Source organism: Bradyrhizobium sp. S69, from assembly GCF_009766005.1.
GTDB lineage: Bacteria > Pseudomonadota > Alphaproteobacteria > Rhizobiales > Xanthobacteraceae > Bradyrhizobium.
The window spans coordinates 142,086-199,756 of sequence record NZ_LMUK01000042.1 but is presented as its reverse complement, the minus strand read 5'-3'; the positions used below and the strand labels follow the sequence as shown (position 1 = coordinate 199,756).

Annotated in this window: 46 protein-coding genes; 19 read left to right on the top strand and 27 right to left on the bottom strand. The window is 62.3% G+C overall.

Features of this window, described 5'->3' with window-relative positions:
• The first annotated feature begins 219 nt into the window (after positions 1–219).
• Positions 220–1,842, top strand: coding sequence for an inorganic phosphate transporter (locus GSQ88_RS21090; RefSeq protein WP_159009681.1), 1,623 nt, complete (start codon positions 220–222; stop codon positions 1,840–1,842).
• A 212-nt stretch (positions 1,843–2,054) separates the two neighbouring features.
• Here the strand turns inward: GSQ88_RS21090 and GSQ88_RS21085 are convergent, their stop codons facing one another.
• Positions 2,055–2,672: an MOSC domain-containing protein gene (locus tag GSQ88_RS21085; protein ID WP_159009680.1), complete on the bottom strand. Its 618-nt coding sequence runs from the start codon at positions 2,670–2,672 to the stop codon at positions 2,055–2,057.
• A gap of 88 nt (positions 2,673–2,760) precedes the next feature.
• The gene (locus GSQ88_RS21080; protein ID WP_159009679.1) at positions 2,761–3,933 is read right to left on the bottom strand and encodes a M20 aminoacylase family protein; all 1,173 of its coding nucleotides are present in this window, start codon (positions 3,931–3,933) and stop codon (positions 2,761–2,763) included.
• 225 nt (positions 3,934–4,158) lie between these two features.
• Here GSQ88_RS21080 and GSQ88_RS21075 point away from each other — a divergent pair, with 225 nt between their 5' ends.
• The 3 genes from GSQ88_RS21075 to GSQ88_RS21065 all read left to right on the top strand — a co-directional run bounded on the left by GSQ88_RS21075 (position 4,159) and on the right by GSQ88_RS21065 (position 7,100).
• The gene (locus tag GSQ88_RS21075) at positions 4,159–4,620 is read left to right on the top strand and encodes an Rrf2 family transcriptional regulator (protein ID WP_159009678.1); all 462 of its coding nucleotides are present in this window, start codon (positions 4,159–4,161) and stop codon (positions 4,618–4,620) included.
• Positions 4,613–5,311, top strand: coding sequence for a class I SAM-dependent methyltransferase (locus GSQ88_RS21070; RefSeq protein WP_159009677.1), 699 nt, complete (start codon positions 4,613–4,615; stop codon positions 5,309–5,311). The genes GSQ88_RS21075 and GSQ88_RS21070 overlap by 8 nt, the downstream gene beginning before the upstream one ends.
• Positions 5,312–5,480: 169 nt before the next feature.
• Positions 5,481–7,100: a GMC family oxidoreductase gene (locus tag GSQ88_RS21065; RefSeq protein WP_159009676.1), complete on the top strand. Its 1,620-nt coding sequence runs from the start codon at positions 5,481–5,483 to the stop codon at positions 7,098–7,100.
• Between the two features lie 25 nt (positions 7,101–7,125).
• On the opposite strand, the gene GSQ88_RS21060 is transcribed toward GSQ88_RS21065, so the two are convergent.
• Complete coding sequence (locus GSQ88_RS21060; RefSeq protein ID WP_159009675.1) at positions 7,126–7,734, bottom strand: TetR/AcrR family transcriptional regulator; 609 nt, start codon at positions 7,732–7,734, stop codon at positions 7,126–7,128.
• A 39-nt stretch (positions 7,735–7,773) separates the two neighbouring features.
• Between GSQ88_RS21060 and GSQ88_RS21055 the strand changes: the two genes are divergently transcribed.
• A complete protein-coding gene (locus GSQ88_RS21055; protein ID WP_349628231.1) occupies positions 7,774–8,703 on the top strand; it encodes an NmrA family NAD(P)-binding protein in 930 nt (309 codons plus the stop codon).
• A 53-nt stretch (positions 8,704–8,756) separates the two neighbouring features.
• Here GSQ88_RS21055 and GSQ88_RS21050 read toward each other — a convergent pair whose 3' ends face one another.
• Positions 8,757–9,887 carry a phenylacetaldoxime dehydratase family protein gene (locus GSQ88_RS21050; RefSeq protein WP_159009673.1) on the bottom strand — a complete coding sequence of 377 codons (1,131 nt, stop codon included), beginning with the start codon at positions 9,885–9,887 and terminating at the stop codon, positions 8,757–8,759.
• Positions 9,888–10,133: 246 nt separating this feature from the next.
• Here GSQ88_RS21050 and GSQ88_RS21045 point away from each other — a divergent pair, with 246 nt between their 5' ends.
• The 6 genes from GSQ88_RS21045 to GSQ88_RS21020 all read left to right on the top strand — a co-directional run bounded on the left by GSQ88_RS21045 (position 10,134) and on the right by GSQ88_RS21020 (position 15,468).
• Positions 10,134–10,364 (top strand): hypothetical protein, encoded by a 231-nt coding sequence (locus GSQ88_RS21045; RefSeq protein WP_159009672.1) that lies wholly within the window; start codon positions 10,134–10,136, stop codon positions 10,362–10,364.
• Positions 10,365–10,584: 220 nt separating this feature from the next.
• Entirely contained in the window at positions 10,585–11,547 is a 963-nt protein-coding gene (locus GSQ88_RS21040; protein ID WP_159009671.1) for a metallophosphoesterase family protein, read from the top strand.
• A 57-nt stretch (positions 11,548–11,604) separates the two neighbouring features.
• Complete coding sequence (locus GSQ88_RS21035; RefSeq protein ID WP_159009670.1) at positions 11,605–11,934, top strand: cupredoxin domain-containing protein; 330 nt, start codon at positions 11,605–11,607, stop codon at positions 11,932–11,934.
• Positions 11,935–12,025: 91 nt separating this feature from the next.
• Positions 12,026–12,586 (top strand): sigma-70 family RNA polymerase sigma factor, encoded by a 561-nt coding sequence (locus GSQ88_RS21030; RefSeq protein WP_159009669.1) that lies wholly within the window; start codon positions 12,026–12,028, stop codon positions 12,584–12,586.
• The gene (locus tag GSQ88_RS21025; protein WP_159009668.1) at positions 12,583–13,350 is read left to right on the top strand and encodes an anti-sigma factor family protein; all 768 of its coding nucleotides are present in this window, start codon (positions 12,583–12,585) and stop codon (positions 13,348–13,350) included. Before GSQ88_RS21030 ends, GSQ88_RS21025 begins: the two co-directional genes overlap by 4 nt.
• Before the next feature lie 288 nt (positions 13,351–13,638).
• Positions 13,639–15,468: a DUF8189 domain-containing protein gene (locus GSQ88_RS21020; protein ID WP_159009667.1), complete on the top strand. Its 1,830-nt coding sequence runs from the start codon at positions 13,639–13,641 to the stop codon at positions 15,466–15,468.
• A gap of 127 nt (positions 15,469–15,595) precedes the next feature.
• Here GSQ88_RS21020 and hpnO read toward each other — a convergent pair whose 3' ends face one another.
• Positions 15,596–16,987 (bottom strand): aminobacteriohopanetriol synthase HpnO, encoded by a 1,392-nt coding sequence (gene hpnO / locus GSQ88_RS21015; protein ID WP_159009666.1) that lies wholly within the window; start codon positions 16,985–16,987, stop codon positions 15,596–15,598.
• Between the two features lie 104 nt (positions 16,988–17,091).
• Here hpnO and GSQ88_RS21010 point away from each other — a divergent pair, with 104 nt between their 5' ends.
• Positions 17,092–17,751 (top strand): DUF2147 domain-containing protein, encoded by a 660-nt coding sequence (locus GSQ88_RS21010; protein WP_159009665.1) that lies wholly within the window; start codon positions 17,092–17,094, stop codon positions 17,749–17,751.
• Here GSQ88_RS21010 and hpnN read toward each other — a convergent pair.
• A complete protein-coding gene (hpnN, locus tag GSQ88_RS21005) occupies positions 17,719–20,307 on the bottom strand; it encodes a hopanoid transporter HpnN (protein WP_159009664.1) in 2,589 nt (862 codons plus the stop codon). The two genes, GSQ88_RS21010 and hpnN, sit on opposite strands and share 33 nt — an antisense overlap.
• A 432-nt stretch (positions 20,308–20,739) precedes the next feature.
• Between hpnN and ispH the strand changes: the two genes are divergently transcribed.
• The gene (gene ispH, locus GSQ88_RS21000) at positions 20,740–21,666 is read left to right on the top strand and encodes a 4-hydroxy-3-methylbut-2-enyl diphosphate reductase (RefSeq protein WP_159009663.1); all 927 of its coding nucleotides are present in this window, start codon (positions 20,740–20,742) and stop codon (positions 21,664–21,666) included.
• Between the two features lie 54 nt (positions 21,667–21,720).
• Positions 21,721–22,881: an adenosyl-hopene transferase HpnH gene (gene hpnH / locus GSQ88_RS20995; RefSeq protein ID WP_159009662.1), complete on the top strand. Its 1,161-nt coding sequence runs from the start codon at positions 21,721–21,723 to the stop codon at positions 22,879–22,881.
• A 109-nt stretch (positions 22,882–22,990) separates the two neighbouring features.
• Here the strand turns inward: hpnH and GSQ88_RS20990 are convergent, their stop codons facing one another.
• The 6 genes from GSQ88_RS20990 to GSQ88_RS20965 form a co-directional block, all read right to left on the bottom strand.
• Positions 22,991–23,737, bottom strand: coding sequence for a phosphorylase (locus tag GSQ88_RS20990; protein WP_159009661.1), 747 nt, complete (start codon positions 23,735–23,737; stop codon positions 22,991–22,993).
• Entirely contained in the window at positions 23,734–25,698 is a 1,965-nt protein-coding gene (shc, locus tag GSQ88_RS20985) for a squalene--hopene cyclase (RefSeq protein WP_174248074.1), read from the bottom strand. Before shc ends, GSQ88_RS20990 begins: the two co-directional genes overlap by 4 nt.
• Positions 25,699–25,762: 64 nt before the next feature.
• The gene (gene hpnE, locus GSQ88_RS20980) at positions 25,763–27,016 is read right to left on the bottom strand and encodes a hydroxysqualene dehydroxylase HpnE (protein ID WP_159009659.1); all 1,254 of its coding nucleotides are present in this window, start codon (positions 27,014–27,016) and stop codon (positions 25,763–25,765) included.
• Entirely contained in the window at positions 27,016–27,855 is an 840-nt protein-coding gene (gene hpnD / locus GSQ88_RS20975; protein ID WP_159009658.1) for a presqualene diphosphate synthase HpnD, read from the bottom strand. The genes hpnE and hpnD overlap by 1 nt, the downstream gene beginning before the upstream one ends.
• Positions 27,852–28,730 carry a squalene synthase HpnC gene (gene hpnC / locus GSQ88_RS20970; RefSeq protein WP_159009657.1) on the bottom strand — a complete coding sequence of 293 codons (879 nt, stop codon included), beginning with the start codon at positions 28,728–28,730 and terminating at the stop codon, positions 27,852–27,854. Before hpnC ends, hpnD begins: the two co-directional genes overlap by 4 nt.
• 192 nt (positions 28,731–28,922) lie before the next feature.
• Positions 28,923–29,156: a hypothetical protein gene (locus tag GSQ88_RS20965; protein WP_159009656.1), complete on the bottom strand. Its 234-nt coding sequence runs from the start codon at positions 29,154–29,156 to the stop codon at positions 28,923–28,925.
• Positions 29,157–29,675: 519 nt separating this feature from the next.
• Here GSQ88_RS20965 and GSQ88_RS20960 point away from each other — a divergent pair.
• Entirely contained in the window at positions 29,676–30,176 is a 501-nt protein-coding gene (locus tag GSQ88_RS20960; protein ID WP_159009655.1) for a hypothetical protein, read from the top strand.
• Positions 30,177–30,262: 86 nt separating this feature from the next.
• Here the strand turns inward: GSQ88_RS20960 and GSQ88_RS20955 are convergent, their stop codons facing one another.
• A complete protein-coding gene (locus tag GSQ88_RS20955; RefSeq protein WP_159009654.1) occupies positions 30,263–32,656 on the bottom strand; it encodes an efflux RND transporter permease subunit in 2,394 nt (797 codons plus the stop codon).
• 278 nt (positions 32,657–32,934) lie between these two features.
• A complete protein-coding gene (locus GSQ88_RS20950) occupies positions 32,935–34,518 on the bottom strand; it encodes a B12-binding domain-containing radical SAM protein (RefSeq protein WP_159009653.1) in 1,584 nt (527 codons plus the stop codon).
• Between the two features lie 650 nt (positions 34,519–35,168).
• Between GSQ88_RS20950 and GSQ88_RS20945 the strand changes: the two genes are divergently transcribed.
• On the top strand, positions 35,169–36,884 hold the full coding sequence (locus tag GSQ88_RS20945) for a methyl-accepting chemotaxis protein (RefSeq protein ID WP_159009652.1): 1,716 nt from the start codon (positions 35,169–35,171) through the stop codon (positions 36,882–36,884).
• 50 nt (positions 36,885–36,934) lie between these two features.
• On the opposite strand, the gene GSQ88_RS20940 is transcribed toward GSQ88_RS20945, so the two are convergent.
• From GSQ88_RS20940 to GSQ88_RS20925, 4 genes are all read right to left on the bottom strand, one after another.
• A complete protein-coding gene (locus GSQ88_RS20940) occupies positions 36,935–37,078 on the bottom strand; it encodes a hypothetical protein (protein ID WP_159009651.1) in 144 nt (47 codons plus the stop codon).
• Positions 37,079–37,251: 173 nt separating this feature from the next.
• Positions 37,252–38,127, bottom strand: a complete 876-nt coding sequence (locus tag GSQ88_RS20935; RefSeq protein WP_159009650.1) for a transglutaminase family protein — start codon at positions 38,125–38,127, stop codon at positions 37,252–37,254.
• On the bottom strand, positions 38,124–40,631 hold the full coding sequence (locus GSQ88_RS20930) for a circularly permuted type 2 ATP-grasp protein (protein WP_159009649.1): 2,508 nt from the start codon (positions 40,629–40,631) through the stop codon (positions 38,124–38,126). Before GSQ88_RS20930 ends, GSQ88_RS20935 begins: the two co-directional genes overlap by 4 nt.
• 26 nt (positions 40,632–40,657) lie before the next feature.
• The gene (locus GSQ88_RS20925) at positions 40,658–43,945 is read right to left on the bottom strand and encodes a transglutaminase family protein (protein ID WP_159009648.1); all 3,288 of its coding nucleotides are present in this window, start codon (positions 43,943–43,945) and stop codon (positions 40,658–40,660) included.
• A 1,404-nt stretch (positions 43,946–45,349) separates the two neighbouring features.
• Here GSQ88_RS20925 and GSQ88_RS20920 point away from each other — a divergent pair.
• Both GSQ88_RS20920 and GSQ88_RS20915 read left to right on the top strand, forming a co-directional pair.
• Positions 45,350–45,646, top strand: a complete 297-nt coding sequence (locus tag GSQ88_RS20920) for an HU family DNA-binding protein (protein WP_159009647.1) — start codon at positions 45,350–45,352, stop codon at positions 45,644–45,646.
• A gap of 447 nt (positions 45,647–46,093) precedes the next feature.
• Positions 46,094–47,068, top strand: a complete 975-nt coding sequence (locus GSQ88_RS20915; protein ID WP_159009646.1) for a Bug family tripartite tricarboxylate transporter substrate binding protein — start codon at positions 46,094–46,096, stop codon at positions 47,066–47,068.
• Positions 47,069–47,154: 86 nt separating this feature from the next.
• Here the strand turns inward: GSQ88_RS20915 and GSQ88_RS20910 are convergent, their stop codons facing one another.
• From GSQ88_RS20910 to hpaR, 9 genes are all read right to left on the bottom strand, one after another.
• On the bottom strand, positions 47,155–47,562 hold the full coding sequence (locus tag GSQ88_RS20910) for a hypothetical protein (protein ID WP_159009935.1): 408 nt from the start codon (positions 47,560–47,562) through the stop codon (positions 47,155–47,157).
• A gap of 200 nt (positions 47,563–47,762) precedes the next feature.
• On the bottom strand, positions 47,763–49,286 hold the full coding sequence (locus tag GSQ88_RS20905) for a UxaA family hydrolase (RefSeq protein WP_159009645.1): 1,524 nt from the start codon (positions 49,284–49,286) through the stop codon (positions 47,763–47,765).
• Positions 49,287–49,409: 123 nt separating this feature from the next.
• Positions 49,410–50,186 carry an HpcH/HpaI aldolase family protein gene (locus GSQ88_RS20900; RefSeq protein WP_159009644.1) on the bottom strand — a complete coding sequence of 259 codons (777 nt, stop codon included), beginning with the start codon at positions 50,184–50,186 and terminating at the stop codon, positions 49,410–49,412.
• Between the two features lie 108 nt (positions 50,187–50,294).
• A complete protein-coding gene (locus GSQ88_RS20895; RefSeq protein WP_159009643.1) occupies positions 50,295–51,380 on the bottom strand; it encodes a malate/lactate/ureidoglycolate dehydrogenase in 1,086 nt (361 codons plus the stop codon).
• A gap of 22 nt (positions 51,381–51,402) precedes the next feature.
• Positions 51,403–52,131 (bottom strand): ABC transporter ATP-binding protein, encoded by a 729-nt coding sequence (locus GSQ88_RS20890; protein ID WP_159009642.1) that lies wholly within the window; start codon positions 52,129–52,131, stop codon positions 51,403–51,405.
• Positions 52,131–53,912 carry a branched-chain amino acid ABC transporter ATP-binding protein/permease gene (locus GSQ88_RS20885; RefSeq protein WP_159009641.1) on the bottom strand — a complete coding sequence of 594 codons (1,782 nt, stop codon included), beginning with the start codon at positions 53,910–53,912 and terminating at the stop codon, positions 52,131–52,133. Before GSQ88_RS20885 ends, GSQ88_RS20890 begins: the two co-directional genes overlap by 1 nt.
• Positions 53,909–54,784: a branched-chain amino acid ABC transporter permease gene (locus GSQ88_RS20880; RefSeq protein WP_159009934.1), complete on the bottom strand. Its 876-nt coding sequence runs from the start codon at positions 54,782–54,784 to the stop codon at positions 53,909–53,911. The genes GSQ88_RS20885 and GSQ88_RS20880 overlap by 4 nt, the downstream gene beginning before the upstream one ends.
• A gap of 103 nt (positions 54,785–54,887) precedes the next feature.
• Entirely contained in the window at positions 54,888–56,033 is a 1,146-nt protein-coding gene (locus GSQ88_RS20875) for an ABC transporter substrate-binding protein (RefSeq protein WP_159009640.1), read from the bottom strand.
• Between the two features lie 329 nt (positions 56,034–56,362).
• Positions 56,363–56,887, bottom strand: a complete 525-nt coding sequence (hpaR, locus tag GSQ88_RS20870; protein WP_159009639.1) for a homoprotocatechuate degradation operon regulator HpaR — start codon at positions 56,885–56,887, stop codon at positions 56,363–56,365.
• 154 nt (positions 56,888–57,041) lie between these two features.
• Here hpaR and GSQ88_RS20865 point away from each other — a divergent pair.
• On the top strand, positions 57,042–57,671 hold a 630-nt coding region (locus GSQ88_RS20865; protein ID WP_159009638.1), incomplete at its 3' end, for an FAA hydrolase family protein.

Sequence of the window (57,671 nt, the reverse complement as noted above, 5' to 3'; positions counted from 1 at the left end):
CACAACAAAACCTACAGGCTTCGCAAGAGGTTAAGTTGGCAGAGCCCGGCTCCCGGCGGTCTGCTACCGCCGCGTCAGGCCCACGCCGGTAGGATGATACGGAGGCTTCACCCGAGCGAACCGATCCGTGCCCGTTAGACACCGTTCTTTCGCAGCCGTTTCACGTGTCTGTCACATACCTCAAGCAAGGTCCGCCACAGTTTTGGGGGAGTATTAACTATGGCTGATGTTGCACTACCTGGTTCAATCGAACCGGCCGCCGGTAAGGGGCCTAAGCTCGACGGGGCCGTCAATCCACTTCAAGGGATCATTTATCTCGGCGTGATCGCAGCAGCGCTGCTGTTCGTCGCCTACAGCATCTATTCCGATGTCGATGCGACCGGCACCCACGTCACGTCCTATATGCCTTATCTGCTGTTGATCGTCGCGCTGTTGATCGCGCTCGGTTTCGAATTCGTCAACGGCTTCCACGATACCGCCAACGCCGTCGCCACCGTGATCTATACCCGCTCGATGCCCGCCAACATCGCGGTGGTGTGGTCGGGCATGTTCAATCTGTTCGGCGTGCTGCTCTCCAGCGGCGCCGTCGCCTTCGGCATCGTTTCGTTGTTGCCGGTCGAACTGATCCTGCAAGTTGGCTCCAGCGCCGGCTTCGCCATGGTGTTCGCGCTGCTGATCGCGGCGATCATCTGGAATGTCGGCACCTGGTATTTGGGCCTGCCGGCGTCGAGTTCGCACACCTTGATCGGTTCGATCATGGGTGTCGGTATCACCAACGCGCTGCTGCGCGGCCGTAGCGGCACTTCCGGTGTGGATTGGTCGCAGGCCGCCGGCATCGGCAAGGCGCTGTTGCTGTCGCCCCTGTTCGGCTTCGCCTTGGCGGCATGCCTGCTCTTCGTCCTCAAGACCGTGCTGGCCAAGGTCACCCCGGCGCTGTTCGGCGAACCCAAGGGCGACCAGCCGCCGCCGTGGTGGATCCGCGGCATCCTGATCCTCACCTGCACGCTGGTGAGCTTCTTCCACGGCTCGAACGACGGTCAGAAGGGCATGGGCCTGATCATGCTGATCCTGATCGGCACCGTGCCGACCGCCTACGCGCTCAACCGGGCCCTCCCGGACAGCCAGATCGCGTCCTTCACCGCGAATTCGACCGCCGCCAGCCAGATCATCAAGGGCAAAGCGTCCGGTTACAGCGTCATCGGCAATCCGCGGCCGGCCGTGACCAATTACGTCGCCGAGCACCAGATCAACGAGGGCACCTATCCCTCGCTGGCGGTTCTCGTCGAGGATATCGGCAAGCAGGTCGCGCAATACGGATCGTTCTCCAAGGTGCCCTCCGACCTCGTCGGCAACACCCGTAACGATATGTACCTTGCCTCCGAAGCGCTTCGCTTCCTGATGAAGGACAAGGAAGCCGAGCTCAGCACCGATCAAGTGTCGACGCTCAACGCCTATAAAGGCTCGCTCGACAGCGCCACCAAGTTCATCCCGTATTGGGTGAAGATCGCGGTGGCTATCGCGCTCGGCCTCGGCACCATGATCGGCTGGAAGCGCATCGTCGTGACGGTTGGTGAGAAGATCGGCAAGACCCATCTCACCTACGCACAAGGCGCCTGCGCTGAAATCACCGCGGCGCTGACGATCGCTGCGGCCGACGGTTACGGCCTGCCGGTATCGACCACCCACGTGCTGTCGTCCGGCATCGCCGGCTCGATGGCGGCGAACGGGTCGGGACTGCAATGGTCGACCATCCGCAACATCGCGCTTGCGTGGGTGCTGACCCTGCCGGCAGCGATGATCCTGTCGGGCGTCCTGTATCTGATCTTCTCCAGGCTGTTCTGATCCGGCAGTCTACGTACCAACAACAAAGGCCCGCGCCATCCGCGCGGGCCTTTTTCGACGAGCATGATCCGGAAAAGTGGATACCGGTTTTCCCTCGGGACAAACGCGAAGCGTCTGCCCGGAGATCATGCTCAAGTAAATAGAGAGCGCGTGGCGCTAACGCCGGGGCAGTGTCGTTACGTTTGGAGAACCAGCACCAGCGTAGCTCCGCGTCAGGCCGGTGGAATGCCTTCCGCTTCGCGGCGAACCGACGTCATTCCAACTTCCAGTTCCGGTACCCGATAAATCAGCGGCTGATGCGGCAGCGGCGGCAGTTCGATTTCAATCGCATCGCCCGGCCGCACGTCGCCGCCTCGCAGAACGACGCTCATGACGCCTGCCTTGCGCACCAGGCCGGTCGGTTTCTTCTCGACCAAGTGCTTGAGCAGTCCGGGTTGAAAATCCTCGATCTGGTGGCACGGATTGCGCAGGCCGGTGAGTTCGATCAGCGCCTCCGAACCCAGTCGAAGACGGGTACCTGTCGGCAGGCCGAGCAGGTCGACATGCCTTGTCGAGATGTTCTCGCCCAATTCGCCGGGGCAAACGGCGTGTCCCTTCCCGGCGACCTCGTCCAACAACTCCGCCTGGATCAGATGGACTTGCCGCAGGTTCGGGTGCTGGCCAAATCGCCTGATATGGTAGAGGTGCTGATCGGTGGCGCCGGCGTGCGCGTCACCCTCAACGCCGACGTTTTCGATCAGCCGGATCGCGTCTTGCGGCACCTTGCTGAAGGCGTGCTTGCCGCTGATCTGCACGCCGACGACCTTGGGGAGACGATCTATGTCAGCCATCGCGTTTCAACCTCGAACGAGGACGCGGTAACGCGCCCCCTCGACGGCTTGCCCTGCAAATTCGACGCCAAGCGCCGCCGCAGCAGCCTCACGCCGCCAGCGTGTTCTCGACCAGCTTGACCCAATAGGAGGTGCCGAACACGATCGCCTCGTCGTCGAAATTATAGGCAGGATGATGCAGTCCGGCGCTGTTGCCGTTACCGCAGAAGATGAACGCGCCCGGCCGCGCCTCCAGCATGTAGGAAAAATCCTCCGCCCCCATCATCGGCGGCATTTCGTGGACATTGCCGTCGCCGGCGATTTCCTTCGCGACCTTGGTCGCGATATCGGTCTGCGAGGCATGATTGACCGTAACGGGATAGCCGCGCTCGTAGACCAGGTCGATCTTGGCGCCGGTCATCTGCGCCACACCGGCGACCACCTCGCGCACCCGCTTCTCGACCAGTCCCCGGACCTCGGCGGTCAGGGTTCGGACGGTGCCGCGAAGCTCGGCGGTTTGCGGGATGACATTGCGGGCGTTGCCGGCGTGGAATTCGCATATCGACAGCACCGCGGAATCGAGCGGATCGATGGTGCGCGACACGATCGATTGCAGTCCGGTGATCAGTTGCGCGCCGACCAGAATGGAATCGATGCATTTATGCGGACGCGCCGCGTGGCCGCCGTGCCCTTCGATCCTGATATCGATGGCGTCGGTCGCGGCCATCAGCGGACCGCTGCGGATCGCAAACGATCCGACGGGAAGTCCCGGGCCATTGTGCATGCCATAGACCTGCTCGATGCCGAAACGGTCCATCAGGCCGTCCTTGATCATCGCGGCGGCGCCCGCGCCGCCCTCCTCCGCCGGCTGGAAGATCACCACCGCATCGCCGGCGAAATTCCGCGTCTCGGCGAGATAGCGCGCGGCTCCCAGCAGCATCGCGGTGTGCCCATCATGGCCGCAGGCGTGCATCAAGCCCGGGTTCTTGGAGGCGTAAGGCAGGTCGGTCGCTTCCACGATCGGAAGCGCATCCATGTCGGCGCGAAGCCCGATCACCTTGAGGTCGCCCTCGCCCGCGGGCTTGCGGCCCTTGATGACGCCAACCACGCCGGTGCGGCCGAGGCCGGTGGCGACTTCGTCGCAACCGAACTCCCGCAACCGTTCGGCGACAAAGGCCGCGGTGCGATGCACGTCATAGAGCAATTCGGGATGCTGATGGATGTCCCGGCGCCAGGCCTGGATATCCGGTTGCAGATCGGCGACACGATTGATGATGGGCATGAGCGGTCTCGGTGAGGGCCAACTGTGACCTTCTGTGTAGCACGCGGCTCCGCCCGGCCCAACACTCGGCGGCGCGGGGCAGTGTCTCGATTTGAATTGCCGTTATGGAATGCAACTGCCCGTTCGCTTTGATGACGAAGGAGGCACGCGCGAAAGCCGGTTGAGGTGAGCAAGGCAATCCCGCCGCTCTTGACGATTGACGCCTTATGTAACATATGAAGTTACATGAAGCGTGACAGCAGATTATCGGGCGTGCTCCACGTCCTGCTCCACATGGCCGAGCACAGCGGTCCAGCGACATCAGAGGTGCTGGCGAAAGCGATGAGCACAAATCCGGTCGTGATCCGACGGATCATGGCCGGCTTGCGTGAGCAGGGATATGTGCGATCCGAAAAGGGCCATGGCGGCGGATGGACGCTGGCGCGGGATCTGGCGGAGATAACGCTACGCGATATCTACGATGCGCTTGGCCGCCCTTCGCTGCTGGCCATGGGCAATCGAACCGAGGCGCCGGGCTGTCTGGTGGAACAGGCGGTGAATACGGCCCTCGACAAGGCGTTTCACGACGCGGAGGCACTGCTGCTCGCCCGCCTTGGCGAAGTCACACTCGCCGCGTTGAGCGCCGATTTCCACGCACGCCTGACCGCCCGCTCAGGCTCACTCACTACCGAGTTCGATCATGCCTGAAAATAGCGCTCAATATTTTTTCAAGGCGTTCTCCGATCCCGAGTCCGTCGCCCGCTACACCGATGGCCCGCGGCGCTTTGTGCCGGGTCTTGCCGACCTGCACCGCATGACCGCTATCCTGCTGGCGGAGCACGCGCAGCAAAACGCAAGGGTGCTGGTCCTGGGCGCGGGCGGCGGGCTTGAATTGAAGGCGTTGGCGGAAGCGCATCCGGATTGGACCTTCGTCGGGGTCGATCCGTCCGAACAGATGCTGGGCCTCGCCGCGCGCACGCTTGGACCGCTCGGCGCGCGCGTGGAGCTTATCCAGGGCTATATCGATGACGCCCCGCCGGGACCGTTCGACGCAGCGACCTGCCTGCTGACGCTGCATTTTCTCGATGCGGCCGAGCGAAGGCGGACCGCAGCCGGCATTCTACGCCGGCTCAAACCGGGTGCGCCGTTCGTGGCCGCCCATGGCAGCTTTCCGCAACAGCATGCGGAGCGGGGGCTGTGGATGTCGCGCTACGCCGCCTTCGCAATCGACTCGGGCGTCGATCCCGAACTGGCGAACAAGGGCCGGGCCGCGGTCGAGGCGAATGTGCACATGTTCAGCCCTGAGCAGGACGAGGCGATCCTCCGCGATGCGGGCTTTCCGGATGTCAGCCTGTTCTATGCCGCGTTCACCTGGCGCGGCTGGATCGCCCACGCTTGACGGCCGGCGAAAATATCAGCGATGTCCCAGAACAGGGGTCAGCCATGTCTCCGGGTTACACCCTTGTCCCGGCCATCCACGTCCGACTAATAGAGCCCGAGCAAGAAAACGTGGATGCCCGGCATCAAGCCGGACATGACGGCGATGTTCAATCGGGTGGAATCCAGGAATGGCGAAGCGGCTGCAAGGTGATTTCGACTACATCGTCGTCGGCGCGGGTACCGCCGGCTGCATCGTCGCCAACCGGCTGTCGGCCAATCCGAAAAACCGCGTGCTGATCCTGGAGGCCGGCGGCAACGACAACTGGATCTGGTTCCACATCCCGGTCGGCTATCTGTTCGCGATCGGCAATCCGCGCTCGGACTGGATGTTTCGAACCGAGCCGGAAGCGGGCCTGAACGGCCGCTCGCTGGCCTATCCGCGCGGCAAAGTGATCGGCGGCTCCTCCGCGATCAACGCCATGATCTCGATGCGCGGGCAAGCCGCCGATTACGACCATTGGCGCCAGCTCGGGCTGACCGGCTGGGGCTATGACGATGTGCTGCCGGCATTCAAGCGGCTGGAGGATCATTTTCTGGGAGCCAGCGAGCATCACGGCGCCGGCGGCGGCTGGCGCGTCGAAGCGCCGCGGCTGTCCTGGGCGGTGCTGGACGCGGTCGAACAGGCCGCGGAGCAAATGGGAATCAGGAAAACGCCTGACTTCAATACCGGCGACAATGAAGGCGTCGGCTATTTCCACGTCAACCAGAAGCGCGGCCGCCGCTGGTCTTCCGCGCGCGGATTTCTCAAGCCGGTCTTGAACCGTGCCAATCTGCGGCTGGAAAAAAACGTGCTGGTCGATCGGCTGATCATCGAGAACGGTCGCGCGGTCGGCGTGCGCTTCATGCAAGGCGGTGAAATCGTCGAGGCCCGCGCCAACAACGAAGTGATCCTGTGCGCCGGCGCGATCGGCTCGGTTCAGGTGCTGCATCGCTCCGGCATCGGCCCCGCGGACTGGCTCAAGCCACTCGGGATCGAAACCGTGCTCGACCGCCAGGGCGTCGGGCGCAATTTGCAGGACCATCTGCAGCAGCGCGCGATTTACAAGGTCGAGGGCATCCGCACCCTCAACGAGACGTATTATTCGCTGGTCGGGCGCGGACTGATGGGCCTCGACTACGCCTTCCGCCGCCGCGGTCCGCTGACCATGGCGCCGTCGCAACTCGGCATTTTTACCAGGTCCGACCCGCGCCGCGAACGCGCCAACATCCAGTTCCACGTGCAGCCCTTGTCGCTCGACAAGTTCGGCGATCCCCTGCATCGGTTTCCCGCTATCACCGTCAGCGCCTGCAACCTGCAACCAACCTCGCGCGGCACCGTGCGAGTTCGCTCCGGCGAGCCCGACCAGGCGCCGTCGATCGCGCCGAATTATCTGGCCACCGACGACGACCGCGAGGTCGCAGCCGATGCGATCCGCACCACGCGACGGCTGATGAAGCAGACAGCGCTCGCGCCCTATCACCCGAGCGAATTCCTGCCCGGCCCGTCGGTCGGCGATGACGATGCCTCATTGGCAAAAGCCGCCGGCGATATCGGCACTACGATCTTTCACCCGGTCGGCACCGCCAAGATGGGCAGCGCCAGCGACGCGATGGCAGTGGTCGACGAGCGCCTGCGCTTTCACGGGCTTTCGGCCTTGCGTGTGATCGACGCCTCGGTGATGCCGACGATCACTTCCGGCAATACCAACACCCCGACCGCGATGATCGCGGAAAAGGGCGCGGCGATGATCCTGGAAGATGGCCGATAGGTTGTTCAAGGCGCTCGCTGCATTTTTACGCTTTCGAGCTTCCTGAAACACGATCCCGGCCTTGAACAGGCCAAGCCGACATCGCCACGTCGATCATTTGATCGAGCATGCTCCCGTCAGCGCCGGCTTGCGGGAAGTTCAATAGGGCCTGCAGCACGCCGAGATAGTGCCACGCCATCGCATCGATATTGGTATCTTCAGCCAACTCGCCCGCCGTCACGCCTTCACGCAGTAGGCCGGCGACCATCTGATGTTGCCGCGCCATGCCTGCTAGCGCTGCGGCCTGTGCATCCTCGGACAGCGCTGGGATATCGGCACAGCTTCGCGCGATCAGGCAGCCCGCTGGCTTGGGTGCTTTCCCCGGCAAGAAAGAGCGCAGCAACGCTTTCATTCGAAGGCGCGGGGTGTCGGCTTTGACGGAATTCATGCGGCGCAAGAGACGCTCCGTGTAGGCGGCAAGCGCTTCCCGGAACAAACCGTCCTTGTCGTTGAATCGCTGGTAGAGACTGGAGCGCGACAAACCCACGGCCTCCGTCAGGTCACTGATGGCGGCGGCCGTATACCCCTGACGCCGGAACACCTCGATTGCCGCCGCGATCACTTCGGCTTCGTCAAACTGCGGCTTTCCGCTCATGAAACTTCCCCTTGACATAATGGAACGATCGTTCCAAATATGTTGGACCGATTGTTCCAACATATAGGACGGGACCAGACGATGTCCAAAAAAATCGAACCGACCTCGGGAAAACCCCGGATTGCGATAGCTGGCGCGACAGGCCGTGTCGGGTCGACGCTGACCAGCCTTCTCGCCTCCGATCCCGTCGATGTCGTCGCACTGACCCGCCGGCCGGATGCAGCTCGATTGCCCGAGGGAGTGACCGCCGCCGCGGTTGATTTCGACAATCCGAAGACGATTGCCGATGCGTTGCGCGGAGCGGATCGGCTGTTCGTCTCCCACGGATCTTCGCTTCAACAAGTCGCCAACGAGATCGCCTTGATCGACAGCGCGGTTGCCGCCGGCGTCAAACACATCACCAAACTCTCTTCGATAGGGCCCGCAACCCGATTGTATCCCCTCGCTTGGCACACGGAGATCGAAGCGCATTTATCCCGTCAGCCGATCGCATCGAGCGTTTTGCGGCCTTCGGCATTTGCCGACATCCTCAGCCGGCGAGCTGGAGGTCAGGTCTCGACCGGCTCGTGGACGGGTGCGGCGGGCGAAGGGCGGGTGAATTTCATCGACACGCGCGACGTCGCCGCCGCTGCACGCGTTGCGTTGCTCGAAGACGTCTATCCGGATTCGCAACGGGTCTATCACCTGACCGGGCCACGTGCCTGGACCATGCCGCAGATTGCAGAAGAGCTGTCGAATTTGCTTGGTCATCCCGTCGTCTACAAAAGCCGGACGCTGGACCAAGAGCGCACCGCACTGCTCGCTGCTGGCCTCTCGCCGTTCGTCACTGACCTCTTCGTCGGCCTGGACCAGATGTTCCGCGATTCCGCGCTTGGAGAGACCACCTCGACGTTCGAGGAATTGACCGGCAAGCCTCCGCGAACGCTGCAGCAATGGCTTAGCGAAAATATCGAAGTCTTTCGAAAATAAGGCCGCGGCCAGCGACTCGGCTGCTGCGCTCGATCGTGCTCCAAAGCGCCGGTTCAGGCCCCGGCGCTCGCCAGCATTTGCGAATAAGGCAACAGTCCCGTCCGGGAATGGCAGTTGAAATATTCAAACGGCGGATTGTTCTCTTCGACAATGAAGATCTCGTTATAGGTCCGCAGTTGAAGCTGGTCCTGATATTTGCGCCGCGCCGCCATCGCACGGGTGTAGATGGCAAGATGGCTTGGGTGGTCCTTGGCCCATGATTCCAGGTGGGCCAGCGACACGAACGCGCCAAGCGAGTAGGCCTCGGCCAATTCGTCGCCCGTACCGCTGACGCAATTGACCTGGCGAAGCGCGAAACAGCCAGTATCGCGCGGGTTGTTTCGCAAATAATCCATCCCGGCATCCAGCGCCGGCTTGATGCGCTCTTGATAATCCTTCAGTTGCTCGCCTGCGCAGTGTTCCCAGGAGACGCCGGAGCGGATCACGGCCATGTTCTTCGGCGGTTGAATCTTTCGGTAGGGAATTTTCGATCCATCCGCCACCGGCTCCGAGGCCGCGACCGCCGGTTCGAACAGATCATACCCCGCAGCGGGGATCCGATCGCGCGCCGCCCCCCAATAGCCGGTTCCTTCGGTGGTGGTGAAGCCCGATACCGGGCAGCCGGAAAACCCGCGCAAAAACTCCTTGAACGCGATCGTTTCCATATAGTCGGCGTCAACCGCGACCGGCTCCCACCACAATCCGACCGACGAACGGGCGCTTACGCGCGCGCGCCATTCGGCGACCGCCGGAAGTTTCGACCAGACCGCGAAATCCCCAGCCTTCAGCCAATACAGCGCGGCGACGCGATTGAGATAGCCCTGCGGGTCGGCGAAGCCGGCAAAGTCGGCATAGACGGGCGCCTGATCGCCGCCTGCGGCCAGCAGCCCGGCGAATTCAGCTTCGCGCAACGCCTCCGCATCGGTTGCCTGGACACCCAGGAAAAGCACGGCGACCTTGTCCTGCTGCGGCAGAATCGCGGAATATCGTGGAATCGGCGCCTTGTGACCTTCCGGCCGCCGCAGGGGGAAGATACGGACCGGGCAGCCGTCTTGGTCAGCGCGAGCTTGGCCGGTGCGAACTTGGTCGCCGCGAGCCTGGTCAGTGCGTGGCGGCACGTCGAGCTCGCCGCGAAGTTCACCCATGAAAGGCTCCCCGTATTCCGTCCGCCGTTGGCCGAGGGCGCGCAGCCTTGATTCATCGCCGCGACTTCCCAAGCGGCGATGAGGCTAGCATGACGGGCCGTTGGCTCAAGGGTCGCGGAATAAAAATGATGCCGTTTCGAGCCCGGATGAGCCGGGAGCGATGCAAAAAAATGCCGTCCCTTTTGACAGGGACGGCAAGACGCTACGCCATACTTACAAGTTTCTTGCAGTTGCTTGTTATTAATTATGGCCGTGGTGCTCGGCGTGATGACGGCTCGCCTCGGCATGGTGTTCTTCGGCGTGGCTGGCATGGCCGTGGGCGCTGTGGGCGTGATGCGCGGCCTTCTCGTGATCGCCGGCTTCGTGATGCTTAGCGGCTTCGCGGTGATGCTTGGCGGCGTGCTCGTGATGTTCGGCGGCCTTGTGATGATGGTCGACGGCGTGCTCGCTCATGTTCTCTCCCGGGGTGACGGTTGAAGTCCGGCTGATTTACAGAGATCGCCTGACGTTATGCTGACGGCGGCAAGACAAGTTTGTTGCACTTGAGCGCTACTTTTCCGGATCATGCCCCGGGGGTCACGAAATCGTCATCCCGGCCGCGCCGGCTTTTTCGCTTCATCCGAAAATTTCCGGGAATAAACCCCGCTTTCGCCGATCACGTCCCTGCAACCCAATGAAGGGTCCATGGAGACTGGCGATGAGCACCTTCGATCACGACCACCACGATGACAGCTCAAACACGGACCCGCGCGTCAGCCGCCGCCGGGTACTGGAATGCATGACCTGGGCCGGCACCGGCGTGCTGTGGACGGTTTCCGGCGGCGTGCCGCGCTCGCTCGGGCTTGTCGGTTCGGCGATGGCGGCCGAGCCCGCCGGCATGACCTTTCTGCAGATCAGCGACAGCCATGTCGGGTTCGACAAGCCGGCCAATCCCAATGCGCTCGGAACGCTCGAGGAGGCGATCGCCAAGATCAAGACCATGCCGATCAAGCCTGCCTTCATGATCCACACCGGCGATATCAGCCATCTGTCGAAGGCCTCCGAGTTCGACGACGCCGAACGTATCATCTCGCAGGCCAAGCTCGACGTGCATTACGTGCCGGGCGAACACGATTTCCTCGATGAGGAGATCAAGTTTTACAAGGATCGCTACGGCAAGGGCACCAAGGGCGCCGGCTATCATTCGTTCGACGCCAGCGGCGTGCACTTCATCGGCCTCGTCAATGTCGTCGACCTCAAGGCCGGCGGTCTCGGCAATCTCGGCGCCGAGCAGCTCGCATGGCTGGAACAGGACCTCAAGGGACGTTCGAAATCGACCCCGATCGTGGTGTTCGCGCATATCCCGCTGTGGACGGTCTATCCGGAATGGGGCTGGGGCACCGAGGATGGCGCCCGCGCACTCGACTACCTCAAGGGATTCGGCTCGGTCACGGTGCTCAACGGCCACATCCACCAGGTGATGCAGAAGGTCGAAGGCAACGTCACCTTCCACACCGCGCGCTCGACCGCTTTCCCGCAGCCGGCGCCGGGCACCGCGCCCTCGCCCGGGCCGATGAAAGTCGCCGACGACAAGCTGCGCGGCCTGCTCGGTGTCGCCAGCATCAACTTCAAGCGCAACGATCAACCGCTCGCGATCATCGACACCCCGCTGCAAGGTTGATGAAAGCGAGACTGAGGAAAACAAGACTGACGAAAAAACCGCCAAAGGAATCTTACGATGATATCGGCAACTTTCCGCAAGCACGGCGTTCGCATCGCGATCGCCGCCGCCCTCTCGCTGTACCTCGGCGGCGCTCACGCCGCGGAAACCAAGGTCACGATCGACAATTTTACCTTCACGCCGGCTCAACTGAATCTGAAGGTCGGCGACACCGTTACCTGGACCAACCATGACGACATTCCGCATACCGTGGTCTCCGCTGGCAAATTCAGGTCGAAGGCGATGGATACCGACGGCACCTTCTCGTTTACCTTCACCGCGGCCGGCGACTACCAGTATTTTTGCTCGCTGCACCCGCACATGACCGGGATGATCAAGGTTGAATAGCGGCCAAAACCAAGGCATCACACCTATGCCCGGCCGGTGGATCGAAGCCGGCCGGGCATACGCATCTCCAGCAACAGCCGGGCAACAGGCGATGCCGATCGATACCTCGGGCGACGATCCCAGAAAGGCGCAGCGCTTTCGCGATGCCGCGCTGCCGTATCTCGACGACGTCTACACGCTTGCGCGTTATTTGCTGCGCAACGCCGACGATGCCGACGACGCCGTGCAGGAATGTTACCTGCGGGCGCTGAAACATTTCGACAGCTATCGCGGACCCGCGATGAAGCCCTGGCTGTTCGCGATCCTGCGCAACGTCTGCCGCGCCGAATATGCGCGCCGCGCGGGTGCGCCGACCACCGACATCGACGCGCTACCCGACGACGCGGCACAAACGCCGTTGTGGCACGAAGCGCAGGAGACGCCGGAGACCCAGATATTGCGCCAGCGCGACGCCTCGGCGGTGCAGCAACTGGTCGCCGCCCTCGCCGAACCGTTCCGGGAGACCTTCGTGCTGCGTGAAATTCACAATCTTTCTTATCGCGAAATCGCCGACATCGTCGCAGCCCCGGTCGGCACCGTGATGTCCCGCCTCGCGCGCGCCCGCGCCATGCTGCGATCGGCATGGACGGCGGGAGAGGAGCAAAAGACATGACCTGCGACGAGGCCGAGATCCTTCTTCACGCATTGATCGACGGCGAGCTCGATGCCGGGCACAGCCGCGACGTCGAGGCGCATGTCGCGGGATGTCCGCGCTGCGCGGCGGCACTGGCCGACTATCGCGAGATGAGCAAGGCCATCGCCGGCGCCAATCTGCGCTATCGCGCACCGCTCGAGCTTCGCCGGCGCATCGAGGCGTCGTTGCCGCAGGCACAACCGCAAACATCGGCGCCGAGCCGCCGCTCGGTGATCAGGGGCTTTGCGATGGGATCGGCGGTGTCGGCGCTGGCGGCGACCGGCCTCGTCGCCATCGTGCTGCGCAACGACGACGAACAGCGCCTGCTGTCGGAGGTCGTCACCGCGCACCTGCGCTCGCTGCAGGCCGGCCATCTGATCGACGTGGTCTCGACCGACCAGCACACTGTAAAACCGTGGTTCAACGGCAAACTCGACGTCTCGCCGCCGGTGATCGATCTCACCACGCAAGGTTTTACGCTGATCGGCGGCCGGCTCGATTATGTCGATGCCAGGGCGATCGGCGCCGTGGTCTATCGCCGGCGCCAGCACGTCATCAATTTGTTCGTCGCCCAGACCGCCAACACCGAACGCCGCCCGGCCAAGATGGAAACCATGCAGGGCTTCAATGTCCGGCGCTGGAGCGAGCAAGGCATAAACTTCTGGGCCGTCAGCGACATCGGCCCCGACGAACTCGCCGAATTCGGCGACAAGTTCGAGGCTGCGTTGCGGACCAGCAGCTAACGCGTTGCCTGCTGAATCGAGCGACGCCGCGCCATTCCTTCGCCTTTATTTTAGATTGCTATGTTCGTCGTTCACAACCACGAACTCCGACAGATTATAACAAGATTATTATAGAAGCTTAATTCTAAAGCGCTGATTTGCTCACTCCGGCGAGCGGATACTGCCGATGGAAATGCATTGTAGCGACCCACCGTTCATCGGGCTGTTCGGCCGCGCAATTTAAGATAACCGCTTTGCGGTTTCTGATTTTTTTGAGGTCATCAAAACTCTCCAACATGGAGTTGCCAGATGCACGCCATCGTATTGGTTCCCAATGAGCGTTTGGATGTGCTTTGGCTCGATGGCAAATTCGAGATGAACCATACCACCTGGAACAATATCGTCGGACATTGGCCCGACTACCCCGCGGTCGGGCAGTTCGACAACCTTGGAGGGATTTTCACAACGCCGCCGGTGGCGGTGCCGCTCGGCGAAAATCGCCTGGATGTCTTTGGCCTGGGAACGGACTACGCGGTCTACCACAAGACCTTTCAAGCCAATGCCACAGGCGCGGGGACCTGGACACCCAATTGGGAAAATCTCGGCGGCAATTTCATGAGCACGCCCGCCGTCGCGTCCACCGGGCCTGATCGGATCGACATCTTCGCCCTCGGCATCGACCAGGGCATGGTCCACAAGGCCTGGAACGGCACCGCCTGGGACACCAATTGGGAGGAATTGGGCGGATGCTTCGCGAGCCCGCCGATGCTCGTCGCCGGAACCGCCGGAGCCTATGACGTGTTCGGCCGTGGGCTCGACTACATGATCTATCATCTCGCCTACAAGCCCGGCGCTTCCAGCCATTGGAACATCGTTGGCGGTCCACTGCTTGGCGCGCCCGTTGCTGCCTCCGCGCCGGCTGCCATTCGTGTCCGAAACTCGCTCTATTTATTTGTCGCGGGCAGTGACGGCGCGATGTGGATGACCCTCTTCGACGGCAAGATCTGGCGACCATGGTCGTCACTCGGTCCGGCCAGCAAACCCTCCGTCAACGGCAAAACGCCTGCCATCACTTTTGCTTCGGAGCCGGTCCCAGCCGCCTTCTTTCCCCGCATCGACATCGCCGGACCGCCCATTGGAGGCTCGATCCCGGTCGAACAGAGAACCAGCTTGATTGCGACGATCGGTAGCCCGGGCAATTTGCGCATCGACGTCTTCGCCGTGGGGTCGGACCGCGCGCTCTGGCACAATTGGATGGACGCTAACGGTTGGCGGACGAATTGGGAGTCGCTCGGCGGCATCCTCGGTTCGGCACCGGCCATTGTCGCCAACAGTGTAAGCAAAGTCCCTGAGGCGCCGCCGCCGGTTCGCTTCAGCGTGCTCGAGCCGGGCTTCAACGAAATGATGCGGCCCAAGATCTTCGACGGAACCAGCTGGAGTTATCCGTGGAATTTCGGCCCGTTGTTCTCGATGCCCAACGCCTTCGTCTTTGACATTGCCGAGGTCAATATTCTCTCACTTCGTTCGAACGGTAGCCTCGGCCAGAGCGATACCGATTACGCTACCGTTAGCCTCGCAGTCGGCAAATGGCCGCTGATGACCAAGCAGTATGCCATGGGCGATGTCGGTACCGGCACTCATGAGCTCAACGAAGCGGTAAACACAGGACTTGTTCCCATTGAACTCTGTGAACCCGTGGTCTTCTTTTATATCATCAACAATCAGGGACATTCCGACACCAATGGCACCGTCGCCGGCGCCATCGCCAAAGGCACGGAGGATTGGGTCAACGATCTCTTTAAGCAGCTTGTAAATCCCGATACCACGGCTGTACTGGCGGGGGCGGGTATTACGGTCGTGACGGCCGTTGGCGGCGGTCCCGTCCTGATCGGAAGTCTCATTGGCGCAGCGGTGGCGGCCATCCTCGATGAAACGCTCAGCCTCGCTTTCGCCAACTGCGACGGCCCCGTAGCCAGCGGCACGTTGACCTATCTCAATGGCCGCGCTTTGCAGCAGCAAATGCGCGCCACGACGCATCACCACCTCACCGGCGCCATTAACTCGCCCGGAACCGACTCCCCGAGCGGCTGCGGCGGCAATTCAAACTACACCGTCACCTGGACAATCGATGGACAGTAGCTCTGCAGCGTCTGTTCGGCCGCATCTCGAACGATGGTGTTCATCGTCCCATAGTTCCAGAGGCGCGCAAAAGCGCGCTGCTAACCATGAAGCATCAAGCTTGGGGTGGTCAGAATCGACCGCGCGCTTACGCCGACTTGCGCACCGCGTTGTCGACCAGCGTCTTGCCGAGTGACCAGATCGCGCCGGGCACCTTGTGGCTGGAGGCGATCACCTCATCGAACGCTTTCTCGATCCAGCTGCAATCCTGCTCGGTGATGGTCAGCGGCGGCAACAGCTTGATGGTGTGGCTGCCGTGGCCGGAGACCTGGGTCAGGATCTTGTGATCCTTGAACAGCGGCACCGTGATGAGCTGGCAGAACAAGCCCTTGTTGGCGCTCTCCAGCACGTTCCAGGATGCCTTCAGCCGCAACGATTTTGGCGGGCCGAACTCGATGCCGATCATCAGGCCCTTGCCGCGAACCTCCTTGAGCAGCTCATAGCCCGGAACCATCCGGGTCAGCGCCAGCCGAAGTTCGGCTCCGCGCTTGGCGGAGGCCTCGATCAGTTTTTCCGACTTGATCACTTCAAGGGTCGCGATCCCCGCCGCCATCGCCAGATCGTTCTTGGCGAAGGTCGAGCCGTGAACGACGGCGCGGTCCATTCGATTGAAGATCTTGTCGAAGATGCTCTTGCGGGTCAGCAACGCGCCGACCGGAACGTGGCCGCCCGACAGCGCCTTGGCGAGCAGCACCATGTCGGGTTCGACATTCCAATGCTCGACCGCGAGGAACCTGCCGGTGCGGCCGATACCGGTCTGGATTTCGTCGGCGATGAACAGCGTACCGTATTTCTTGCAGAGCGCGGCTGCGCCCGGCAGGAATTCATCGGTGGGCATATTGACGCCCTTGCCCTGGATCGGCTCGACAATGAAGGCCGCGACCTGGCGCGATGACAGCGCCTGCTCGAGGGCCGCCAGATCGTTAAAAGGGATCGGCGTGCACCCCGGCAGCAGCGGCTCGAAGCCGCCACGGAAGTTGGCATCGTCGGTCAGCGACAATGCGCCGTAGGACAGGCCGTGAAAGGCATGGGCGCAGTAGACGATGCCCGGCCGGTCGGTGGCGCCGCGTGCGAATTTGATCGCAGCTTCGACACATTCGGCGCCCGAATTCGCAAAAAAGACTTTATCCAGATAGGGGACATATTCCAGCAGGCGTTCGGCCAATACGCCCGCCAGCGTCGATACGTCCAGTTGCACCAGATTGGGCAGGTCGCTATCGAGGACGCTCTTCAAGGCCTCGCGCAGGGCGGGATGATTGCGGCCAATCGCAAAAACGCCAAACCCGCTCAGTAGATCGAGATAACGGGCATCGTCGCGATCGTACAGATACTGACCCTGGCCCTTCTGAAAACCGACGTCGTAACCGATCGTTTTAAGGACCCTTACGAGTTGTTCGTTAAGATGGCGGGTATGCATGGAACTGCGCTGCGACTGGCGGTCCACAAACATCTCGGAAACGTCTAGATTCGGATATAACATCAGCTACATACTTCGATTGATGGTCATTTCGTCAACTGAAAACACTCAATGCGGCGTTTTGCCCCTCGATTTCGACCATCCTAGATAAGCATAGGTTTAAAACCATGTTGCACTGCCCCCGACACATCAAGCGTACCGTAACATATTCCGCAATATTTTTGGCAACAGCCCTTGCGCCGGCTTTTGCCGCTGATCCGACCGGAGATTGGCGGGTACAGGATGGCGTAGCTAACATCCGCGTCGCCGAATGCAATGGAAGCATGTGGGGCGTGGTGGCCTGGGAGAAAATCTCCGGCGGCCACGATAGCAACAATCCCGATGCCTCAAAACAGAACAGACTGACCTTGGGGATGCCGATTCTGCTCGACATGAAGAAAACGGCGGGCGTCGATCAGTGGGAAGGCCAAGTTTATAACGCCAAGGACGGCCAAACTTACAGTTCCACGATCAGGCCCACCGGTCCCGACCAGCTTGAGATCAAGGGCTGCGTGCTGGGCTTCCTGTGCGGCGGCGAAACCTGGAGCCGGGTAGCGCCCTCGATCCCGTCCAGCCCGGTCAACAGCATGGCGAAAGGTGGACCAAAGACCACCAGCGCATTGCCTAAAACCGGTGCATCTGCAACGGCTTCGCCCACCCCCAAGCCAGCTTCGGTCAACACTCCCGCGGCAAAAATGGCCGGCCCAAAGGTCGCTACATCAGGACATCCGTCCGACCCGGTTGGCGATATCTGCCTACTCCCCGACATCGCGCGGTTTGCCCATTAACGCGGGCTGGAACAACAACACCGCGGCCAAGGTCGTGACCAGCGAGAGCGCCAGCAACTTACCCATGCTGGCGGTGCCGGGATGACTCGATAGCCACAGGCTGCCGAACGCCGTGGCCGTCGTCAGCGCGCTGAAAAATATTGCGCGTGTCAGGCTCGATTGCAGCAGATTTGTTCTGCCGGCACGCCACGCCGTGACGTAATAGATCTTGAATGCCACACCGACGCCAAGCAGCAATGGCAGCGCGATGATGTTGGCGAAGTTGAGCGGCAACCCGATCAGCACGCAGATTTCCAGTGTCACGGCGCCCGCCACCAACAGCGGTACCAAGGTCAGCAGCACATCGACGATCCGCCGCAGCGCCAACCAGAGCAACAGGCTGATCACGATCAGCGCGCAAATGCCGGCCTGGATGAAGGCCCTGACGACGGTTTCACCCGATTTGAGAATCGAAATCGGGCCGCCGATCGCGGTCGGTTCAGCATCCAGCACAACGCCTGCGAATTTGCGCAGCGTGTCATTATCGTTGGGGTCACCGCGCGGCAGCGCCTCGACGCGTTGCAGGCCGTCCTTGGTTTTCCAGGAATTCACCAGGTCGGCGGGCAGCGTCCGCAAGGTGACCGGCTGGGCCTGCAGTAGGCCCTTGAGCTGACCGAGTACGATCTTCAGCGGCACGACAAAGATGGCCTGGGCGTTCTCGCGCGTGGCCGGATTGGACTCCGCCAGCTTGGAAAGCGCATCGGCCAGCCGCCGCGACGCCACCGCGCCGGGCCCCTTGGCGTCACCGGCAGTCTTGCGCAGATTTTCCACCGTGCTCTTCAAGGCATCGACATTCTCGGCGTCGGAGGGCGCCGCATCGATCGAATCCGGATTGAGCGCGGGATTGAGAACCTTGGCGCCTTCGGCGATCAGCTTCAGTTTGGCCGGCTGGTCTTCCGGCACAAAACTCTCCAGCGACCGTACCTCGAGGACTTCCGGAATCTTCTCCAGTCTGGCCTGGATTTTCCTGGCGTCGTCATCCGAATTCGTCATCACGTCGATGGCGTTGGCGCCGGTGTTGGGGTCTTTTCGCAGGTCGAGAAAGGTCGCGATCGACTCGGCCTTCGGGCTGCGCAGATTGATCGGGTTGAAGTCGAATCTCAGGAAGTACAGCAGCGGCAGACCGGCCACCGCCACCAGGATTGTGCCGACGATAATGATCACCCGATGCTTTTCGAGGAAGTGATCGAGCGGCGCCAGGAAGGCGTAGCCAACCGCCTCCTTTTCACCGGGCGGATTAAGCAGTCGCAGCAACGCCGGTAGCACCGTGATGCTGCTCAGGAAAGCCACCAGCATGCCGACGCCGGCGATCTCGCCGAGCTCCGAGACACCTTTGTAGTCGGTCGGCAGGAACGAGAGGAAGCCGGACGCCGTTGCCATCGCGGCGAGCGACAGCGGGACCGCAACATATTCAGCGGCCTTTTCCAGCGCCAATTGCAGATTGTCGCTCTTGAAACGTTCCGAGCGGTAGCGGACGCTGAACTGAATGCCGAAGTCGACGCCAAGTCCGACGAACAGAACGGCGAACGCGACCGACAGCAGGTTGAACGAACCCACCATGGCGAGGCCGGCGGCCGTGGTGATCGACAGCCCGATGAACAGGTTGACGAACACCGCGAAGATGATCTTGGAGGAATGCAGCGCCATCCAGAGGATCAACAGCACCACCAGCACGGTGCCGATGCCGTTGACGGCGGCGCCGTCCTGTACGGTAGCGAATTCTTCGTCGGACATCGGCACTGGTCCGGTCAGCCGCACGCGCGCGTGATATTTCCCGGCGAAGTCGAGATCCTTCGCGGCCTGCCGGATCGCGTCGGAGGAATCCTTGCCGGGCTCCAGCGCGTTAAAGTCGAGGATCGGCTTGAATTCGATGAAGGCGCGCAAATCCGAATCCGCCAGAGGCTTGTCGCTGGTGAGTTGGCGCCAGGAGAAGGTCGCGGTGCCGTTCTTGAGGACGTCTTCCACGGTCTGCGCGATGTAGCTGAACGGCCGCGCGGTGCTGTCGAGGGCGACCTGGCCACGCTTGACGCCGGAAAGCCCAGTTTCAAGCGCGCCGGTCAGGCCGCGGATCGAGGGATCGCCGGCCATGATCTCGATCAGGGGGGCTGCCGAGGTAAACTGGCCGGTCAGTTCATTCACCTCCGCCTGGGGCAAATACAGCAGCCCATTTTTTTCAAAAAACTCGCCGGAGCCGAGCGGTTGCACGGACGAAAAATGCTTGGTGTCGCCGGTTAGCTTCTGCGCCAGCGCGGCGCTGGCCGCGCTCGTCAGCTCCGGCGTCGGGGAATCCACCACCGCGAGGATCGTGCTGTCACGATCGAACGCCTTATCGAACTGGTTGTCGCGCTTGCGCCAATCGAGCTTGTTCGAAATCAGCGTGTTGATGTCAGTATTGATCTCGAAATTCTGGGCGGTGTAGTAGCCCCCGGCGATCGCCAAGAGGAGTGCGACAAGAACCGTAACAGAGGCAAACCGCGTACAAGCTTTAACGACCGATACGACAATACTTGTCAGCACATCTAATCTTTCTAATGTAGGGGTTCCACGGGAACGCCGCTGTCTAGCGGAGTTCGCCCCGTCGATCTAACATTTGTTTTGGGTGTTTTCTTTCAGAGCACGGACAAACAAATAACGCAAAACTTGCCCAAATGGTGCCCTCAGAGCGGTATAATTCGGATCCGCCTGCCGTAAAGTGACGAACAAGTGAGGATTCCATAACTTCCCGCCACGGCGGTTATAATATACCGCATTATAGTACCGCCATAGCTAGGCCGATCCGTTAACGATCCGCCTTTCCTATCTGATGCTTTTTTGACACAGAACCCTGTGCATTCATGCGCTTAACGGCGGGATGGATGCGAAAGCCGCGCCGTGGCGCGGATATTGCTGGTACCCTGATGGGACGGAGAAACAGTATGAGTTTGGTGCAACTTGCGTAACGGACGTCCCATGGAAGTGTTTCTGGCGCAGCCGCGCGGATTTTGCGCCGGCGTCGTGCGTGCTATCGAGATCGTCGAGCGTGCGCTCGAGAAATATGGCCCGCCGGTCTATGTGCGCCATGAGATCGTGCACAACAAATACGTGGTCGAAAGCCTTAAAAACAAGGGCGCGATCTTCGTCGAGGACCTCTCGGAGGTGCCGCCCAAGGCGGTAACCGTGTTCAGCGCCCATGGCGTGGCCAGGAGCGTCGAGGAAGAGGCCGCTTCCCGCGGCCTGCCGGTGCTCAACGCCACCTGCCCGCTGGTGACCAAGGTCCACAACCAGGGCAAGCGCTATATGTCCAAGGGCCGGGCACTGATCCTGATCGGCCATGCCGGCCACCCCGAGGTCGAGGGAACCATGGGCCAGGTCCCGGGCCCCGTGGAACTGGTCCAGAACGTCGACGACGTGGCGGCGTTGACCTTGCCGGTGGACACCCCGGTGGCTTACATCACCCAGACCACCCTGAGCGTAGATGACACAAAGGACATAATTCTCGCCCTTCAGCAGCGGTTTAAAGATATTCAAGGCCCGGACATACGGGATATCTGCTATGCGACACAGAACCGCCAATCTGCGGTAAGGGACCTGAGCAAGCTCGTGGACGTTATCCTGGTGGTGGGGGCCACCAACAGTTCCAACTCAAACCGGCTGCGTGAAATCGGCACCGAGGTGGGTGTCGCGAGTTATTTGATTGCCGATGGCAGCGAGCTCAACCCGGACTGGCTGAAGGACGCAAAGGCCGTCGGCATCACCGCCGGCGCCTCGGCGCCGGAGGTTCTGGTCGATGACGTGATCGAGGCCTTGAAGCGCATCGGACCGGTCTCGGTCTCGGTGCTTCCGGGCCGGGAAGAAAACATTGAATTCCGGCTTCCGGCCGAACTGACAACGGGCTGATCTAGCATAGCGGGCTGACTAACCTCTCTACCTGAGTCCAGAAAGAAATTCGTAATGGCAATACCGTTCTTCAAGGAAATCAGTATCGGCGGCTATCTGATCAAGCAGAAGCTGCTGGGCCGAAAACGCTATCCGCTGGTGCTGATGCTCGAGCCGTTGTTCCGCTGCAACTTGGCCTGCGTCGGCTGCGGCAAGATCGACTATCCCGACGCGATCCTCAACCGCCGCATGTCGGCGCAGGAATGCTGGGATGCTGCCGACGAATGCGGCGCACCGATGGTGGCGATCCCCGGCGGCGAGCCGCTGATCCACAAGGACATCGGCGAGATCGTGCGCGGCCTCGTGGCGCGCAAGAAATTCGTCTCGCTGTGCACCAACGCGTTGCTGCTGGAAAAGAAGCTCGATCTGTTCGAGCCGTCGCCCTATCTGTTTTTCTCGGTGCATCTCGACGGCCTGAAGGAGCATCACGACAAGGCGGTCTCGCAGAAGGGTGTGTTCGATCGCGCGGTCTCGGCGATCAAGGCCGCGAAAGCACGCGGCTTCACCGTCAACGTCAACGCCACGATCTTCGACGGACACGCCGCCGAGGACATCGCCAAGTTCCTCGACTTCACCACCGAGCTCGGGGTCGGGGTTTCGATGTCGCCAGGCTACGCCTATGAGCGCGCGCCGGACCAGGAGCACTTCCTGAATCGGACCAAGACCAAGAAGCTGTTCCGCGACGTGTTCGCGCTCGGCAAGGGCAAGAAGTGGAACTTCATGCATTCCGGCCTGTTCCTGGACTTCCTCGCCGGCAACCAGAGCTATGAATGCACTCCGTGGGGCATGCCGGCGCGCAATATTTTCGGCTGGCAGAAGCCCTGCTATCTGCTCGGCGAAGGCTATACCAAGACCTTCAAGGAACTGATGGACACCACCGACTGGGACACCTACGGCACCGGCAAGTACGAGAAGTGCGCCGACTGCATGGCGCATTGCGGCTACGAGCCGACCGCGGCCAACGCAGCCCTCGTCAACCCGCTGAAGGCAATGTGGGTGGCGTTCCGCGGTGTCCGCACCACCGGTCCGATGGCGCCCGAAATCAACCTCGAACAGCAGCGCCCGGCGCAGTACATCTTCTCGGCCGAAGTGCAGAAGCGCCTGTCGGACATTCGCCGCGACGAGGCGGCGGCAGCGCAGTTGAAGGCACAGCAGAAGGCGTCAACGGCCGCCTGAAGCCGCACACTCGAAAAGCAAAACAGGGCGCGATGCGATCGCGCCCTGTTTTCGTTTGAGAACCAATTTTCGTTGGAGCGCCGGACCAGTGCCGCGTCGCCGGCCAAGCTTATGCCGCGGCTTTGAGGTCCACGGGGGCGAACGTCTCTTCGCCCAGCAGAAAGCTTCGGCAGCCGCGCAGGCTGCGCAGTGCGCGGTTGAAATCGATCCCGGTGGAGACCAAAGCGCGCAACGACAGCGGATTGCGCGCGACGCCGCGCAGAACCTTGCGCAGATCGATGTCGCCGTTCGGCTTGATCGCGCTCATCGCGATCGCCGGCAGCGCGCGGCTGGCGGGATCGCTGATGACGCGCAGGGCCGCGAATGGCAGGCCCACCTCGGCGGCATAGGCGGCTGCGATATGGCTTTCCATATCGACCGCCGCGGCACCGGTTGCCGACCACAGCGCGGCCTTGCCGGCGCGTGCCGCGATAACCTGTTCGACGCCCGCCAGACCGCCCCTGACGACGCGTCGGCGCTTCAGCGCGACGCTGGCGATCTGCTCCTCGTTGAGCGGCAGTTCGGCCAGCCAGCGCGCATCGCCGGCCAGCACTTCCGTCGCCACCACAATGTCGCCCGATTTCAACGTGGGATCCAACCCGCCGGCGACGCCGAAACTGATGACGCCCCTGAACGAGGTGGGGTCCAGCGTCGCAAGCAGCGCCCGCAATTGCCGGGGATCGCTGCTGCTGCAGATGACCGCCATCCCCGGGCCGGCCGCGATTCGCGCCTCCTGCACCAGTCCAGTCACAATCAGCACCGGCCGCGGGTCAACTCGATTGCCCGCGGACACCTCATCCCCCACCCCCAAATTCACATCCCGACCCCTACAACCCTGCTGTTGGTGCTGTTCAAATTTCGATACCGCGCAAGCGCCCAGAGCGGAAAGAACTTCGAATAGCCATGATATCTCAGATAAAACACCCGCGGAAAGCCTGTTGCCGTGTAACGCTGCTCGTCCCAGAGTCCTTTTTCGGTCTGTGTGCTTTTTAGGTACTCCACCCCGCGCAAAACTGCGGGATTTTCGACCTCGCCGACTGCCATTAGACCAAGCAAAGCCCATGCCGTTTGCGAGGCGGTGGTGGGCGCGCCATCGAATCCCTTGTAGTCGAGTCGGTAGCTGGTGGCATCCTCGCCCCAGCCGCCATCGGCGTTCTGGATCGACAGCAGCCAATCCGCCGCCTTGCGCATCATCGGGTCCTGGTGGCTCACGCCGACGGCATTGAGGGCGCACAGCACCGACCAGGTGCCGTAGACGTAATTGAGGCCCCATCGGCCATACCACGACCCTTCCGCGAGCTGGGTCCGCCGCAGATAGTCCACCCCGTCGGCAACCGATTTGCTGGTTTGCGCGGTCTCGCCGAGCTGGGCCAGCATCGAGATGCAGCGCGCCGTGACGTCCTCGGTCGGGGGGTCGAGCAGCGCGCCGTGATCCGAGAACGGGATATTGTTGAGATAATATTCGAGATTGTTGACGTCGAACGCGGCCCAGCCGCCATCGCGGCTTTGCATGCCCTCGATCCACTCGCGGCCGCGGGCGATCGCGGTATCAAATTCGTGGCTGCGCGAGGCGCGCTGCGCGCGGTCCATCGCCATCACCACGACGGCGGTATCGTCGAGATCCGGATAGTAGTCGTTGTTGTATTGAAAGGCCCAGCCGCCGGGCCGGACGTTCGGGCTCTTCACCGCCCAATCGCCTTTGACGTCCAGGACCTGCCTCGGCAGCAGCCAGTCGAGCCCAGCTTTGGCGGAAGGCAACGCCTCTTCACCGCCGGCTTCGAGCATCGCGTGACAGGTCAGCGCCGTGTCCCACACCGGCGACACGCAAGGCTGGCAATAGGCCTCGTGTTCGCCGATCACCAGAAGCTTGTCGAGCCCCCGCCGCGTCACCGCCCGGGGCGGATAATCCGCCGGCTTGCCGAGCACCTCGTACATCATCACGGTGTTGGCCATCGGCGGATAAATCGCGCCAAGGCCGTCTTCGCCGTTCAGGCGTTCCTCGACAAACGCCACCGCGCTGTCGATGGCGCGGGCCCGCAGCTTCTTGGGAAACAGCGGCTCGATCACCCGCAGCACGCTGTCAAGGCCGCGGAACAGCAGGAACCAGCCCCAGCTTTGGTGCGGCGCCTTGGCGGTCATGCGGATCGAATGCGGCGGCTGCAGGAACAATTCATCGATGCCGACGCCGCTGGCGTTCCGGGCGCGGGGTTTCAGCGCCGCCAGCACCATCAGCGGCACGATCGTGGTGCGCGCCCAGTACGAAATCTTGTTGAGATGGAATGGCGACCACATCGGCAGCAGCATGATCTCGACCGGCAGCACCGGCACGCTGCGCCAGGTCAGCACCCCGAACATCGCCAGCATGAAGCGGGTGAAAACGTTGCTGTGGATCGCGCCGCCGCGGCTGTGGATCGCCTCGCGCGCCCGCGCCATGTGCGGCGCATCGATCGGCTCGCCGATCATCTTCAGCGCGAAATAGGCCTTCACGCTGGCGCTCATGTCGAAATCGCCCTCGTGCACCAGCGGCCAGCCGCCATGCGCGCCCTGAACCCGGCGCAGGTAATTGGCGATCTTGCCTTCCAGCACGGTGTCGACCGGCTCGCCCAGATAATGGCGCAGCAGCACATATTCGGCCGGGATGGTGCAATCGGCCTCGAGCTCGAACACCCAATGTCCGTCCGCCTGCCGCAGGTCGAGCAGCGCCCGGGTCGCCGATTGGATGCTCGCCTCCAAAGCGGCATCGGGTCCAATGCCAACGCTGTCAGTGCCGGAAGCCATTTTGCTCGACATCCCTGTCATTGTCCGTGCCCGGCCCTCTCGGAGCCGTCCGTTGCATCAGCGATCAAGCCTGCCGCGAGGCAAGCACCAGGTCGGCGGCGCGATCGCCCGACCGGACCGATCCCTCAATGGTGGCCGGCAACCCCGTATCAGTCCAGTCGCCGGCAAGAAACAGGTTTTTCCATGCGGTCGACGCGCCCGGCCGCAGCGCGTTCTGCTCCGGCGTGGCCTCGAATGTCGCGCGGCGCTCGCGCACGATCTGCCAGGGCGGCAGTTCGCCCTGCACCCCACCGGCCTTGCAGATATCCCGCCAAATCGCCTGCGCCAGTTCCTCGCGCGGCATATCCACCAGGCGGTCGGCGCCGCTGATGGTGATCGACAGCCGCTGCGGGAAGGCGAATAGCCATTCCACCAGACCCCCGACGACGCCGAGGATCGGAGGCAAGTCCTTGGGCGGATCGAAGCGGAAATGCGCATTGACGATGGCGCGGAATTTCGACGGCGTTTTCAGGCCCGGCAGCAAGGCGGCCGCGGGACGCGGCGGCACTGCCATCACCACCATATCGTCCGCGCCGAGCGCAATCACGTCGTCGCCGAAATTCAGCTCGCTGATGCGCTCGGCCGATTTGCCGAACGCGCGCAATTCGTGGCCAAACTGGATACTGGCGCCCTTGGCTTGCAGCAGCCTGATCGCGGGCTCGACCAGCACCGCGCTCAGCCCTTCGCGCGCGATCAGTGGCCGGCAGGCCTGTCCCCCCGCCAGCAGCGTTTCCCGCACGATCGCGCCGGCAAGCCCCGCCGATCCCTCGGGCGGATCGACATTGAGCGCGGCCAAAAGCAGCGGTTGCACCAGCCGCTGGTAGAGCGTGCCCTCGCAGGGAATGGTATCGCCAACGAGCTTGCTTTGCCCCGCCCAGATCAGCGGCGCCAGCTTCAAATAATCCAGCAAACCGGTGTCGGGTACCCGGCGCGCCGGGTCCAACACCCACAATGGCAGCCGACCGTCGCCGAGATCGAGCTGCCAGCGCCGGCCCGTCGCGATATCGACGAATGGAAATTGCGCGCGCTTCGGCCCGACCAGCCCCGCCTCGGTGCCGATCGATCTGGCATAGGCAAGCGCGTGGCGGTTGCCCGAGAGCAAGAGATGGTTGCCGTTATCGATCGTGAGATTGGTCGCCGCGTCGAAATAGGACCGGCAGCGGCCGCCCGCCTGTTGCGTGGCCTCGTGGACGTGCACCTTGTAATTCGCGCCTGCCAGCCGAACGGCTGCCGACAGGCCTGAAATCCCAGCGCCGATGATATGAACGTTCTTTTGCATCAGATGAAAGCGTAGCGAAGGATAATGGCGATGCGGGTCATCTTGTCGACGCGCACTGCCGACCGCGGCAACGCGAAGCCTCTTACAACCAGCAATTCGAGAATCGCCCGATAATATTTCGACATGATCCTCGGCGCCCGCACCACGCGCCGGGAACTGCGACGCATGACGTCGTCGGCTTTGGCGAAATGCGCCCGCGCCCGCTCCACCAGCGGCGCGCAGACTTTCGGCAGCGCCGGATCGGCAATGACCTTGAACGGATCGTTGGACGTTATTCCCGCATGCAGCAGGCCCTCGAGCGGCAGATAGAGCCGGCCGATGCCGGCGTCCTCATCGATATCGCGCAGGATATTGGTCAATTGCAACGCACGACCGAGATGATAGGCGAGCAGGATGCCGTCGTCCTCGGCAAGGCCGAACACCCGCACCGACAACCGTCCGACCGCGCTCGCCACCCGGTCGCAATACAGATCGAGCGTCGCGAGATCCGGCGCACGGATATCCTGCGGGATATCCATCTCCATGCCGTCGATGATGGCGATGAAATCCTCGCGCTTCAGGTTGAAGCGACGAACCGAGGCGACGTAATCCTGCAACCGCGGCGGTGGATGGCCCTGATACAGCGCGTCGATATCATCGCGCCATTGCTGGATCGCGGCTAGCCGTTCGGGCCGCGGTCCGTCGGAATCGGCGATATCGTCGACCTGTCGGCAAAAGCTGTAGATCTGAAACATCGCCTCGCGCTGTTCGCGAGGCAATATCCGCATCGCGGCGTAAAACGAACTGCCGGACGCCGCCGCGCCGTCGCTTGGATTGGCAACCGCGGTATCGAGTGTCATGCGCCGGCCGCCGGATTGGACACGGGCCGGCGACCGACCGCGCGACGCGCCGTCTCGCTCGCCATCCCGCCAACGCTGTGGGCCAGCAGTTCGATCGGGCCGAGATGGACCTTCTCGCTCAGGGGATCGCGCACCTTGAGCATCCGCACGATCCTGTCGGCAAAACTCTGGATCACCGATATCTCTAGCCCGAGCCGAAAATCCCTGACTTCCCCGCCCAGCGATCTGCTGTCATTGAGCAGGCCCTCGGTACGCGCCGCGAGCGAATGCAAGCATTGCAACAGCGGCGCCGGCGCCTGCGCCTGCCCAAGCTGCTCGACCGAAGCTCCCGCTGCCGCCAGCGCATCGCGCGGGAGATAGACGCGGTTGAGATCGCGAAAATCCTTGCCGCAGTCCTGAAGGTGATTGTTGATCTGCAGGCCGGCGCACAGCGCGTCAGAAGCAGCCCAGGTCGAAATGCTCTCGCCGTGGACGTCGAGCATGAAACGCCCGACCGGCATCGCCGAGTAGCGGCAGTAGTGGATCACTTCGTCCCAATTCTCGTAACGAAGCTTGGTCACATCCATCCGAAACGCGACCAGGACGTCGAGCGCATGGCGCGGCGGCATCGAACGTTCCGCCAGCGCGTTGCGCAGATTGACGGCCTCGGGCTGGGTATCGCCCTTGCCGAGCAATTCGGCTTCGAGCAGATCGAGATAGGCCAATTTGTCGCGTTCGCCGAGCGTCGCATGATCGGCGATGTCGTCCGCGGTCCTGACGAAATTATAGAACGCGAGAATCAGCGCCCGGTGACGCCGGTGAATGATCCATGACGCGACGGGAAAATTCTCGTCGCGATGGGTTTTTCCGGATCGCAGTTCGCTCGCGGTGGTCATCAAGAACGGGCTACATTCATCGGGGTGAATTCGCGCGCACCGATGATCCGCGCATGCGGACGGAACGCGAACCCCATATAGGGGAATACGCCGGCAAAACCAATGCTGTCTGCGATCGCTCGCAAACCAGGCCGCGTCCGAAATTAACCCTGTGACGGGCCTGCGGCGGCGATGACCCGATGCCGATAAGGCCTACTGCCCGTGATTTTTCAGCACCAGGTCGCAGGCTTTCGAAATCTTCGGCCGGTTTTGCTGAAGGCAGGCCAGGATGGTGAAATCGCCCTGGTCTATCACCGCGCGGCAGTAGCGCTGAACATCGCGCGAGCAGGCCGCCTGCTCATCCGCGGTACCGCTGCGCTGCTGGGCGAGCGCACCGGTGGAAACCGAAATCGACAGCAGGGAGACTGCGAGAAAAAACTTATACATCGTGTTCCTTCAATGTAACCGCGGAGAATACCTATCCGGATAGCATGGTGCTGAACCGAAAAGATGATTCAGATTGCGAGCGCCACGAACCGCAGCGACGAATAAACCAAAAGCGCTGGTAAATGCGGCCAAATTTACGGCGACCGCAACCCGAATACCCGGCTCCGCGCATCAACTCAACAATGCTCGCAATTATTTGATATCAAAAGGCTATTTGCCTTCGAGCTTTTCACGGCCGGCCGCTTGCGACCAAAGGCCGCCATTTAAGCCGTGCGCTCCCTCGTGAAATCGGTGAATATCTGAAGCTTTTTGACAACACCGAGCAAAAAAATACAATTCAAGGGCGTCCGGTTCGTGTCATTTCAGCCGACGATCCGGCAGTGACGGCCGGTCGGCGGCATTTTGCGACACGCCGGGCGACTTGGCATTGAACCTTGGAGAGTACTGCGACACTAAACCTTCGGTGCGGCGCGACATAATCTTGCAACATGGCGTCAATTTTAATCGGGAAAATTCAACATGAAACTTTCTGTTTCCGGCTTGTTTGGACAGGCCATCAAGGCAGCGGCCGTGTGCGCCGCGCTGATGTTGTCGATGTCGGCGAGCCACGCCCAGTCGAGCCCTTTTGCGGGCTTTAACGGATCGTGGTCTGGCACCGGCACGGTTTCGCTTTCCGACGGAACCACCGAACACATCCGATGCAAGGCCGACTACAAGGTCAACGGCAGCGGCCTGAACCTGAAGCAGAGCCTGCATTGCGCCAGCGACAGCTACAAATTCGACCTGAGCAGCGACGTGACCAGCCAGGGCGACCGCATCTCCGGCAATTGGAGCGAGGCGAGCCGGAATGTTTTCGGCAATCTGCAGGGCACCGCGGGCGGAGGTCAGATCGACGTGTTCGTCGAGGCTTCAGGCTTTGCCGCGAACCTGACCTTGCGGACCACTGGCAACCGACAGACCGTTCAGATCAGTTCCAAGGGCGATATCCGCGGCGTGAACATCACCCTGGTCAAGAGCTGACACCGCTTTTTCCAGAACGCATCGCGACAAACAAAATCCCCGTTCCGATCAAATCGGAACGGGGATTTTGTTTGGCCGGTCAAGCTCTATGATGCCGAGGTCCCATCGGCCGGCTTGGCGTGGCGGCCGGTTCCGCGAATCCGATCCGACAGGTTGATCAGGAACATCGCGGTCGGCCGCAGGATGAAGAGGTCCGCGACCAAGGCCGAGACCATCGCGAACGCGCTGAGCCATCCGAACAGGCGCAGCGACGGCAGATCGGAAAACACCGTCACCACCAGGCCGCAGGCCAGCACCACCGTGGTCAGGATCAACGCCGGGCCAACCAACACGGTCGCGCGCTCGACCGCGAGTTCCGGACTGACGCCCGGCGTCGACTCGAGCCTCAGCCTGTTGAGGAAGTGGATCGTCGCACTCAGGCCCAGGCCAAACGACACGGTGAGCGCGACAACGCTGGCGAACTGCAGCCCTTCCCCGAGAACATACAACAGCGTACCCGACAGCACGACCGGGAAGATGCCGGGCAGGATGCAGGACAACATCACGACCACCGAACGGAACGCGAGCCCGATGAAGACCGCGACCAGCACGAACTCGACCGTCAGCCCGCGATTGAGCTTTTCGATCATGCTGGCGCTGTTGCGCGCGGCAATGGCGGAAAGGCCGGTGACGGCGATCTCGTATCCAGGATGCTTGGTCCGGATGCTGTCCAGCGCGCCATCGAGCTTTTCGACCACCGGCAATATCCGGCTCGAATCCAGATCCGGCACCCGGCCCGACACCACGACCGCCTTTTGATCGGCCGAAATGAAGCGTCGCACCAGATGCTCCGGGATCAGATTGACGTATTCCTTCAACGTCGCGACATCGGAACTGCCGGCTTTTTCGGCAAGCCAGCGCCGCAGCGTCTCCAGCGACCACACGTTGCCGACGCCGGCGGCGGCTTCGACGGTCGAGTGAACATCCGCGATCGTCTGTAGGGTCTCCGGCGAATAGAGCGTTTCGTCCTTGGGCAGTTCGATCAGGACGTCGATCGGATTGGCGCCGGTCAGCTTGGCGTCGAGCCGGCCACTTGCCGCCACCGCCTGCTGCTTGTCCGGCACCTGATCGGCCAGCCGGTACCGCGGCTGCAAATTGGCGTAAACAAACCCGAGGCCCGCGACCAAAATCACGGCGATCAGGCTGAACAGCCCGGGCCGGCTGACCATGCGCACCGCGATCCAGTAGCAGAAATTGCGCAATGCCTGCACGCCGGCGTCGGCGCCCTGGAACTTCACGGCGAACTGCTTTTCGTTGCGCACCAGCAGCACCCCGAAAACCGGCACCAGCGAAAGCACCGCGATCAGCGCAATGATGGTCGCCGCCAGCCCCGCTTCGCCGAATTTCCGGATCAGGTCGGAATCCGAGAATTGCAGGGCGATGAACGATATCCCAGCGGTGCCGTGGGTGAGCACGCAGGCCGGTCCGACCACCAGCACGGCGTTCTTGAACGCGGTGTATTTGTCCTGACCGGCGATCAGACGGTCACGCGCCGCGAAGGTCAGCTGCATCGAGTCCGAAAAACTGATCACCATGATCAGCGGCGTCATCACGTTCAGGAACATGTTGAGATTGAAATTAGCCCATCCGAGCACGCCGAGCGCCAGCAGGATCGCAATCATCGGCGGGAACGCGGCCACCACCATGAACGACCACTTGCGGAAGAAGATGATCGCGATGATACAGCCGGCGAGGATACCGAGGATGTTGTAGGTCAGTCCGTCGCGTTCGACCGCGTTGCGGATCTCGAGCTGCATGACGGGGACGCCCGACAATTCGGCGTTGAGCCCGCTGCCTTTGAGATCATCGGCCATCAGCTTTCGGATATCGCCGACCGTCTTGCCGAGCTTGCTGCTTGCGACCACGTCGGGCTCGAGCGACAGCACGATCAGCGCCAAGGTGCCGTCTTCGGACAACAGCTTGCCGCGAATGATCTCGTTGCTTTTGACGGTCTCGATGAATTTGTCGTAGTCGGCACCTTGCGGCAGCTCACTCGGAAACAGGGCTGCGGGCAGCTTGCCCGGCGCCGGCGCCTGCCGCGCCGAGAACAGCGAAATCAGGCCGCGCGTGCCGTCAACCAGTTGCAGGTCGGTGACGAGATCGCGCAGCTTCCCCAGATTGTCGCGCGCCAGCAGCGTCTTGCCTTCGACCACGACCAGCACATCGAATTCGGTCGCCGGAAAACGCTTGGTTTCCGCTTCGTACTGCTTGTAGTCCTTGGAATTGGAGCGGAACAACTGGCTCAGCGAATCGTCGATCTTGATGCGCTGGATGCCGAAGATCGCACCGACGATCAGGGCGACGAGGATGATGCAGGACAGGATCGGCGCCCGAACCGCGAACAGGCCGATGCGCTCCAGCCCGAAGGCGATGCTCAGCCCCTTCGGCGGCTGCTCGATCGTGTCGGTATGGACCTCACTGTCTCTGTTCTTTTCGAGCATGGCCTATCCGATTCTCACATCAGGTCAGTTTGTATAGCTTAAGTTCCGGGGCGCGAACGAGGCCTGGATCGGCCGTGGATGATCGCCGCTAGCCCTTGAAAACAATACGGAAAATTTATTAAAGCGGTTTAGCAGGTCTCGGTGCCCTCTCGCAAGCGCGCCGCGACGCACAAATCGATAGCAAGCCGGGATAATGGCCTCAAGTCGCCGCATTGTCAGGCGCGCTCGCCGCGATGCGCTGCGGCTTTCCGCCGCCGCTTTCGTCTGGGGGAACCTCGCTACTCCGCGGGAACAGAGGCTTCCTGCAGCTTGAGCGAGTAGTAGGACGCATTGGTCTGTCCGCCCGACGCATCGCGGGCGAAATTGATCAGATGATGCGCGACCATGATCGAGGCGATCAGGTACTCGATCTCGCCACGCGCCAGACGCCGCAGCGCGAACTTCCAGAATTCGCGCTTGTAGTCGCCGAGGATGCCGACCTTCCAGAAGATATTGCGCAGCATCGTCAGGCCGAGCTTGATGTTCTTCCAGGTTGCCTGTTGTGGCGTCCGCGGACGTAACCGCTTCGGATAGGTCTCGCGGATCTGGTATTCGTAGCGCTCCAGCAGCTTCGCCGGCTCGTAGGCGCTGCCCATGCAGGCGCGCCAGGTGGCGACGACATCCTCGTAAGGCAAGAAAAAGTCGACGTTGGAATCCCGGCCCTCATCCTCGATCAGCCGGTTCTCGCGCTTCAGGCGATCCCACAGCGGCGTCTTCGGCAGCGCCTGCAATAGGTTGATGGTCAGAAGCGGGATCTGTGACGCGTCGATGAATTCCAGCAGATGCGATCCGGTCTCGGGCTTGTCGGTGTCGAGGCCGAGGATGATGCCGGACACCACCTCCATACCGAAACTGTTGAGGGTCTGGATCGCTTCCATGATGGGAACCATCATGTTGTGATCCTTGTGCATTGCCTTCAGCGCTACTGGATCCGGGGTCTCGATGCCGCAGAAAATGGTGCCGAAGAATGCCTCGCGCATGCCCGCCAGGATTTCCGGGCGCTTGGCGATATTGAGCGTGGCCTCGCAGGAGAAGCGCAGCACATAGCCGGTCTTCTTCTGCCACTCGATCAAATGCGGCAGCAAATCGAGCGCGGCCTTGCGGTTGCCGATGAAATTGTCATCGACGAAATAGACCGAGCCCATGATGCCGCATTCCAAGAGCTTGTCGAGCTCGGCGGTGATCTGCTGCGGGCTCTTGAGCCGCGGATTGCGGCCATAGAGCCCGGGGATGTCGCAGAACTCGCACTGATAGGGACAGCCGCTCGAATACTGGATGCTGCCGAGGAAATATCTCGGGATGTCGGCGAGTTCATAAGCCGGAATCGGAAACTGGGTCATGTCGAGGCGGTCGGCGGTCTTCAGCACCACCTGCTGCTCGGGCCGCGATGGATCGCGCGCCAGCCGCGCAATCAGGTCGTTGGTGGCGTCGCCGAGTTCGCCGACATGGAGATAGTCGAACGAGGGATAATAGTCCGGACAGGCGCTGACCGAGGGTCCGCCGATCGCGACCGCCAGATCGTAGGCATGCGCGCGGCGGCAGATATCGTTCATCTGCGGACGCTGGATATGCATGCCGCTCACCAGCACCGCTTCCGCCCATTCGAAATCTTCCGGCGTGGCGGCCCGGATGTTCTCGTCGATGAAGCGGACCGGCCAATGCTCGGGCAGATAGGCCGCGATCAAGAGCAGCCCCTGCGGGGGCATGAAGGCCTGCACGCCGTCGGTCAGGGGATAGGAATATTCGAACGTGCCGAACGAAGACGTGTAGCGCGGGAATACGCAGAGAATCCGCCGGGCGTTTCCTGTGCCTTGAGCTCGCATTGAGTTTCCTCTGCCGCTACAAATCGGTAGTGGCTTGATAGTGAAGCACGTTCAACGCTGGGCCACAAATTCTTCAACATTGTGGCAGCGGCGTTGTTCAATGGCCATGTTGTTCGGCAGCGTTGTTATTCAAGAGCCTCGTCCATCAAGAGCCTTACGGATCAAATGATTTGTTGGAGATATCGCTCCGGTGTTCCGATCTTCAGGACAAAAGCCGCCTCAAGCGATAGGCCGCGAGGCGAAATCCGGTAACAGGAAAGTGCGGAGCGCTGCCCGGTCTCGAAATACGTGACATTGCCGCCGACCGCCCCCTCGCCCGCCCCACGCAAGCCGACGGTGTTCTGAAAGCGCGTGGCGATCTCACGTTTCTTCGCTATCCGGATCGGACCCTGGCTGTGCACAGGCTTTTGAGACCCACCGCGCCCTTTGCGGCCAAGGGACGCACCCGACCACCGCCATGAACGCTCCTCTTTTCCCTTAAGTGATTGATATTTATCGAAATTCTAATGTCACAAATGGTAGGTAAATTAAGGATTTATCCATCAAAGCTCTGCATAATTTTTAGACGGCAGAGCATGCGGTGTCATTGAAGAGACCGTGATGCCCCAACAAACACATTTCCCCATAACCACTTTTCCGTCAGGACCCCCATGTCCAAGCTTTCGCTTGCGGCCAAGTTATATGCCATCTTCGGCCTGTTCGCGGTCCTGATCGCGGCGATCACGGCACTATCGGACTACAACTCCCGCCGCAGCGCCGAACTGATGGATGCCGTCGAGACAGCCAGCCGCGCCGCGCTCAACGTCCAGCGCGTCAATTCGCTGGTTTACGCGATCGTGATGGAATCCCGCGGCGTCTACATGTCGACGGACAAAGCCGGCGCCGGCAAGTTCGGCGAAGGGCTGCTCACGTTCAACGGACAGCTTCTGGCCGTGGTCGCGAACTGGGAACAACTGGTCCAGGCCGATGATTCCGCGCAGTTCGCGGTTTTCCGGAAGCGAATCGATCAGTTCGTCGACTTCCGCAAGGAACTGGTTCGCCGTGGCGTCGAGATCGGTCCGGCCGCCGGACGCGAGTGGGGCGACAACGACGCCAACCGCGAGGTGCGGGCCGCACTCAACAAGGACCTCGACGCGCTTTCGAAGGTCTATGCCGAACGCAGCAAGCGATTGGCGCAACAGACCGATGCCAACCACGAACTCGCCGTTGTCCTGACCTGCCTCGGCGGCCTGGCGCTCGGCGTGGTCGTGATCGGCGTGCTGATCATCGCCCGCTCGATCGCGCGGCCGCTGTCGGTCATCACCACGACCATCAAGCAGGTCGCGGACGGCGCCGACAATGTCGAGGTTCCCCACACCACGCGCGCCGACGAGATCGGCGCCCTGGCGCGCGCGATCCAGATCTTCAAGGAGGCCATGGACCGCAACCGCAATCTCAATTCGCAGGTCTTGCAGGATTCCGAATCGCGCGAACAACGAACCCGCCACATCGAAAAATCGGTCGAGGCTTTCCAGGGGGCGATGAGAGGCGTGGTGAGCGCCGTCACCGCCAGCGCCTCGTCGATGCGCGACACCGCGCAGTCCATCGCCAAGGTGGCTTCGGACGCGAGCGGACAGGCAGCGGTGGCCGCCGGCGCGACCGAGCAGGCCTCCCGCAGCGTCAATGCGGTCGCGGGTGCCGCCGAAGAGCTGTCGGCATCGGTCGAGGAAATCAGCCGGCAGGTCCGTCAGTCCGCCAGCGTGGTCGAGCAGACCGGCCAGCGAACCGACAAGTCGGTGGCCGAGATCGAGAGCCTCGCGGCGGCGACCCAGCGCATCGACGGCGTCCTCAGCCTGATCCAGGCCATTGCCGAACAGACCAATCTCTTGGCGCTCAATGCCACGATCGAAGCCGCCCGCGCCGGCGACGCCGGCCGCGGCTTCGCGGTGGTGGCGCACGAGGTCAAGGCGCTGGCCGAGCAGACCGCGAAAGCGACCTCCGAAATCGGCCAGAACGTCAGCATGATCCAGAGCTCGACGCGCAGTGCGGTCGAGGCCGTGCGCGAGATCGGCAGCGCCGTGCGCGACATCAATGAAGTCACCTCGAACATCGCCGGCGCCGTCGGGCAACAGGATGCCGCGACCCGCGAGATCTCCGTGAATGCGCAGATGGCCGCGCAGGGCAACGAGACGCTGGTGGGCAATATTGGTTCGCTCAGCGCTGCGATCGGCGAGACCACCAGGGCCGCGGGCTCCGTGCTCTCGGCCTCCACCGATCTCACGTCGACGGCGGAAATCCTGTCGCGCGAGGTCGAACAATTCTTCCGCGATCTTCGCGCCGATCCGCATGGCGAAGCTGCACCGCGGTCGGTCGCCGCGGCCGGCTAAAGCGATAGCGCGCAAGCCTGCGCGCCACCTTTTTCAATGCTGTGGGCCGCTCAGAGCCACTGCGCGGGAATCTGCAGATCGTAGCTGAAGGCCAGCGACAGCGACATCGCAAGACCTGCAACGCTGAATAACGCGATCTGGCCGAACAGGCTGGATTCGAGTTTCGCGAACAAAATACGCTTGGCATTGGACATGGTGGATGCCTCCCCTGGCAGGTTCCGCGAGATGAAGCTCTCGTCTGGTGCCAAGCTAGGGCCGATCGATGAAGGACAACTTTACCTCCGAGCCGATTGCAATACCGTGGTTAAGAATGCAGACTGCGGAATTGGTCAACAGCCGGTAAAGCCGCGCTGCCACGCGCCTTAGATCATTCCACCAGGATGACGTCGACCGCGACGCTCAGCTTTTGTTTGCGCGATCCGACGATGATGCCATCGACCGGCGAGACATCGGAGAAATCCCGCCCTACGGCGAGCACGATGTGATCGTTCTCGACCAGGATGTCGTTGGTCGGATCGAAGCCGATCCAGCCGAGCTCACCGCACCACAGCGAGACCCAGGCATGGGTCGCGTCGGCGCCTTGCAGGCGTGGTTTGCCCGGCGGCGGAATGGTGCGCAAATAGCCGCTGACATAGGCCGCCGGCAGCCCGAGGCCGCGCAGGCCCGCGATCATCACATGGGCAAAATCCTGACACACACCGTGGCGCTTCTCGAACACCTCGGCGAGCGGTGTCGAGATCACGGTGGCCTTCGGGTCGTATTTGAATTCGGTGCGGATCCGGTGCATCAGGTCCACCGCGCCGGCCAGCACCCCGCCTGCCGGCGGAAAACTCGCGGCGGCATAGTGCGTCACCGGTGCAAGCACCGGCACCAGCGAACTCGGAAAGACGTAACCGATCGGCGAGTCGGGGCCAAGGCTATGGGCCGCGAAGGCGGCCTCGCGAACGTTCTCCCACGCCGGACTCGACGCGTCGCGAGCCGGCGCCTGGCGCGACACCGACACCCGCGACCTCGAATCGACGCGCAGCGTGCGATGCGGGGTCTCGATCAGCACGCTTTCGGTATGGGTGCCGAAGAAGTCGCGCCGAACCGTCCGTTCCGCCGGTTGCGGCCGGATATCGACGGTGTGGGAGACCAGTTGCTGTCCGTCGCCGCTGCGCGGTTCGAGCCGCAGCGAACACCGCGCGAAGCTGACCGGATTTTCGTAGGCGTAGGTGGTGACGTGCCTGATGTCGTAGATCACGCGAGGCCCGTCAGCTTCTCGGGCCGGCTCGCATTGGGTCCATGCGGAAAATAATGCGCGCCGATGGCATCGGCGAGGTTGAGCAGATCCTGCTCCAGCGCGAACAGCGTCTTGGTGTCGAGGGCCGCGGCCTCGGTCGTCGTCAAGGTCGCCTGCAGGCCGACCGCGAGGCGACGCGGCTGCTCGATCAACCCGCCCTCCTTCAAGGTCGGCAGGCTCGCGATGTGATCATTGAGCGCAAACACCTGGAACGCCACCGATCGCGGATTATAGGGATCCAGCACCACGAGGTCGCGCACCGGGGCCAACAGCGGCCCCACCAGATAGCGCGAACGATAGGTGATCTGGCAATCCACCAGGGTCAACAGGGTGTCGAGATCCTCGTTGCCGGCTTCGTCATAGGCGAACTGTCGCGCGAAACGCAGCGTGTTGATCGCCCGTTCGGCACGGCGGCCCATTTCGAGAAAACGCCAGCCGGCGGCCCGGTTCATGTTCTCCTGCGCCAGCCCTGCGAAGCTTGCCAATTCCTGCAAGGTCAGTTCCGCGGCACTGACGACGCCGTCGTCATCCTCGGCTTCCTGCGCCAGCCGTTCCGTCATCTCGGTGATGACCTGCCAGGCATCCGGCGAGAGGCGTTCACGAAGCGAGGTCGCGGTGCGCTGCGCGGTGCGCACCAGCGACAGCGCCGAACCGAACTTTTCCTCGCTTTGCAAGGCTTCGGCGGCGATCTTGGCCGGCGGCGTCCGCGACGCCTGCGACGCCGCGCCCCAGATTACCAGCAGCCGCTGAATCCGCTCGACCGAGTGCAGCACGGTCGCCGAACCCTTGCCGGGATCGCGCTGGATCGTAAGCGCCCGAATCAACCGCAAGGTCGCTTCGGCGCGCTCCAGATAGCGGCCGAGCCAGAACAGATTGTCGGCGGCACGGCTCGGCACCACGCCGGCGACGCGCCGGATCGGGACGGTGTCGACGGCCGGCAACAGCGTGGTCGGCGCCACCGCTTTGTCGGAAATCACCCAGACATCCGCGGCGCGGGCGCCGTCGCCCATCGACACCGCGCGGGCATCGGGCTGGTCGGCGATCCGGCAAAAGCCGCCGGGCATGATGGTCCAGCCATTGGGCGTCGCGGCCGCGAAAACCCGCAGCACGAACGGACGCGGCGTGATCCGGCCCTGATCCCACACCGGCGTGGTCGACAGCCGCACCAGCTCCTGGCCGACATAGTCGATGCCACGATCGCTGATCGCGCCCCTGAGCCGTTCGCGCTCGCTCAGGGACAACTCGCCGGGCAGGATCGGACCGTTGCCGGGGAAACCGGGAACGCTGCGGCCGTAGGCGCCTTCGATCGCCACCCGGTCGAGCCGCGACAGCACTTCCTCGCGCGCCGATTTCTGCCCACACCACCAGGTCGCGATGTGCGGCATCTTCAGATCTTCGCCGAAGAAACGCCGGCACAGGCTGGGCAGGAAGCCCAACAGCGCGCGGGCCTCCATCACGCCGGTACCCGGCATGTTGGCGACGACGACGCCATTCTTGCGGATCACGTCGATCAGGCCAGGCACGCCGAGCTGCGAGGAAGCGTCAAGCTCCAGCGGATCGAGCGAATTGGAATCCACCCGGCGCAGCAGCACGTCGAGCCGCTTGAGGCCGGCGACGGTACGGATATGGATGCGGTCGCCGCTGACCGCGAGGTCGTCGCCCTCGACCAGCAGAAAACCGAGATACCGCGCCAGCGTGGCGTGTTCGAAATAGGTCTCGCTGAATTGCCCCGGCGTCAACAATCCGATGCGCGGTTCGTCGCGGTCGGCGCCGCTACGCAGGCTGTCGCGGAACGCCTCGAAGAACGGGGCGACGCGTTCGACGTTCATCGACTTGTAGAGCGAAGCAAAGGCGCGTGACAGCACCAGGCGGTTTTCCAGCGCGTAGCCGGCGCCGGATGGCGCCTGCGTGCGGTCGCCCAGCACCCACCAGCGACCGTCGGGCCCGCGGCCGACATCGGCGGCATACAGGTTGAGGTAACGGCCCCCCGGTGGTTTGACGCCGCACATCGCGCGCAGATATTCCGAGCTGCCGGCGACGGCCGCCGCCGGCACCGCGCCCTCGGCGACCAGCCGGCCCTCGCCATAGAGATCGGCCAGTACCAGTTCCAGCAATTGCGCCCGCTGCACGATACCGGCGGTCAATTGCTGCCACTCGGCCTCGTCGATCAGAAGCGGCAGATGACTGAGCGGCGAAACGCGGTCGGCGGTCTCGCCGGGCGCGCGATAGGTCACGCCGGCCTCGCGCAGATGCCGGTCGGCACTGCCGAAACGCCGTTCGATGTCCGCCGGCGTCAGTTCGGCGAAGGCCTCGAAAAACCGGGTCCAGACCTCGCGTGGGGTGCCGTCCTCGGTCAGATATTCATCGGGAATGCCGGGCAGCCGGGCATAGCCACGGGTCCACTGCGCCACGCGCCGGTTACCCGGCCGGGCCTTGCTTCCCTGACTACCGGCTTGTCCCGCCATCCGACTCTCCGTCTCGAGCACCTCCTTCAATGCAGGAGCGGGCTCCTCAAGTCGAGGGTCAGCGGGAATTCAATTGTGCGTTCTTCGCGCGGCGGATCGACCTTGCCGGGGGTGTGGCCATGATCGACAAACCGGGCCAGCCTGCGCGCCTCGGCTTCATAGGAATTGACCGGCTTGGTGTCGTAGCTGCGGCCGCCTGGATGGGCCACGTGATAGACGCAGCCACCCAGCGAGCGCCCGTTCCAGCTATCAATTAAATCAAATGTCAGCGGCGCGTGAACCGGGATGGTCGGATGCAGCCCGGAGGCCGGCTGCCAGGCCTTGAAGCGCACCGCGGCCACCGCCTCGCCGGAACGGCCGGTTGGCGTCATCGGCAGCCGCCGGCCGTTGCAGGTGACGGCGTGGCGTCCCTCGACAAAACCCTCGACCTTGACCTGCAACCGCTCCACCGACGAATCGACATAACGCACGGTACCGCCGGCCGAGCCCTCCTCGCCGAGCACGTGCCACGGCTCCAGCGCCTGGCGCACCTCCAGGCTCACCCCGCCATGATGGACCTGCCCGAACGCCGGAAAGCGGAATTCGAGCTGGGCCGCGTACCAATCGGGCGAGAAATCGTAGCCGGATTGCTTGAGTTCGGAGAGCACGCCCAAAAAGTCTTCCCAGAGGAAATGCGGCAGCATGAAGCGGTCGTGCAGCGTGGTGCCCCAGCGCACGAAATGGCCTTGTTGCGGTTCGCGCCACAGCTTGGCGATCAGCGCCCGGATCAAGAGTTGCTGTGCCAGCGACATCCGCGGGTCCGGCGGCATCTCCAGCGCGCGGAATTCGACCAGCCCGAGCCGGCCGGTGGTGCCGTCGGGCGAATAGAGTTTGTCGATGCAGATCTCGGCGCGGTGGGTATTGCCGGTGATGTCGACCAGGATGTGCCGGAACAAACGATCCACCAGCCACAGCGGCGCTTTCACGCCGGCCTGTGGCACATGGGCCATCGCGATTTCCAGTTCATAGAGGCCATCGTGCCGCGCTTCGTCGATGCGCGGCGCCTGGCTGGTCGGGCCGATGAACATGCCCGAGAACAGATAAGACAGCGACGGATGCCGCTGCCAGTACAGCACCAGGCTCTTCAGCAAATCCGGACGGCGCAGGAACGGCGAATCCTGCGGCGTGCTGCCGCCGACCACGACATGATTGCCGCCACCGGTCCCGGTATGACGGCCATCGACCAGGAAGCGATTGGCACCGAGACGAACCTTCGCAGCGTCTTCGTACAGACCGAAGGTGATATCGACGGCCTCGCGCCAGCTTTGCGCCGGCTGGATGTTGATCTCGATCACGCCCGGATCGGGCGTCACCTTGATCACCTCGACGCGGGGATCGAACGGCGGCGGATAGCCTTCGACATGCACCTGCATCTGCATCTCTTCGGCGGTGGCTTCGACGGCGGTCACCAGTTCGAGATAGTCTTCCAGTTTTTCCACCGGCGGCATAAAGGCGCAGAGAATGCCGTCGCGGATCTCGATCGACATCGCGGTACGCACGCCGCCGGATCGGATCTGCTGTTCCTGCACCGCCTGCGACGGTGCAGCCCCGGTCGGCGCAGTCGCGTCATAGACCTGCAACGCCTCGCGCGGCTCCAGCGGATCCTGCTCGACGATATAAGGGTATTCTTCCGCCGGGATATGCGGCAGCGAGGCGATCGGCAGCCGCAGGCCAAGCGGCGAATCGCCCGGCGTCAGAAACAGATTGCCGCGGCGCAGTTTCCATCGCTCACTCTTCCAGCGCGTTGAAGACGATCCGGCATCGGCGTTCCAGCGCTGGATCGGCAGCACAAAGCCTTTCGGCGTGTTGAGCCCCTGGTCGAACACCCGCGCCATCCGCGAGCGTTCTTCCGGATCGGACAATTTTGAATCGCTGGGATCGACATTCGGCGGCAGGCCGGCTTCCTTTTGCAGCCAGTGGCTGGGGTCCTCGAAGGCCGGCATGATGAATTCGGAATTGACGCCAAGCCTCGCCGCCGCCCCTTCCGCGAAACGCTCGGCATCCTGAATTCCTGATGTCCGCGGGCTCTCGATCTTCGCGATCAGGTCGGAATTCTTCCAGATCGGAACGCCGTCCTTGCGCCAATACAGCCCGAACGCCCAGCGCGGCAGGCTCTCGCCCGGATACCATTTGCCCTGGCCGTAATGCAGCAGCCCGCCGGGCGCAAACCGCGTGCGCAGGCGCCGGATCAGGTCGTCGGCGAGACCGCGCTTGGTCGGGCCGACCGCGGCGATATTCCATTCCGGCGATTCCAGATCGTCGATCGACACGAAGGTCGGCTCGCCGCCCATGGTCAGGCGCACGTCATGCGCCTTCAGATCGGCATCGACCTGCTCGCCCAATTTATCGAGCCGCGCCCAGGCCGCATCGGAGAACGGTCGTGTGATGCGCGGCGCCTCGCGGATGCGCTTGACGCTCATCTCGAAGGCGAACTCGACATTGGCAAAGCCCGCGCTGCCCGAAATCGGCGCCGCCGAGCGGTAATGCGGGGTCGCCGCGACCGGAATATGCCCCTCGCCCGTCAGCATCCCCGACGTGACGTCGAAACCGATCCAGCCCGCCCCCGGCAGATAGACCTCGCACCAGGCGTGCAGATCGGTAAAATCGTTCTCGACCTCGCGCGGGCCTTCGACCGGATCGATGTCGGGACGCAATTGAATGAGATAACCGGACACGAAGCGCGTCGCGAGCCCGAGATGCCGCAAGGCCTGGATCAACAGCCACGCCGAGTCGCGGCAGGAGCCCGCAGCGGAGGCCAGCGTCTCTTCCGGCGTCTGGATGCCCGGCTCCATCCGGATCAGATAGCGGATTTTCTTTTGCAGTTCCGCGTTGAGATCGACCAGGAAGTTGACCGTGCTCGGCGCCTCCCGCGGAATCCCCGCAAGATAGGCATCGAGCAGCGGTCCGGATTCGGTGACCGCGAGATAGGGCGCGAGCTCGCTCTTGAGATCGTCGGTGTATTGAAACGGAAAGCTGGTGGCATACGGCTCGACGAAGAAGTCGAACGGATTGATCACGGTCATCTGCGCCGAGAAATCGACTTCGATCTTCAACTCGGTGACTTTTTCCGGAAACACAAAACGCGCCAGCCAATTGCCCTGCGGATCCTGCTGCCAGTTCACGAAATGATTTTCAGGCGTCACCTTGAGCGAATAGCTCAGGATCGGCGTCCGCGTATGCGGCGCCGGCCGCAGCCGTATGGTTTGCGGACCGAGATCGATCGGCCGGTCGTATTTGTAGTGCGTGACGTGATGTAGTGCGACGAAGATCGACACAGAGGGACAACTCCAGCAGCTTTTTTGAGCAGAACACCGGTTCCGGTATCGATCAAGCACTAACAACGGGCATAGGGTGCCTATGCGGGCAGCGGAACAACAAGATTTGCGTCGTCCCCGCGAAGGCGGGGACCCATAACCCCTGGCGTTCATGTTCGCTGAAGGCATCCACCCCACTGCCGAAACGGTAGTCCTCGCCGTATGGGTCCCGGCGCGGAGGCCGGGACGACGTGGGTGCGTTGTTTGGCTTCATTGTTCAGACAGCAACGTTATGAACAGACATACCTCCGCATTCTCGCGACATGTTGCGCCCGAGTTTTGCAAATTCGTTCGCCCCAAAAAGATAGAGGGGCGCAGGCGACCCTCAAGAGAGGGCGCAGCGCGATCCCAAGAGGGACGCAGGGAAGACCGGGTGCGCGCTGCACCCGCGGTCTCGCGTGCAAAGGGTAGTCAAAAAAGCGCACACGAGCATACAGGTTCAGCGGAAGCAGTCCGGCCTTCCCTGCGCAATGGTGTTACAGCTTATATCGTGCTCTCCCCGGCGAGACCTGGCTTGTTTGTCACCGTCATTCCAAAGAAGCTTCCTTCTTGGGAATTTGACACCTGCCATCGGGGCGTCAGGACCACACGACTTTGCCGTCCGCGTCACGCGCCATTCGTCAAAAGCGCATCGGCGGCCACCGCATCCCATCCCAACGTCAGTGACGATGGCCAACGTCCCCTCTCTCGGAACGGGATGGCAAGGAATAAGCAGCTGATTTGGGTCAGGAGTCAAGAACAATTTCTGAAAATCAGAAATTACGTAGAAGTGTGAAAGGGACTGGACACAACATCCCTCTCGCGCAGAACCACTGGTGCTCACGTCATTCCCGCGACGATCGCGATACTCTCTGGTGGGACAAGACGGCGATGAATAAGCCGGTGATTTGGGTCGAAAGAAAATCAAACTATTTTTCGCTGTGGGGCTAGACAGACCCGACACACCTACATCTAGCGTCGTTGAGTGCGGGTTTTATGTTGGAGCGCAAACCCATCAATTCAGAACAGCCCGTAGGATGGGTGGAGCGAAGCGATACCTAATTCGTCTGTCAATCGATGGGTTTTGCGAAGGACTCAACCCATCCTACAGTCCGCACGTTGATCTTTCCGGAGCGTCATCTTCGACCCACGCGCGAGTCCAGTATGGGTTAAAAGCCAACTCGGTCCGAACGCCCCGCCATTGGCGCATAGAAGCCAGGTAAGGAACAAACGCCGAGCTGCTGCTTGCGTTTTGGGCCCCGATAGGTTTTAAGCCCAGTGACTTCATGAACATAGGTATGAATGAGAAGCGAACTGCGTGGCTTTGCCGTGCTTTAAACAGAGTAACGCTTCAAACTATTCTGAGCCTCCACAAAGGAATCCATCATGGCCAAGATGACCAAGAATCAGTTGATTGATGCAATTGCAGAGGGAACCCAGGTTTCCAAAGCGGACGTAAAGGCCGTCATCGAGCAGATGGCGACCGTGGGCTATAAGGAACTGAATGAATCCGGCGAGTTCGTCGTTCCCGGCTTCGCCAAAATATCGGTCGTGAACAAGCCTGCTACGGAAGCCCGCAGCGGTGTAAATCCTTTCACGAAAGAGCCCATGGAGTTCGCGGCCAAGCCAGCCAGCAAGTCGGTCAAGGCGTCACCTCTGAAGGTTGCCAAAGACGCTGTTTGAAGCCGACGGGTTGGTTAAGGCCTGTTCGTTCGCCTGTACTGTGGGTAACTCCATCACACCCTGGACAGGCTCCTCCGCCCGCACACTATGCGTCCCGAGACGGAATCTCTGGAGGGCCTAGGGGGACAGTCTCGCAAAGGCCATGCGGTGTAATGCCCGCGTGGCCTTTTGTCTTTATTGTCTGACCCTAAAAATAGCGACCTGGCTGGACGGCCGGCGCAAATCCGACATCGACGAAACATCAGCATCTTCGGGTCCATCGTCCCGCTCATGTGTGCCGCGGCTGCGAGCAGCCGATCGCGGTCCCGGTTCGCCTTGCGGGCGCTGCTCGCGGGTGACACACTTGCCGCCAAGTCTGAAGGTCCAAGTCTGAATATCCAAGTCTGAATATCCAAGTCCGACGGCAAAGATCGGGCAAGCAGGTGCACGGGACGCGAGAGGGAAGCGATGAAGCTCGCTGCGAAGCTGTTTGCCGCCTTGGCTGTGCTGCTCGCGGCGCAGACCGCATCGGCGCAATCGGTCTATCCGAACCGGGCGGTGAAAATCCTGGTCGGCTTCACGCCCGGCACCGCGCCCGACGTTGTCGCGCGCATTCTGGCCGACCGCTTCGCGGCAGTCTGGGGCACGCCGTTCGTGGTCGAGAATATTCCCGGCGCCGGCAGCAACATCGCCACCGACCGCGTCGCCAAGGCTGCCGCCGATGGCTACACGCTGCTGATGGGCAGCAATGGGGCGCTGGTGATCAATCCGAGTTTGTTTGAAACACTGCCGTTCGACCCGATCAGGGATTTCGCACCGATCTCGCAGATCTTCATCGCGGCGAACGTGCTCGTCCTTCCGCCGGAGCAGCCGGTCAACAGCATCGCGGAACTGGTGGCGCTCGCCAAGGCGGAACCCGGCAAGCTCTCCTACGCCCATGCCGGCGTCGGTACGTCGCAACAGCTCGCAGCCGAATTGTTCAAATACAGCGCGCATGTCGACATCAAGGGCGTGCCCTATCGCGGCACCACGGCGTTCATGCCGGATCTGCTCGCCAACCGGATCACGATGTCGTTCGCCAACATCACCAACGTGATGCCGCTGGTGCGCGAAGGAAAGTTGCGCGCGCTGGCCATCACCTCGATCAAGCGCTCGGCGCTGGCGCCCGAGTTGCCGACCATGGCGGAATCCGGCTTCCCCGGCTTCGAGGCGGTGCCGTGGTTCGGCCTGCTCGCACCGGCCGGCACGCCAAAAGATGTGCAGGATAAATTGCACGACGAAACCGTCAAGGCGCTGGCGACGCCGCAGGTGCGCCAGCAGTTCGCCGAACTCGGCCTCGAGCCGGTCGGCAACACGCCGGCCGAGTTCGCCGCGATCATCCAGAAAGAAACGCCGGAATGGGCGAAGGTGATCCGGGATGCCGACATCAAGCTTGGCAATTAGTGTATGGCAATTATGGTAGCGAAGCGTTGCTCATCAACTGGAATTTTAGAGACGCGCCTCGGCAGGACTCAATCCCGTCCCATGAATTAGGCACCAACTAGTTTTCTACTGACCACACTGATACTTGGCTCCATGTCTGAAATCACATCGAGACAAGTCCACCCCGTTATAAAGCGATAGTGACGCGCTTTGCCGAAAACGGCCTTGAGTGCGTCAGACTGCGATTTCCAGAACAATGAACCCTCGACCAAGTAGGCGAAGTGATCGGATACTAACCCTTCTTTCGGAGTATCTTCGCTCTCGGTACTCAGGGGCATCTCGTCCAGAATTCGAACAATGTGGGTTTTTCCGAAATGCACACGGAGCGCCTGCGCATCTTCGCCAGGAATAATGAAGTCGGCAATTATCCCGCGATCCGTCCAAGTCATAGCGATGAGGTCGCTGAAGCTAGCCTTGATGGCAAAAGGCTGATCGATGGGACGATATTTCGGCACCGGCATCCCCGACGTTTCTCGACAATCGTTTCCGCCAGCGCGCAGGATGGGTAGCGCGAAGGGCTCAATCCATCGTACGCACTATCGTCATTGCGAGGAGCGGCGCGACGAAGCAATCCAGCTTTCTTCATCGCGACCCGCCGCTGGATTGCTTCGCTTCGCTCGCAATGACGAGAACTGAGCGTCCGCGCGCTTCGCATTCACATCGTCGCCCCAAGCACCCAGGGCGCAAACTCCGCGCCGCCGAAATCGAAGCTTTCGCTCTTGGTCGGCTGGCCGGAGGCGGTTTTCAGCATCAGGTCGAAGATGCGCTGGCCGCATTGCTGCACGGTTTCCTCGCCGTCGAGGATGGTGCCGCAATTGACGTCCATGTCGTCTTCCATGCGCTTGTACATCGGCGAATTGGTGGCGAGCTTGATCGACGGCGCGGGCTTGCAGCCGAACACGCTGCCGCGGCCGGTGGTGAAGCAGACCAGGTTGGCGCCGCCTGCGACTTGTCCGGTGGCCGCGACCGGGTCGTAGCCGGGCGTGTCCATGAACACAAAACCCTTCTTGGTGACGGTTTCGGCGTAGTTCAGCACGTCGACCAGATTGGTGCTGCCGGCCTTCGCCATCGCGCCGAGGGATTTTTCCAGAATGGTGGTGAGGCCGCCGGCCTTGTTGCCGGGGCTCGGATTGGCGTTCATCTCGGCGCCTTCGCGCTCGGTGTATTCTTCCCACCAGCGCATCAGCGCGACCAGCTTCTCGCCGACCTCGCGGCTGACCGCGCGGCGGGTCAGGAGATGTTCGGCGCCGTAGGTCTCGGGCGTTTCCGACAGGATCACGGTGCCGCCGTGCCGCACCAGGAGGTCGCTCGCAGCGCCCAGCGCCGGATTGGCGGAGACGCCGGAATAGCCGTCGGAGCCGCCGCATTGCAGCGCCACGGTCAATTCCGAGGCCGGCACCGATTCGCGCTTCACTTTGTTCGCGTCGGTCAAGGCCTCGCGCACGAAGGCAACGCCGGCTTCCACGGTCTTGCGGGTGCCACCGACTTCCTGGATGTCCATCGCCCGCAAACGGCCCGCGAGCTTCTGTTCCTGCATCAGCCCGCCGATCTGGTTGACCTCGCAGCCGAGGCCGAGCACGACCACCGCGGAAAAGTTCACGTGCCGCGCGTAGCCGCCGAGGGTACGGCGCAGCAGCGCCAGCGGTTCGTCCTGCGTCATGCCGCAACCGGTCTTGTGGGTCAGCGCCACCACGCCATCGACGTTGGGGAAATCGGCCAGCGGATTGTCGCCGGTGAAAGGGTTTTTCTTGAAGATGTCGGCAACCATGCCGGCGACATGCGCCGAGCAATTCACCGAGGTAAGAATGCCGATGTAATTGCGGGTCGCGACCCGGCCGTCGGCGCGGCGGATGCCGTCAAAGGTCGCGGGCAGATCGAAATTCGGCGTCGGCGTCACGTCGACACCGAACGCATAGTCCTTGGCAAAATCGCCCATGCCGCAATTCTGGGTGTGGACGTGCTGGCCCGGCGTGATCGGCACGGTCGCAAAGCCGATGATCTGGCCGTACCGGCGGATCGGTTCGCCCAATGCGATCGGCTTGATCGCAACCTTATGACCGGCCGGAATCCGTTCGACCGTGGTGACGCCGTCCGCCACCACCATGCCGGGCGGCAGGCTCGAGCGCGCAATCAGCACGCCATCATCGGGATGCAGGCGAATGACAGGTGCTTGGGGCATGGGGTGTCTCCTGTGTGTTGAAAGCGGTGAAAGGGCGAATAGCGAATGGCGAGTAGCGAGTAGAAAAAAACTCTCGATACTCACCGTCCCCTATTCGCCATTCGCTACTCGCTATTCGCCGACTTACGCTTTGCCGCCGGATTCTTTCCGGGTCTGCGCGATCTGCATCTTGGCGTAGGTGGCCATCAGGCCGCTTTCGTTCGACAGGGTCACGAGCTTGAAACCCATGTTGATCGCGCGCACCGCGCCGTCGGCGCCCGAGCAGTGGATGCCGGGATAGAGGCCGCGCTTGCCGCACTCTTTCACGATCTTCTCATAGATCTTGAGGATTTCCGGCTCGTCGCGGTCGAGTTTTGGTACCAGCCCGTAGGAGAAGCCGAGGTCGGAGGGACCGATATAGACGCCGTTGATGCCTTCGACGTCGAGGATCGCTTCCATGTTTTCGACCGCGGTCTTGGTCTCCATCATCGGCAGCAGCACGATCTCGTCATTGGCGGTCTGCTGGTAGGTGCCGGCCGAGCCGTACATGCCGGAACGGATCGGGCCGTTGGAGCGGGTGCCGCGCGGCGGATATTTCGAATATTGAACCAGGTTCTCGGCTTCCTGTTTGGTGTTGATCATCGGGCAGATCACGCCATAGGCGCCGCCATCGAGCACCTTGCCGATGATGCCGGGCTCGTTCCAGGGAACGCGAACCATCGGCGTCACCGGATGGGCGTGCATCGCCTGGAAGCATTGCACCATCGACTGGTAGTCCTGCACGCCGTGCTGCATGTCGACGGTGACGCTGTCAAAACCGCACTGCGCGATCACCTCGGCCGAAAATCCCGATGGGATCGCAAGCCAGGCGTTCACCACGGCCTTGCCGGAAGCCCATACTTTCTTGACGTTATTTGCCACTCTTTGTTCCTTCCCTGTTTGCTGCCGCTGTCATTGCGAGGAGTGCTGCGACGAAGCAATCCGGTATTTTCGCAGCTCTGGATTGCTCGGCGGCCCGGCCCTTGAGAATCAGGCCGTCGCCCGCTGGATGCTGACTTCGCTGACGCCGACTTCGCGCGCGGTATTCACTATCGCCGCCCAGGTATCGTCAGGCAAGGGGACGCCGTCTCTGGTGCGCTCTGCGCGCATGGCTGCTTCCGGCTCACCCGGGATCAGGACCTGGTCGACCCCGGCCGCCGGCTTGGTATCCTTGAAATATTGGACGTAACGCGCGATCTCGCCGTCGAAGAAGTTGGCGGGATCGACCCGTTTCGGATCGATATAGATCGCGAGCATGCCGTTGGCGAAGCGCCGGTTCGGACCGGTGGCGCCGGTGCCGGTCAGCGCGCCGCCGAGCAGTTCGCAGATCAGCGCCAGTCCCGAGCCTTTGTGTTCGCCGAACGCCCGGATCGCGCCCTCGCCCTGGCTATGGTCGCGCGGTCCCTCGGCGGTATGCGGTCCGTACAAGACGGTGGGATCCTCGCTCAGGGTGCCGTCGAGATCGATCAGCGCGCCCTTGGGCAGTTTTTTGCCGCCGCGGCTGGCGACCAGCACCTTGCCCTCGGCGACGATCGAGGTAGCAAAATCCAGCACGATCGGGCCCTGCCCCTGGCGCGGAATGCCGACGCAATAGGGCGCGGTCGACAGCCGCCGCTCGACGCCGCCATAGGGCGCCACCAGCACCGAGCCCGCGGCATTGACGAAATGCACCGACACCAGCCCCTCGGCGGCGGCCATTTCGGCCCAGTCGCCGACCCGGCCGATATGGCCGGCATTGCGCAGCGCGACCGCCGCAAGGCCCGACGCCTTGCATTTTTCGATGCCGATCCTGACCGCCTGCGGCGTCACCGTCTGCCCGTAACCGAACTTGCCATCGACCACCGCCAGCGCCGGGGTATCGACCACGACCTCCGCGGTCTGGTTCGGCACCACCGCGCCCATCTTCTTCCAGCGGACATAGACCGGCACACGAATGACGCCGTGGCTGTCATGTCCGGTGAGGTTGGCGGTCGTGAGGTAGGTCGCGATCCGCCGCGCCTCCTCGGCGGAAGAATCCGAATGGGTGAAAACTTCGGCGACGAAATTGATGAGGTTTTGGGCCTTGATGGTGACCATGAACGGATCGCTCGCTGTTGTCTCAGGCGCTGGCTTTGGCGTGGCCGCCGAGATAGGCGGCGGCGATGGCCTCGTTGCCCCACAACTCGTCAGGCTTGCCGCCCAGCACGATGCGCCCGGTTTCCAGCACGTAGCCGTGATCGGCGACGGAAAGTCCCATCCGCGCGTTTTGCTCGACTAGAAGCACGGTGGTGTTGCGCCTGATCTCGGAGATGATCTTGAACACGGCTTGCACGATCACCGGCGCCAGGCCGAGCGAGGGCTCGTCGAGCAGCAACAGCCGCGGCTTCGCCATCAGCCCACGCGCCACCGCGACCATCTGCAACTGGCCGCCCGACAGGGTCCAGCCCAGCGACGAGGAGAATTTGCGGATATCGGGAAACAGGTCGAACATCGCGTCCGCCTCGCGCGACAATTCGGCAGTCGCCACGCGCCGGTTCGACGCGCCGAGCATGATGTTTTCCTTCACCGTCAGGCCGGGAAAAATCCGGCGGCCTTCCGGCACATGGGAAATGCCGAGCCGGACGATGGTTTCCGGCCCGAGCCCCGCGATCGATTTGCCGTCGAACAGGATGTCGCCCGCCGCGGGTTTTGCCAAACCCGAGATCGCGCGCAGCGTGGTGGATTTGCCGGCGCCGTTGGCGCCGAGCAAGGTCACCACCTGGCCCTGATCGACGGTCAACGAGACGCCGCGCAAGGCTTCGATTTCGCCATAGCGGACCACCAGGTCGCGGATTTCCAGTAGCGCCATTATTCGGTCCCGAGATAGGCGGAGACGACGTCAGGATGGCGCAGCACCGCCATGGATTCGCCGTCCGCGATGCGACGTCCGAAATTGAGCACGGTGATGTGCTGGGCAGCTTCCGAGACCAGCGTCATGTCGTGATCGATGATCAGGATGGTCAGGCCCTGCGCTGCGATGCGCTTGAGCAGCTCATGCAGCTCGAGCTTTTCGGTCGAGTTCAGGCCGGCCGCGGGCTCGTCGAGCAGCAGTAAGGTCGGGTTGGCGGCCAGCGCCCGCGCGATCTCGATCAGCCGCTGATGGCCATAGGAGAAGCTGGAGATCAGTTCATTGGCGCGGCTGCCGAGGCCGACGAAGGTCAGCGCCTCCATCGCGCGCTCGGTCAGCGCATCACCACCGCCTTGCTTGATCAGCGTATTGCCCGGCCGTTCGGCGCCGATCTCGACGTTCTCCAGCGCCGTCATCGAGCGGAACAGGCGGATGTTCTGGAAGGTCCGGCCAAGCCCCGCCGCGGTGCGCAGATGCGGCGGCATGTTGGTGATATCGGTGCCGTCGAGCACGATCTTGCCCGATGTGGCCTTGTAGAGGCCGGACAGCACGTTCAGCGTCGTGGTCTTGCCGGAGCCGTTCGGCCCGATCAGCGCGTGAACGCCGCCACGCTTGACCTGGATATCGACGCCATCGACCGCCTTGAGGCCTCCGAAATATTTCGCCAACCCCGTCACCTCCAGCACGATGTCGCCGCCGACGGTCGCCGGCTTCAACTGCAAGGTCGCGGTGGCCGGAGGCGTCTTGACCTTGGCGCGCAAGCGGGTGAGCCCTGAGCTTACAAATCCCCAGATGCCATCCGGCATGAAGCGGATGATCAGGATCACGGATAAGCCGTAAATGGCTAGATAAAGGCCGGGCACGCTCTTGAGGAACCGCAGCCATTCCGGAATCAGGATCAGCAAACCGGTGCCGATCGCAGATCCAATCGGCGACGCCACGCCGCCGAGCAGCGACATGGTCAGGAACTGGATCGAGTCCGCGAACGCGAACTGATCCGGGCTGACATAGGCAAAGCCGCCGGCGAACAACCCGCCGGCGAGGCCGCCCAGCACGGCGCTGAGCGCAAACGCCGACACTTTGGTGCGGAACACGTCGATGCCGTTGACCCCGGCAGCGAGCTCATTGTCACGCACCGCGCGCATCGAACGGCCGAGCGGCGTGTCCGGCAGTTTCCACACCGCGTAGCCGACCAGCGCCAGCGCCGCCACGCAGAACGCCAGATACGATTGCGACGACTGGAATAGCCACGGCCGGCCGATATTGGAAACGCCGTCCGGGCCGTGAGTGAGCCAGATGGTGTTGATCATGATCAGCGTGACGATCTGCTGGAACGAGATCGTCACCATGGCGAGATAGTGCCCGCCGAGCCGCAGCGTCGACATGCCGAGCAGAGCGCCGGCCAGCAGCGCCATCGCGCATCCGCCGACCAGACACAGCCAGTAGCTGATCTGGTAGTCCGAGGTGCCGATGCCGACCGCATAGGCGCCGATGCCGAAGAACGCGGCCTGCGCCAGGTTGATCTGGCCGCACAGGCCGAGCACCACCGAGAGCCCGAACACGGCAATCGCAAACGTCACCGCCTGCATCAGGATGTTGTGGATGTAGCCGTCGAACGGCACCGCCGCCGCCAGCGCCACCAGGATCGCCGCGAAGATGAAATAGGGCAGATGCCGCAACAGCAGCGGTTTCGGACGCGCGATGGCGGTCGCGATCGGCATATTGTCGCTGGGCGCGCTCATGCTTTTTCCGCCACGCGTTCGCCGAAGATGCCTTGCGGCCGGAAGACGAGGAAAAATATCAGCACCAGGAACGCGAAGCCGTCCTTGTAGGGAACCGAAATATAGGCCGCGCCGAACGTCTCGATCACGCCGAGCGCAAGCCCGCCGATGATCGCGCCGGTGACGTCGCCGAAGCCGCCGATGATGGTGGCGGCAAAGGCCTTCAGCGCAATGGTCGATCCCATCTGGATCGAGACGAACAACACGGGCGCCACCAGAATGCCGGCAAGCCCGCCCAGCACCGCCGAATAGATGAAGGTGATCATGATCATGGTGGAAACGGAGATGCCGAGCAGCGAGGCCATTTCCTTGTCCTGCGAGGTCGCCTGCAATTTCTTGCCGAGCATGGTGCGTTCGAAGAACCAGTAATTGAAGATCACCAGCAAAATCGTCACCGCGATGATCAGGAGGTACTGGCTGTCGAGATAGACCGGTCCGAGCTGGATGCCCGGCGTGTCGAACCATCCTTGCAGCACCTGCGGCTGCGGGCCATAAATCGCCAGCACCGAATTGGCCATCAGGATCGATGCGCCGATGGTGGCGATAATCACCGGCAGGAAGCTGCGATGACGCAGCGGATAATAGACCCCGAGATTGAAGATCACGCCGAGCAGCGCCATTCCGCCCAGCGACAGCAAAAACGACAGCCAATAGGGCCAGCCGAGATCGACGGAAAACACCACCATCAGATAGGCGGCGACCATCGAGAATTCGCCTTGCGCGAAATTCACCACATTGGTGGCGCGGAAGATCAGCACGAAGCCGAGCGCGACCAGCGCATAGACCGCGCCGATGCCGATGCCGGTGAATAACAGCTGAAGTACGATATCCATCATCAACGTTCGGTAAGAGGGCCCAAGGGATAGATCGAGGGATAGCTCAACGCGACAAGGCGCGTGTCGGCCTCCCCCCATGTGGGGGAGGCCGACAGCGGCATCAGCCGTTGGATTCGATGTGCTTGTCGAAGACGATGGTGCCCTTTTCGTTCTTCACGATGTTGTAGCCGTGAAGCCCGTCACCGTTCTGGTCGAAATTGTATTCGCCCTCGGCACCGGCGAATTTCTTGATGGCCAGGATCGCTTCGCGGATCTTGCCGGGATCGGTCGAATTAGCGGTCTTGATCGCTTGCGACAGCACGTTGATCGCATCGAACGTCCAGGAACTCTGGTTGTCCGGCGCCACCTTGACGGCGTCGCGGTAGATCTTGCCGAAGGCTTTCGACGCCTCGCTGGAATCCTCGGCATAATCGGCAACGCCGAAAGTGCCATAGAGCGCGGGACCGGCGAGTTTCAGCGCCGTGATGTTGACGATCGAGGGCGAACCGACCCACGGGATGTTGACGCCGAGCTGGCGCAACTGACGGCCGAAAATGCCGAGGTCGTTTTCAAAGGTGAAGTAGGAGCCGAGAATGTCGGCGCCGGATTGCTTGATCGCAAGCACCACCGGCGTGAAGTCCTGGCTCTGGTTGGCATAGCCCTGGTCGAGCACTGGCGTCGAACCAAGCTTGGTCAATGATTCAGTGAGCGCCTTGCCGCCCGCCGTGCCGAACGCGTCGGTGGAATGCAGCACGGCCCACTTCTTCTTGCCAAGCGTGTTGACGCCATAGTCGGCGATCACGCTGCCGGAATAGCTGTCATTGGGGCGGCAGCGGAACAGCCACTGATTGCCCATATGGGTCAGGTTCGGATCGGTACCGCCGATCATCACCGGCTTGCCGAGCTTGAGCACGTCGGGCGCCATGGCATGGACCTGGGTCGAGCGGATCGAGCCGAGGAAGCCGACGATGTCCGGCTGCGAGGCCAGCTTGGAAAACGCCAGCACGATGCCGGGATTGGTGGTCTGGTCGTCTTCGACGATCAGTTCGAGCTGCTTGCCCATCACGCCGCCGGCCTTGTTGACGGCCTCCAGCGCCAATTTGGCGCCCTTGATGGCATATCCGCCGGATTCAGCCGCGGGACCGGTCACCGGCGCGCACATGCCGATCTTGAGGGTGGCGCCCTGCGCCCGCGCGCTTGAAATGATATGGGGTGCGACGATACCGGCAGCGATGCCGGCGGCGAAGTCGCGTCTCGTGAGCTTCATCTAGTTCTCCCTAGCGGCCGGGCTTCGTTGCCGGCCTGTTCTTGATGTTGGCAGTCCGCGACGGACGCGAAACCGAGTGCGTATCTACGGGCTCTTTGGCCCGGAGTAAATTGATATCGCAGCGCTTTCGACTAACGATGCAGGCCGCCCCTCCAGAGATGATTAACGCTGGCGAGGTCGGTCTATTCCCCGCGGCGTTTTGTCGTCAACGGCTGCCCTTGTGCCGAAATAGCAGGCAATGGGCAGAGCTTTTGTCCGGCGGCGCGCAGGTTCTCGCTCATTCGCAAGTCGTCCTCATTGGCAAGTCTTCCCCATTGGCAAGCCTTCGCTCACTCATCCGGCTCGGCGCCCCCCTCCTCGGGTGCGCCCAGCCCTGCAAGGCCATCTTCGAGCGCGCGAAGCATGTCCTGCAATTCAGCGAGCTTGCGGGCGCCGTAGCGCCTGGTGATGGCGGCATAGATCGCCTCCGACGTCGGCGCGACCAGCTCGATCAATTTCAATCCCTTGGCCGAGATCGACACCACGGCGCGGCGCAGATCGGTCTTGGCGACCTTGCGTTCGATCAGATGGCGCGCTTCGAGATCGCGCAAAATCCGCGACAGGCTCGGGCCGAGCAGAAAGGCGACATGCGCAAGTTCAGTAACCTCGATGGCATCGACCGCCGCCAGCGCGCGTAGAATACGCCATTGCTGCTCGGTCAGGCCGTGCTGCCGCAGCGAGGGCCGGAACTGCCGCATCACCGCCTCGCGCGCGCGCAACAGCGCCATCGGCAGCGAACGCGAAAATTCCCGCATCGGCACCCGATGCGAATCCGAGCTGGAATGGCCTGCCTTGGAAGGAGTCTTTGGCGTCATGATCCCTGGTCTTAAAAGACGAACGTTGAGTTCAATGAGTGGTGCCGCGCAACGCTTTTGCGTTGCAGCATCGAATAGGTTTGCCCCGAACCATTTAACATGTTAATTACTTCCTCACATCCATTTTCGTCATCACCCCCAACCTCGACCGAACATGGCCCTTTCCAAAGACGATATCCGCATCGCCGCCGAGCGGCTCGATCAAGCGGAAAAAACCAGAAAGCAGATCCGGCAGATCTCGCTGGATCATCCTGATATCACCATCGACGATTCCTACGCCATTCAGAAAGCCTGGATCGCGATGAAGGTCGCGCAAGGCCGGCTCGTCAAGGGCCACAAGATCGGCCTCACCTCGAAGGCGATGCAGAGCGCGCTCAATATCGATGAGCCGGATTCCGGCGTGCTGCTCGACGACATGTTCTTTGCCGACGGCGGCCTGGTGCCGTCGGACCGCTTCATCGCGACGCGGGTCGAAGCCGAACTGGCGTTCGTCATGAAACATCGGCTCAGTGGCCCCGACTGCACGATATTCGACGTGCTGAACGCGACTGACTTCGTGGTGCCGGCGCTGGAAATTCTCGACACCCGGGTGGAGCGGGTTGATCCGCAGACCAAGGCGACGCGCAAGATCTTCGATACCATCGCCGACAACGCGGCCAACGCTGGCATCGTGATTGGCGGTCGCCCGTTGCGGCCGCTGGACACCGACCTGCGCTGGATCGGCGCGCTGTGCTATCGCAACGGCCAATTGGAAGAGACGGGCCTTGCCGCCGGCGTGCTCAAC

What these genes read in the sequence shown, in the direction of transcription:
- GSQ88_RS21025 (WP_159009668.1), top strand. Translation starts at nt 12,583, where the DNA reads ATGACCTGCGACGAGGCCGAGATCCTTCTTCACGCATTGATCGACGGC.
- GSQ88_RS21045 (WP_159009672.1), top strand. Translation starts at nt 10,134, where the DNA reads ATGGCCGTGGTGCTCGGCGTGATGACGGCTCGCCTCGGCATGGTGTTC.
- GSQ88_RS21090 (WP_159009681.1), top strand. Translation starts at nt 220, where the DNA reads ATGGCTGATGTTGCACTACCTGGTTCAATCGAACCGGCCGCCGGTAAG.
- GSQ88_RS20920 (WP_159009647.1), top strand. Translation starts at nt 45,350, where the DNA reads ATGGCCAAGATGACCAAGAATCAGTTGATTGATGCAATTGCAGAGGGA.
- GSQ88_RS21075 (WP_159009678.1), top strand. Translation starts at nt 4,159, where the DNA reads ATGAAGCGTGACAGCAGATTATCGGGCGTGCTCCACGTCCTGCTCCAC.
- GSQ88_RS20905 (WP_159009645.1), bottom strand. Translation starts at nt 49,286, where the DNA reads ATGCCCCAAGCACCTGTCATTCGCCTGCATCCCGATGATGGCGTGCTG.
- GSQ88_RS20885 (WP_159009641.1), bottom strand. Translation starts at nt 53,912, where the DNA reads ATGAGCGCGCCCAGCGACAATATGCCGATCGCGACCGCCATCGCGCGT.
- GSQ88_RS21010 (WP_159009665.1), top strand. Translation starts at nt 17,092, where the DNA reads ATGTTGCACTGCCCCCGACACATCAAGCGTACCGTAACATATTCCGCA.
- GSQ88_RS20890 (WP_159009642.1), bottom strand. Translation starts at nt 52,131, where the DNA reads ATGGCGCTACTGGAAATCCGCGACCTGGTGGTCCGCTATGGCGAAATC.
- GSQ88_RS20875 (WP_159009640.1), bottom strand. Translation starts at nt 56,033, where the DNA reads ATGAAGCTCACGAGACGCGACTTCGCCGCCGGCATCGCTGCCGGTATC.
- hpnD (WP_159009658.1), bottom strand. Translation starts at nt 27,855, where the DNA reads ATGACACTCGATACCGCGGTTGCCAATCCAAGCGACGGCGCGGCGGCG.
- GSQ88_RS20965 (WP_159009656.1), bottom strand. Translation starts at nt 29,156, where the DNA reads ATGTATAAGTTTTTTCTCGCAGTCTCCCTGCTGTCGATTTCGGTTTCC.
- GSQ88_RS21020 (WP_159009667.1), top strand. Translation starts at nt 13,639, where the DNA reads ATGCACGCCATCGTATTGGTTCCCAATGAGCGTTTGGATGTGCTTTGG.
- GSQ88_RS20940 (WP_159009651.1), bottom strand. Translation starts at nt 37,078, where the DNA reads ATGTCCAATGCCAAGCGTATTTTGTTCGCGAAACTCGAATCCAGCCTG.
- GSQ88_RS21060 (WP_159009675.1), bottom strand. Translation starts at nt 7,734, where the DNA reads ATGAGCGGAAAGCCGCAGTTTGACGAAGCCGAAGTGATCGCGGCGGCA.
- hpnH (WP_159009662.1), top strand. Translation starts at nt 21,721, where the DNA reads ATGGCAATACCGTTCTTCAAGGAAATCAGTATCGGCGGCTATCTGATC.
- GSQ88_RS21085 (WP_159009680.1), bottom strand. Translation starts at nt 2,672, where the DNA reads ATGGCTGACATAGATCGTCTCCCCAAGGTCGTCGGCGTGCAGATCAGC.
- GSQ88_RS20880 (WP_159009934.1), bottom strand. Translation starts at nt 54,784, where the DNA reads ATGGATATCGTACTTCAGCTGTTATTCACCGGCATCGGCATCGGCGCG.
- GSQ88_RS21065 (WP_159009676.1), top strand. Translation starts at nt 5,481, where the DNA reads ATGGCGAAGCGGCTGCAAGGTGATTTCGACTACATCGTCGTCGGCGCG.
- GSQ88_RS21035 (WP_159009670.1), top strand. Translation starts at nt 11,605, where the DNA reads ATGATATCGGCAACTTTCCGCAAGCACGGCGTTCGCATCGCGATCGCC.
- hpnC (WP_159009657.1), bottom strand. Translation starts at nt 28,730, where the DNA reads ATGACCACCGCGAGCGAACTGCGATCCGGAAAAACCCATCGCGACGAG.
- shc (WP_174248074.1), bottom strand. Translation starts at nt 25,698, where the DNA reads ATGGCTTCCGGCACTGACAGCGTTGGCATTGGACCCGATGCCGCTTTG.
- GSQ88_RS20950 (WP_159009653.1), bottom strand. Translation starts at nt 34,518, where the DNA reads ATGCGAGCTCAAGGCACAGGAAACGCCCGGCGGATTCTCTGCGTATTC.
- GSQ88_RS21030 (WP_159009669.1), top strand. Translation starts at nt 12,026, where the DNA reads ATGCCGATCGATACCTCGGGCGACGATCCCAGAAAGGCGCAGCGCTTT.
- GSQ88_RS20960 (WP_159009655.1), top strand. Translation starts at nt 29,676, where the DNA reads ATGAAACTTTCTGTTTCCGGCTTGTTTGGACAGGCCATCAAGGCAGCG.
- GSQ88_RS20895 (WP_159009643.1), bottom strand. Translation starts at nt 51,380, where the DNA reads ATGGTCACCATCAAGGCCCAAAACCTCATCAATTTCGTCGCCGAAGTT.
- GSQ88_RS20930 (WP_159009649.1), bottom strand. Translation starts at nt 40,631, where the DNA reads ATGGCGGGACAAGCCGGTAGTCAGGGAAGCAAGGCCCGGCCGGGTAAC.
- GSQ88_RS21070 (WP_159009677.1), top strand. Translation starts at nt 4,613, where the DNA reads ATGCCTGAAAATAGCGCTCAATATTTTTTCAAGGCGTTCTCCGATCCC.
- hpaR (WP_159009639.1), bottom strand. Translation starts at nt 56,887, where the DNA reads ATGACGCCAAAGACTCCTTCCAAGGCAGGCCATTCCAGCTCGGATTCG.
- GSQ88_RS20955 (WP_159009654.1), bottom strand. Translation starts at nt 32,656, where the DNA reads ATGCTCGAAAAGAACAGAGACAGTGAGGTCCATACCGACACGATCGAG.
- hpnE (WP_159009659.1), bottom strand. Translation starts at nt 27,016, where the DNA reads ATGCAAAAGAACGTTCATATCATCGGCGCTGGGATTTCAGGCCTGTCG.
- ispH (WP_159009663.1), top strand. Translation starts at nt 20,740, where the DNA reads ATGGAAGTGTTTCTGGCGCAGCCGCGCGGATTTTGCGCCGGCGTCGTG.
- GSQ88_RS21080 (WP_159009679.1), bottom strand. Translation starts at nt 3,933, where the DNA reads ATGCCCATCATCAATCGTGTCGCCGATCTGCAACCGGATATCCAGGCC.
- GSQ88_RS21050 (WP_159009673.1), bottom strand. Translation starts at nt 9,887, where the DNA reads ATGGGTGAACTTCGCGGCGAGCTCGACGTGCCGCCACGCACTGACCAG.
- GSQ88_RS20945 (WP_159009652.1), top strand. Translation starts at nt 35,169, where the DNA reads ATGTCCAAGCTTTCGCTTGCGGCCAAGTTATATGCCATCTTCGGCCTG.
- GSQ88_RS21040 (WP_159009671.1), top strand. Translation starts at nt 10,585, where the DNA reads ATGAGCACCTTCGATCACGACCACCACGATGACAGCTCAAACACGGAC.
- GSQ88_RS21055 (WP_349628231.1), top strand. Translation starts at nt 7,774, where the DNA reads ATGTTGGACCGATTGTTCCAACATATAGGACGGGACCAGACGATGTCC.
- hpnO (WP_159009666.1), bottom strand. Translation starts at nt 16,987, where the DNA reads ATGTTATATCCGAATCTAGACGTTTCCGAGATGTTTGTGGACCGCCAG.
- GSQ88_RS20915 (WP_159009646.1), top strand. Translation starts at nt 46,094, where the DNA reads ATGAAGCTCGCTGCGAAGCTGTTTGCCGCCTTGGCTGTGCTGCTCGCG.